General features: G+C 59.0%; 50 protein-coding genes (2 of these 50 running past the window's edge). 27 read left to right on the top strand and 23 right to left on the bottom strand.

Annotated elements, in window-relative coordinates; all coding sequences use genetic code 11:
* The 4 genes from VM554_16030 to VM554_16015 form a co-directional block, all read left to right on the top strand.
* On the top strand, positions 1-516 hold the 3' portion of the coding sequence (locus VM554_16030) for a TonB family protein (protein HVJ09888.1). 330 nt of this gene lie to the left of the window's left edge; 516 of the gene's 846 nt are visible here — the last part of the coding sequence; its start codon lies beyond the left edge, outside the window; the stop codon is at positions 514-516.
* Positions 517-548: 32 nt separating this feature from the next.
* Complete coding sequence (gene tolB / locus VM554_16025; protein ID HVJ09887.1) at positions 549-1,913, top strand: Tol-Pal system beta propeller repeat protein TolB; 1,365 nt, start codon at positions 549-551, stop codon at positions 1,911-1,913.
* 124 nt (positions 1,914-2,037) lie between these two features.
* Positions 2,038-2,778: a peptidoglycan-associated lipoprotein Pal gene (gene pal, locus VM554_16020; protein HVJ09886.1), complete on the top strand. Its 741-nt coding sequence runs from the start codon at positions 2,038-2,040 to the stop codon at positions 2,776-2,778.
* A gap of 71 nt (positions 2,779-2,849) precedes the next feature.
* Positions 2,850-3,761: a tetratricopeptide repeat protein gene (locus tag VM554_16015; GenBank protein ID HVJ09885.1), complete on the top strand. Its 912-nt coding sequence runs from the start codon at positions 2,850-2,852 to the stop codon at positions 3,759-3,761.
* Between the two features lie 379 nt (positions 3,762-4,140).
* On the opposite strand, the gene mdh is transcribed toward VM554_16015, so the two are convergent.
* Together mdh and VM554_16005 are read right to left on the bottom strand one after the other, a co-directional pair.
* Positions 4,141-5,067, bottom strand: a complete 927-nt coding sequence (gene mdh, locus VM554_16010; GenBank protein ID HVJ09884.1) for a malate dehydrogenase — start codon at positions 5,065-5,067, stop codon at positions 4,141-4,143.
* A gap of 52 nt (positions 5,068-5,119) precedes the next feature.
* Positions 5,120-6,520, bottom strand: coding sequence for an NADP-dependent isocitrate dehydrogenase (locus tag VM554_16005; protein ID HVJ09883.1), 1,401 nt, complete (start codon positions 6,518-6,520; stop codon positions 5,120-5,122).
* A 316-nt stretch (positions 6,521-6,836) separates the two neighbouring features.
* Between VM554_16005 and VM554_16000 the strand changes: the two genes are divergently transcribed.
* The 5 genes from VM554_16000 to VM554_15980 all read left to right on the top strand — a co-directional run bounded on the left by VM554_16000 (position 6,837) and on the right by VM554_15980 (position 10,236).
* Positions 6,837-7,394, top strand: a complete 558-nt coding sequence (locus tag VM554_16000; protein HVJ09882.1) for an arginine decarboxylase, pyruvoyl-dependent — start codon at positions 6,837-6,839, stop codon at positions 7,392-7,394.
* An 81-nt stretch (positions 7,395-7,475) separates the two neighbouring features.
* Entirely contained in the window at positions 7,476-8,399 is a 924-nt protein-coding gene (locus tag VM554_15995) for a carbon-nitrogen hydrolase (protein HVJ09881.1), read from the top strand.
* Positions 8,396-9,469: an agmatine deiminase family protein gene (locus tag VM554_15990; GenBank protein ID HVJ09880.1), complete on the top strand. Its 1,074-nt coding sequence runs from the start codon at positions 8,396-8,398 to the stop codon at positions 9,467-9,469. Before VM554_15995 ends, VM554_15990 begins: the two co-directional genes overlap by 4 nt.
* Positions 9,466-9,915, top strand: a complete 450-nt coding sequence (gene tadA, locus VM554_15985) for a tRNA adenosine(34) deaminase TadA (protein ID HVJ09879.1) — start codon at positions 9,466-9,468, stop codon at positions 9,913-9,915. Before VM554_15990 ends, tadA begins: the two co-directional genes overlap by 4 nt.
* 72 nt (positions 9,916-9,987) lie before the next feature.
* Positions 9,988-10,236, top strand: coding sequence for a glutaredoxin family protein (locus VM554_15980; protein ID HVJ09878.1), 249 nt, complete (start codon positions 9,988-9,990; stop codon positions 10,234-10,236).
* A 10-nt stretch (positions 10,237-10,246) separates the two neighbouring features.
* Here the strand turns inward: VM554_15980 and VM554_15975 are convergent, their stop codons facing one another.
* Positions 10,247-10,537, bottom strand: a complete 291-nt coding sequence (locus VM554_15975; GenBank protein HVJ09877.1) for a DUF2007 domain-containing protein — start codon at positions 10,535-10,537, stop codon at positions 10,247-10,249.
* 109 nt (positions 10,538-10,646) lie between these two features.
* Here VM554_15975 and purB point away from each other — a divergent pair, with 109 nt between their 5' ends.
* Together purB and VM554_15965 are read left to right on the top strand one after the other, a co-directional pair.
* Positions 10,647-11,939, top strand: a complete 1,293-nt coding sequence (purB, locus tag VM554_15970) for an adenylosuccinate lyase (protein ID HVJ09876.1) — start codon at positions 10,647-10,649, stop codon at positions 11,937-11,939.
* A 46-nt stretch (positions 11,940-11,985) separates the two neighbouring features.
* Positions 11,986-12,600: a UbiX family flavin prenyltransferase gene (locus tag VM554_15965; GenBank protein HVJ09875.1), complete on the top strand. Its 615-nt coding sequence runs from the start codon at positions 11,986-11,988 to the stop codon at positions 12,598-12,600.
* Positions 12,601-12,613: 13 nt separating this feature from the next.
* On the opposite strand, the gene VM554_15960 is transcribed toward VM554_15965, so the two are convergent.
* From VM554_15960 to VM554_15940, 5 genes are all read right to left on the bottom strand, one after another.
* Complete coding sequence (locus tag VM554_15960; protein ID HVJ09874.1) at positions 12,614-13,657, bottom strand: alpha/beta fold hydrolase; 1,044 nt, start codon at positions 13,655-13,657, stop codon at positions 12,614-12,616.
* 45 nt (positions 13,658-13,702) lie between these two features.
* A complete protein-coding gene (locus tag VM554_15955; GenBank protein HVJ09873.1) occupies positions 13,703-14,212 on the bottom strand; it encodes an NUDIX hydrolase in 510 nt (169 codons plus the stop codon).
* Between the two features lie 9 nt (positions 14,213-14,221).
* A complete protein-coding gene (locus tag VM554_15950) occupies positions 14,222-14,902 on the bottom strand; it encodes an HAD family phosphatase (protein HVJ09872.1) in 681 nt (226 codons plus the stop codon).
* 76 nt (positions 14,903-14,978) lie between these two features.
* Positions 14,979-15,617: a nitroreductase family protein gene (locus tag VM554_15945; GenBank protein HVJ09871.1), complete on the bottom strand. Its 639-nt coding sequence runs from the start codon at positions 15,615-15,617 to the stop codon at positions 14,979-14,981.
* A 120-nt stretch (positions 15,618-15,737) separates the two neighbouring features.
* Positions 15,738-16,739, bottom strand: a complete 1,002-nt coding sequence (locus VM554_15940) for a hypothetical protein (GenBank protein ID HVJ09870.1) — start codon at positions 16,737-16,739, stop codon at positions 15,738-15,740.
* A gap of 148 nt (positions 16,740-16,887) precedes the next feature.
* Between VM554_15940 and VM554_15935 the strand changes: the two genes are divergently transcribed.
* Entirely contained in the window at positions 16,888-17,892 is a 1,005-nt protein-coding gene (locus tag VM554_15935) for a hypothetical protein (GenBank protein HVJ09869.1), read from the top strand.
* Between the two features lie 159 nt (positions 17,893-18,051).
* On the opposite strand, the gene VM554_15930 is transcribed toward VM554_15935, so the two are convergent.
* Entirely contained in the window at positions 18,052-18,222 is a 171-nt protein-coding gene (locus tag VM554_15930; protein ID HVJ09868.1) for a hypothetical protein, read from the bottom strand.
* A gap of 291 nt (positions 18,223-18,513) precedes the next feature.
* On the opposite strand from VM554_15930, the gene uvrA reads away from it, so the two are divergent.
* The 4 genes from uvrA to VM554_15910 all read left to right on the top strand — a co-directional run bounded on the left by uvrA (position 18,514) and on the right by VM554_15910 (position 24,621).
* The gene (gene uvrA, locus VM554_15925) at positions 18,514-21,435 is read left to right on the top strand and encodes an excinuclease ABC subunit UvrA (GenBank protein ID HVJ09867.1); all 2,922 of its coding nucleotides are present in this window, start codon (positions 18,514-18,516) and stop codon (positions 21,433-21,435) included.
* Positions 21,432-22,370: a type II CAAX endopeptidase family protein gene (locus tag VM554_15920; protein HVJ09866.1), complete on the top strand. Its 939-nt coding sequence runs from the start codon at positions 21,432-21,434 to the stop codon at positions 22,368-22,370. Before uvrA ends, VM554_15920 begins: the two co-directional genes overlap by 4 nt.
* A gap of 54 nt (positions 22,371-22,424) precedes the next feature.
* Entirely contained in the window at positions 22,425-23,030 is a 606-nt protein-coding gene (gene pyrE, locus VM554_15915) for an orotate phosphoribosyltransferase (GenBank protein ID HVJ09865.1), read from the top strand.
* A 70-nt stretch (positions 23,031-23,100) separates the two neighbouring features.
* Complete coding sequence (locus VM554_15910; protein HVJ09864.1) at positions 23,101-24,621, top strand: GGDEF domain-containing protein; 1,521 nt, start codon at positions 23,101-23,103, stop codon at positions 24,619-24,621.
* Between the two features lie 17 nt (positions 24,622-24,638).
* On the opposite strand, the gene VM554_15905 is transcribed toward VM554_15910, so the two are convergent.
* The gene (locus tag VM554_15905) at positions 24,639-25,382 is read right to left on the bottom strand and encodes an OmpA family protein (GenBank protein ID HVJ09863.1); all 744 of its coding nucleotides are present in this window, start codon (positions 25,380-25,382) and stop codon (positions 24,639-24,641) included.
* Positions 25,383-25,623: 241 nt separating this feature from the next.
* Between VM554_15905 and uvrC the strand changes: the two genes are divergently transcribed.
* The gene (gene uvrC / locus VM554_15900; protein ID HVJ09862.1) at positions 25,624-27,528 is read left to right on the top strand and encodes an excinuclease ABC subunit UvrC; all 1,905 of its coding nucleotides are present in this window, start codon (positions 25,624-25,626) and stop codon (positions 27,526-27,528) included.
* Between the two features lie 27 nt (positions 27,529-27,555).
* The gene (locus VM554_15895; protein ID HVJ09861.1) at positions 27,556-29,043 is read left to right on the top strand and encodes an amino acid permease; all 1,488 of its coding nucleotides are present in this window, start codon (positions 27,556-27,558) and stop codon (positions 29,041-29,043) included.
* Between the two features lie 24 nt (positions 29,044-29,067).
* Here VM554_15895 and glgA read toward each other — a convergent pair whose 3' ends face one another.
* The gene (gene glgA / locus VM554_15890; GenBank protein ID HVJ09860.1) at positions 29,068-30,522 is read right to left on the bottom strand and encodes a glycogen synthase GlgA; all 1,455 of its coding nucleotides are present in this window, start codon (positions 30,520-30,522) and stop codon (positions 29,068-29,070) included.
* 150 nt (positions 30,523-30,672) lie between these two features.
* On the opposite strand from glgA, the gene rsmA reads away from it, so the two are divergent.
* Positions 30,673-31,467, top strand: coding sequence for a 16S rRNA (adenine(1518)-N(6)/adenine(1519)-N(6))-dimethyltransferase RsmA (rsmA, locus tag VM554_15885; protein HVJ09859.1), 795 nt, complete (start codon positions 30,673-30,675; stop codon positions 31,465-31,467).
* Between the two features lie 65 nt (positions 31,468-31,532).
* On the opposite strand, the gene VM554_15880 is transcribed toward rsmA, so the two are convergent.
* The 5 genes from VM554_15880 to VM554_15860 form a co-directional block, all read right to left on the bottom strand.
* Positions 31,533-33,206, bottom strand: a complete 1,674-nt coding sequence (locus VM554_15880; GenBank protein ID HVJ09858.1) for a DUF6600 domain-containing protein — start codon at positions 33,204-33,206, stop codon at positions 31,533-31,535.
* Positions 33,207-33,347: 141 nt separating this feature from the next.
* Complete coding sequence (locus VM554_15875) at positions 33,348-34,022, bottom strand: hypothetical protein (GenBank protein ID HVJ09857.1); 675 nt, start codon at positions 34,020-34,022, stop codon at positions 33,348-33,350.
* 3 nt (positions 34,023-34,025) lie between these two features.
* Positions 34,026-34,532 carry a crossover junction endodeoxyribonuclease RuvC gene (gene ruvC, locus VM554_15870; GenBank protein ID HVJ09856.1) on the bottom strand — a complete coding sequence of 169 codons (507 nt, stop codon included), beginning with the start codon at positions 34,530-34,532 and terminating at the stop codon, positions 34,026-34,028.
* Between the two features lie 81 nt (positions 34,533-34,613).
* Positions 34,614-35,384: a thiazole synthase gene (locus tag VM554_15865; protein HVJ09855.1), complete on the bottom strand. Its 771-nt coding sequence runs from the start codon at positions 35,382-35,384 to the stop codon at positions 34,614-34,616.
* A gap of 419 nt (positions 35,385-35,803) precedes the next feature.
* The gene (locus VM554_15860) at positions 35,804-36,601 is read right to left on the bottom strand and encodes an ATP-binding cassette domain-containing protein (GenBank protein ID HVJ09854.1); all 798 of its coding nucleotides are present in this window, start codon (positions 36,599-36,601) and stop codon (positions 35,804-35,806) included.
* 49 nt (positions 36,602-36,650) lie between these two features.
* Here VM554_15860 and argJ point away from each other — a divergent pair, with 49 nt between their 5' ends.
* From argJ to VM554_15840, 4 genes are all read left to right on the top strand, one after another.
* Positions 36,651-37,874, top strand: a complete 1,224-nt coding sequence (argJ, locus tag VM554_15855) for a bifunctional glutamate N-acetyltransferase/amino-acid acetyltransferase ArgJ (GenBank protein HVJ09853.1) — start codon at positions 36,651-36,653, stop codon at positions 37,872-37,874.
* A 228-nt stretch (positions 37,875-38,102) separates the two neighbouring features.
* Positions 38,103-38,966 carry a thiamine pyrophosphate-dependent enzyme gene (locus tag VM554_15850; protein HVJ09852.1) on the top strand — a complete coding sequence of 288 codons (864 nt, stop codon included), beginning with the start codon at positions 38,103-38,105 and terminating at the stop codon, positions 38,964-38,966.
* A 298-nt stretch (positions 38,967-39,264) separates the two neighbouring features.
* Positions 39,265-41,235 (top strand): capsule assembly Wzi family protein, encoded by a 1,971-nt coding sequence (locus VM554_15845; GenBank protein HVJ09851.1) that lies wholly within the window; start codon positions 39,265-39,267, stop codon positions 41,233-41,235.
* Between the two features lie 138 nt (positions 41,236-41,373).
* Positions 41,374-43,167: a capsule assembly Wzi family protein gene (locus VM554_15840; GenBank protein ID HVJ09850.1), complete on the top strand. Its 1,794-nt coding sequence runs from the start codon at positions 41,374-41,376 to the stop codon at positions 43,165-43,167.
* Positions 43,168-43,225: 58 nt separating this feature from the next.
* Here the strand turns inward: VM554_15840 and gpmI are convergent, their stop codons facing one another.
* The 3 genes from gpmI to eno all read right to left on the bottom strand — a co-directional run bounded on the left by gpmI (position 43,226) and on the right by eno (position 47,149).
* Positions 43,226-44,839 (bottom strand): 2,3-bisphosphoglycerate-independent phosphoglycerate mutase, encoded by a 1,614-nt coding sequence (gene gpmI / locus VM554_15835; GenBank protein ID HVJ09849.1) that lies wholly within the window; start codon positions 44,837-44,839, stop codon positions 43,226-43,228.
* Positions 44,840-44,989: 150 nt separating this feature from the next.
* Positions 44,990-45,577: a DUF2059 domain-containing protein gene (locus VM554_15830; GenBank protein HVJ09848.1), complete on the bottom strand. Its 588-nt coding sequence runs from the start codon at positions 45,575-45,577 to the stop codon at positions 44,990-44,992.
* Positions 45,578-45,856: 279 nt separating this feature from the next.
* Entirely contained in the window at positions 45,857-47,149 is a 1,293-nt protein-coding gene (gene eno, locus VM554_15825; GenBank protein HVJ09847.1) for a phosphopyruvate hydratase, read from the bottom strand.
* Between the two features lie 453 nt (positions 47,150-47,602).
* Between eno and VM554_15820 the strand changes: the two genes are divergently transcribed.
* Positions 47,603-48,550 (top strand): hypothetical protein, encoded by a 948-nt coding sequence (locus tag VM554_15820; protein ID HVJ09846.1) that lies wholly within the window; start codon positions 47,603-47,605, stop codon positions 48,548-48,550.
* Positions 48,551-48,662: 112 nt separating this feature from the next.
* A complete protein-coding gene (locus VM554_15815; GenBank protein HVJ09845.1) occupies positions 48,663-49,133 on the top strand; it encodes a VOC family protein in 471 nt (156 codons plus the stop codon).
* Positions 49,134-49,175: 42 nt separating this feature from the next.
* Here the strand turns inward: VM554_15815 and VM554_15810 are convergent, their stop codons facing one another.
* On the bottom strand, positions 49,176-51,632 hold the full coding sequence (locus VM554_15810) for a protein kinase (protein HVJ09844.1): 2,457 nt from the start codon (positions 51,630-51,632) through the stop codon (positions 49,176-49,178).
* A 251-nt stretch (positions 51,633-51,883) separates the two neighbouring features.
* Here VM554_15810 and VM554_15805 point away from each other — a divergent pair, with 251 nt between their 5' ends.
* A complete protein-coding gene (locus VM554_15805) occupies positions 51,884-53,974 on the top strand; it encodes a DUF5054 domain-containing protein (protein ID HVJ09843.1) in 2,091 nt (696 codons plus the stop codon).
* Between the two features lie 100 nt (positions 53,975-54,074).
* Here VM554_15805 and VM554_15800 read toward each other — a convergent pair whose 3' ends face one another.
* Positions 54,075-54,335, bottom strand: a complete 261-nt coding sequence (locus VM554_15800) for a hypothetical protein (GenBank protein ID HVJ09842.1) — start codon at positions 54,333-54,335, stop codon at positions 54,075-54,077.
* Positions 54,336-54,353: 18 nt separating this feature from the next.
* The gene (locus VM554_15795; protein ID HVJ09841.1) at positions 54,354-56,162 is read right to left on the bottom strand and encodes a sodium:solute symporter family protein; all 1,809 of its coding nucleotides are present in this window, start codon (positions 56,160-56,162) and stop codon (positions 54,354-54,356) included.
* Positions 56,163-56,454: 292 nt separating this feature from the next.
* Between VM554_15795 and mtnA the strand changes: the two genes are divergently transcribed.
* Positions 56,455-57,513 carry an S-methyl-5-thioribose-1-phosphate isomerase gene (gene mtnA, locus VM554_15790; protein HVJ09840.1) on the top strand — a complete coding sequence of 353 codons (1,059 nt, stop codon included), beginning with the start codon at positions 56,455-56,457 and terminating at the stop codon, positions 57,511-57,513.
* A 57-nt stretch (positions 57,514-57,570) separates the two neighbouring features.
* On the opposite strand, the gene VM554_15785 is transcribed toward mtnA, so the two are convergent.
* Positions 57,571-57,671, bottom strand: partial view of a CoA transferase subunit B gene (locus tag VM554_15785; protein ID HVJ09839.1) — the 3' end only. It continues 604 nt past the right edge of the window; the window shows 101 of its 705 coding nt (coding positions 605-705); its start codon lies beyond the right edge, outside the window; it ends in the stop codon at positions 57,571-57,573.

Below are 57,671 nucleotides of genomic sequence, written 5' to 3'. Positions count from 1 at the left end.
GCCACCAAGCAGGAGAAGGCGAAGCCCGCTCCTGAAAAGAGCAAGAGCACAGAGAAGGCAAAGACGCCGCCAAAGCCTGTGCCTCCTGGAAAACAGCCGCCGCCAAAGCAGGAGAACCGCGCACAGTATGGCGAGGGCACGCCGTCGCATATGGCCCGCTCCACGGCAGGCAGCAGCGGCGCCGGCGGCAATCCCGTCTCCGCCGCGGGAGATTTCGGTTCGCGATTTGGCTGGTATGTAGCCATCATTCAGCGCAAGGTCCGCGATTCCTGGTATACGCCTGAAGTAGATCCGCATACAGCCGAGGGGCGGGAGGCTATCGTCACGTTTACCTTGTCGCGGGATGGCAGCCCGAGCAATGTTCGCATCGCGACATCGAGTGGATCAGCAACACTGGATTCTTCGGCGCTGCGCGCTGTGCAGCGTGTTGATACCTTCGGTCCCCTGCCCCCGGGATACAACGGGAGCAGCCTGACCGTGGCGTACACTTTTACTTACATGCACCCGAATCACTAACACGGAGAGGTTTCGACATCGAGTCCCCGCTCATGAAAATGACGACCCGCGAAAAGATTCAACATCTAGCTTGCGCATTCCTTCTGCTGCTGAGTTTTTCTGTGCTCGCAAATCCAGTGCGCGCGAATGCGCAGGACTGGGTGAAGACCGGGACCAACCTGGGCGTCGAACGTATCCGCCTGGCAGTAGCAGACTTCAAGCCAGCCTCCACCGATCCCCAGACCCCGCCGCTGAAGAACACATTCGATACAACACTCTTTAACGATCTGAGCAACGCCGGCATCTTCGATATGGTTTCGAAGAGCCTGGCTCCAACGGTGACTCCTGGTTCTCCCCAGGAGATCAGCCTGAAGCAGTGGTCCGATGCTCCCGCGAATGCAGCCATGGTGACCTTTGGCGCGCTCTCCGTACATAGCGGCAGGATCGTGGTTTATGGATGGCTCTTCGATGTAAAGAATGAGCAGTCGCCACAGGTGCTCGGCAAGCAATACAACGAAGTTGCAACGCAGGATAATGCGCGCCTGATTGCGCACCGCTTTGCGGATGAGATCATCCTGCGCCTTGGTGGCGGCCTGAATGGAATTGCGGAGACAAAGATCTACTTCGTCTCGTCGCGCTCCGGCACCAAAGAGATCTGGGCGATGGACTATGACGGACAGGGACAGCATCCGGTCACGCATCTCGGGCAGGTCTCCATCTCGCCTCGCATTTCGCCGGACAATTCGCGCATCGCGTTCTCCTCGCTCAACAGAGCTGGCTGGACGATTCGTATATTTTCGCTCGAGTTGAACCGGTTGATCGCCTTCCCCTCCGCAGGAAATACCAGCCTGTCTCCTGCATGGTCTGGCGACGGCACCAAGCTGGCATTTTCCTCCAGCCGCTCCGGCGACCCTGAGATATGGGTTTCGGATGCCTCGGGCACGAATGCACGGCGGCTGACAAACTTTCAAGGGCCGGACGTATCGCCGGCATGGAACCCGAAGACCGGGTCGCAGCTCGCGTGGTGCAGCGGCCGCACTGGTCTGCCACAGATTTACATCATGGACTCCGATGGCGGCGACGTGCAGCGCATGACTGATGGAGGCTATGCCACCTCACCATCCTGGTCTCCCAACGGCCAATTCCTCACCTTCGCATGGGATCGCAAGTATGGACCGGGCGCACCCGGAGGACAGGATATCTACGTCATGGATATTGCCAGCAAGCGTTGGCTGCAGCTGACACATGACGCTGGCCGCAATGATTTCCCCAGTTGGTCTCCCGATGGCCGGCATATCGTCTTCGAACGCAGAGAAGGCGGTCAGTCTGAAATATGGACGATGCTTGCCGACGGAACAGAGCAACATCCTCTGACTCATAGTGGGAATAATTCAATGCCAAACTGGAGTTGGAAATAGAAGTCAGTTTGTTACTCCGTGTTATTGGAAGTAAACTAATTTACGCGTGACAGGTGAGCATTTCTTGCGTGACGCAATGCTTGGTGGTTTAAATCCTCTTTAATTCTCTCCTCAGGAGGAGACCGTGATCGAAAAAGAGCTGAAGTATTTGGTTTCGTTCGTAATTCTTGTTTCACTTGCATTTGCCGTAGGTTGCGGCAAGAAGAAGGCAGAAGCACCACCGCCACCGCCGCCACCAGCCGAAGTAACACCGGCGCCCACAGCTGAGATTACGGCAACACCGACTGCAGTCACTGCGGGAGATAAAGTCGTTCTCGCATGGCGCACCACCAATGCGACGGACGTCTCGATCGAAGGCCTTGGCACTGTCAGTGCAGAAGGCACACAGACCGTCAATCCGACGGCTTCTACCAACTATCACCTGATCGCCCGTGGCGCGGGTGGATCTGCGGATGCAACCGCGCGCGTTACGGTCAACACGCCGGCGCCTGTGGTAAGCAACGCCGATGTCGTCGATGAAAACACCTTCCATCAGAATGTTCAGGATGTCTTCTACGACTACGACAGCTACGATCTGCGCGGCGACGCGCAGGCGACCGTCTCCAAGGATGCCAGCTTCTTCGTGGCGCATCCGACGGTGAAGGTAGTGGTTGGCGGATACTGCGACGAGCGTGGATCGACCGAATACAACCTGGCACTCGGTGAGAATCGCGCCAATGCAGCCAAGCAGGCCCTGGCAAACGCCGGCGTCAGCCCAGACCGGTTGCGCGTCGTCAGCTATGGCAAGGAGAAGCAGTTCTGCTCCGAGCACGACGAGAGCTGCTGGCAGCAGAATCGCCGCGCCCAGTTTGCCCTGGATAAGTAGTCTCTTCTGCGGCAGCATCCATCTTGGATGCTGCCGCAACGTTCTCCACATCCACGCAAGGTGAACCCCACATGCGCTTTCAGAGTCTCAGTCTCGTCTCATTTGCCGCTCTTGCCCTTCTCCTGCCAGCGCCACGCGCGCATGCTGTATCCAAGGAAATGATCCAGCTGCAAACTCAGGTTCAGCAGCTTCAGGATGCAATCCAGCATCTACAGACCACCAACGATGAGCGCATGGGAGTTCTACAGCATCTGGTAGAGCAGACCGCGGACAGCGTCAATAAGATGTCCGCAACCGTCACCGCCCTTCAGAACAAGCTCCAGACACAGACGGATGGTGTCAGCCAAAAGATGGACGGTCTTTCCGGCCAGGTTCAGTCGGTGAACGATTCGATCGATGAGCTAAAGGCGCGCATTGCCCGTATCGACAAGCAACTCCAAGATATGCAGGCCCAGATGTCGAATCTGAACTCGACTCCAGGCTCCGCCGGAGCAGCAGGCATGCCAGGCGGGGCTCCTCCCGCAGGGGATAACGCGACGGGCGGAATGGTTCCTGCTACGTCTCCTGCCCCTCCTTTGCAGCAGCTCTACCAAAGTGGGCTGCGCGATTACAACTCGGCCAAGTATGAACTCGCAACCTCTGAGTTTGGCGACGTGATTAAGTACTATCCTCACGAAGACCTGGCGGGAAACGCGCAGTTCTACATCGCCGAAATTTCCTATCGCCAGGGCAAGTATCAGCCAGCGATCAAGGGATACGATGCGGTATTGGAGCAGTTCCCGGGAAGCCCCAAGGCACCGGCCGCGCAGCTGCGCAAGGCTGAATCTCTGCTTGCGTTGAATCAACGGGAGCCCGGCGCGCGGGAGTTGCGCAGCCTGATCCAGCGGTACCCGCAGACTCCGGAGGCCCAGCAGGCTCGAACCAAGCTGAATGCCATGGGAGTGCGCATTTCACCAAAACCCTCCGCAGCGCGCGAGCAATAAAGCGCTAGGGTAGGAATCGCCAGACAGGGCAGCTTCGGCTGCCCTATTCTTTTGGGAAACGAGACAACACGGAACGCAATTCCATCATCTCCATCCGCATGACGAATACGCCGAAACAGCCCGATGCGGATGCTTGCAAGGGAGCCGTAGAATACGACCGGCCAGCTACCCCAAATGAGAACTCCCTTACCGGCCAGAATGTTCACCGAGGTGAAGGCAAACCTCCGGATGGGGAGGATACAGATTTTCCCGAGCCCGGATCCAATCCCGAACACAGCGGCGAGCATCAGTAGAGCCCTCTTCCCTTCCGCGCAGACAGCATGGCCGTTCCGGGAGGAACGGCCACACCAACAAACTCACCACGCGAGGGTAAGGATGCTTAAACGCCGATCACGGCGCAAAGTTCCTTCACGGCGTGGGCGCTCTTCTGCAGTGCCGCTGCTTCTTCGTCTGTCAGTTTGATTTCGATGATCTGCTCCAGGCCGCGAACGCCAAGCTTGCACGGCACACCGACATACAGACCTTGAATGCCGTACTCGCCTTCAAGATACGCCGCACAGGGCAGAATCTTCTTCTTGTCCTTCAGAATCGCTTCGACCATCTCCACCGCGGAGGCAGAGGGCGCGTAGTATGCGCTTCCGGTCTTCAGGTGTTTGACGATTTCCGCTCCGCCGTCTCGAGTGCGCTGGACCAGGCGAGCCACGGTGTCTGCATCCATCAGCTCGGTGATGGGAATTCCGGCAACCGTCGAGTAGCGCGGCAGCGGAACCATCGTGTCTCCGTGGCCGCCAAGAACAAACGCTGTTACGTTTTCCACCGAAACCTTCAATTCTTCAGCGATAAACGTGCGGAAGCGTGCCGAATCCAGCACACCGGCCATGCCGATGACCCGCTCACGGTTGAACTTCGACAGCTTGAACGCTGTCTGGGCCATGGCGTCCAGAGGATTCGAGACGATGATCAGAATAGAATCGGGCGAATAGGCGATCACCTTCGAGACCACATCTGCCATGATCTTGTAGTTGGTCATCAACAGGTCATCGCGGCTCATGCCCGGCTTACGGGGGATCCCTGCCGTGATCACGACAACGTCAGAGTTGGCCGTATCCGCATAATCATTGGTTCCCACGATATTCGAATCGCGTTTCTCGACAGGCATCGCCTGCAGCAGATCGAGCGCCTTGCCCTGCGGCACGCCCTCCACCACGTCGATCAAGACAACATCCGCCAGTTCCTTCGCGGCAATCCAATGGGCGGCAGTCGCCCCAACATTTCCTGCACCCACAATAGTTACTTTCTTACGCATATTTCTCCTTTTCCAAAACTCTGTCTGTCTCTCTCCAACTCACCACGAGGTCCTACATGTTTTCAATCATGCGGCTGGCAAACTCGCTGGTCTTCGCTTTAGTGGCACCCTGCATTTGCCGTTCAAAATCATAGGTGACGTACTTCTGTTGAATGGTTTTCTCAAGCGAGCTCTCGATCAGTTTCGCGGCCTCATTCCACCCCAGAAACTCAAAGAGCATCACTCCCGAGAGGATCACCGAGCCAGGGTTGATAACGTCCTTGTCGGCATACTTTGGTGCGGTACCGTGAGTTGCTTCAAACACCGCATAACCATCTCCGATGTTCGCGCCGGGAGCAATGCCGAGTCCGCCAACCTGTGCGGCACATGCATCGGATATGTAATCGCCATTGAGATTTGGAGTCGCCAGCACGCTGTATTCCTCGGGCCGGATAATCACCTGCTGGAAGATGGAGTCGGCGATGCGATCATTGATCAAGAGCTTCGTCTTCCATTTGCCACCGCCATGGGTCGCGCCAATCGAATCCAGAACGTGTTTGACCTCGGCATAAAGCGTCTTGCGGTAATCGTCGTTGCCAAACTCCAGGCCCGGCTCGATGAGGGCGGCGTTCTGCTCCACCGTGATACTGGGATTCGATTCCACGTTGCCAAGAATCCAGCTCTCGCGCTCGGTCACCACGGCATCGCGGAATTCCTCGACCGCAACTTCATAGCCCCACTCACGGAAGGCACCCTCGGTAAACTTCTGGATGTTGCCCTTATGCACCAGCGTGACGGATTTGAGCCCATTTTGCAGCGCATAACGGATTGCGGCGCGGACCAGTCGCTTGGTGCCGAAGATCGACATCGGCTTGATGCCGACGCCCGAATCCTCGCGAACACGTTTCTTGGTCCCCTTCAGCAGATCGTTATTCAAGAACTCGATCAACCGCGCAGCTTCGGGCGTGCCCTCGCGAAACTCGATACCGGCGTAGACGTCTTCGGTGTTTTCGCGGAAGATCACCACGTTCAGTTTGTCAGGATGTTTCACCGGAGACGGCACACCGTTGTAGTACTTCACCGGCCGCACGCAGGAGTAAAGATCGAGAGTCTGCCGCAACGCCACGTTCAACGAGCGAATGCCACCACCCACCGGAGTCGTCAGCGGGCCCTTGATGGAGACACGCAGATCGCGCGCAGCCTCCACAGAGTCGTCCGGGAGCCAGTTTTTGAAGGCGCGGAAGGCCTTCTCCCCAGCGAAAATTTCAAACCACTTGACGGATCGCTTGCCACCGTAGGCCTTTGCGACGGCGGCATCGAACACTCGTTGCGACGCACGCCAGATATCGCGACCCGTTCCGTCGCCCTCAATAAATGGAATGATGGGATGATCCGGCACAAGATATTTGCCGTCGGAATACTGGATTGCCTCTCCGCCTTCCGGCAAAGACAATCCGTTATAGCTCTTCTTCATGGATTTGTAATTCTCCGAGGAAAGATGGGCGCAACGCGCACCTAAAGACAACTGCAGGCTAACACCAGCACAGAAGAGGTGGCAATCGAAGCAGCGAAGTGCGCGAGGATAAACGCGTCACTCGCACGGTCCGCAGCCTGACAATTCGCTGCGAGGGTGAAAAATTCTCTCGTCTGCCATCCCACCCATGCCCCGAGGATTTATCGTAGAAACAGAGTGTAGATGGCGGAAGATTGTTTTCCGCAGGCCAGCGATGTGTTACTTTTTGCGGGGCAGGCGAGTTCCGTATCGAATGCGCCCCACTGGAGGTTTCGAATTGGGCAAAAGCATGGTCCCGAAGCGACTGTTCTTTACCAAGGGAGTCGGCAGACACAAAGAGCGCCTGACCTCGTTCGAAATGGCTCTCCGCGATGCGGGCATTGCTGCCCAGAACCTGGTCCGCGTATCGTCGATCTTTCCACCGCAGGCCAGGCTGATTCCTCGCAAGGATGGGCTCACGTATCTCAATCCCGGCGAAGTTGTCTTCGCGGTTGTGGCGGAGAATTCCACTCGTGAGCCGCATCGCCTGGTGGCCTCGAGCATTGGGGTAGCGATTCCGTCGGATCGTAATACTTACGGCTATCTGAGCGAGCACCACAGCTTTGGCGAGACGGAGGAACAGGCCGGCGAATATGCCGAAGAGCTCGCCGCCGAGATGCTTGCGACCACGCTCGATGTTGAGTTCGATCCCGACAAGAGCTGGGATGAAAAGAAGGAGATCTATCGCATCTCAAATAAGATCGTGCGTACCGCCAACGTTACGCAAAGTGCAGTTGGCGATAAGCATGGTTTGTGGACGACGGTGCTGGCGGCCGCCGTTCTGATCTTCGAATAAGAGTGAGTTCACGATGCGGGCGCGGGCCTGTAGCGGCCTGCGCCTTTTGTTTGCAAGCTAACCGCCGGAGATGGAAACGCAATGATGAAGAAGATGAAATATCGCGTTGGACTGGTGCAAATGAGCTGCGGCCCGGACCCCGATGCGAATCTCGACAAGGCCGCAGACCGTGTTCGCGAAGCTGCCCGCGCTGGCGCCAACATTGTTTGCCTGCCGGAGCTCTTCCGCGCTCAATATTTTTGCCAGCGGGAAGACATCGCCCTCTTTGACGTAGCCGAACCCATCCCCGGCCCCAGCACGGAACGCCTCGGCGCGGTGGCTCGCGAGGAGAGAGTAGTAGTCATCGCTTCCCTCTTTGAGCGACGCGCGGCTGGCCTGTATCACAACACGGCAGTAGTCCTGCACACGGATGGATCGATCGCCGGGCTCTATCGCAAGATGCATATCCCGGACGATCCCCTCTATTACGAGAAGTTCTACTTCACGCCAGGCGACCTTGGCTTTCGCTCCTTTGAAACCGCGGTCGGCAAAGTAGGCACACTCGTCTGCTGGGACCAGTGGTATCCCGAAGGTGCGCGCATCACGGCGCTGCAGGGGGCGAATGTGCTCTTCTACCCCACGGCAATCGGCTGGCATCCGGCGGAAAAGGCGGAGTTCGGAGAAGCGCAGTACGACGCATGGCAGACGATTCAGCGCTCCCATGCTATTGCAAACGGAGTCTACGTCGCTGCCGTCAATCGCGTGGGCATGGAGCACGGAGATGTGCGCGGAAATCGCGTCCAGGGCGCGGGCCTGGAGTTCTGGGGCGGCTCATTTATTGCCGACCCGTTTGGCCGCGTCATAGCCAAGGCCTCGCATGACAAGGAAGAGATTTTGATCGGCGAGGTCGACCTGGCGCTGCTTGAGGATACACGCCGTAACTGGCCGTTTCTACGCGACCGCCGCATCGACGCCTATAGTCCTATTGTGAATCGCTTTCTCGACACCCCGGGACTCGAAAAGTGAACACGAAGATCGACACCGCAAAGACGCCGCGTGAACTCGGCTATCGCATGCCGGCGGAGTGGGAAAAACATTCCGCCACGTGGATTGCGTGGCCACATAATTCCGAAGACTGGCCGGGAAGGTTCCACCCCATCCCCTGGGTCTACGCGGACATTGTCTTTCATCTCTCGCGGGTTGAGATGGTGCACATCCTGGTAAACGATGCGGCAGCGGAGAAGCGGGCACGCGGCATTCTTGGGCGCGTGGGCGCGGAGCTCAACCGCATACGCTTTCACCATTGGCAGACAGACCGTGTATGGATGCGCGACTCCGGCCCGATCTTTGTCACGCAAAAAGAATCACTGGCGGTTACGAATTGGAAGTTCAATGCCTGGGCGAAGTATGACAACTGGCGGCACGATGACCAGATTCCGGCGCACGTCGCGGAGAGCGAACATCTTCCGCAGTGGAAGCCAATGGTCGCGCAACATCGCGTGGTGCTGGAGGGCGGCTCCATCGACGTGAACGGAGCCGGCCTGATGCTCACCACCGAGGAGTGCCTGTTGAGCGAGGTGCAGCAACGCAATCCGGGGTTGGGACGGGTGCAGCTGGAGCAGGTTTTCCGTGAGTACCTGGGGGTGGAAAAGGTCCTGTGGCTGAACCGCGGAATTGCGGGAGACGACACGCATGGTCACGTGGATGACGCCACACGCTTTGTCTCAAGAGATACGATCGTCACCGTGACGGAGCCAAATCCCCTGGATGAAAACCACCTTCCGTTGCAGGAGAATCTGGAGCGTCTCCAGGAGGCACGCGATCTGGATGGCAGGCCCCTGCGTATTGTTGAATTGCCGATGCCCGCGCCTGTCGTCTTCGAGGGGCAGCGCCTCCCCGCCAGCTACGGCAACTTCTACATTGCGAACGGGCTGGTTCTGGTGCCCACCTTTAACGACAAAAACGACCGAATCGCTCTCAACACCATCGCGGAACTCTTTCCTGACCGTGAAGTGGTGGGCATCTATTGTGGTGATTTCATCTGGGGATTGGGCGCGCTGCACTGCATGACGCAGCAACAGCCCGCAGTCGAATGACGGACAAAGATTACCTGGAGATCGCGCTGCGCGAGGCCCGGGCGGGAGCGGAAGCGGGCGAGGTGCCTGTCGGGGCGGTCGTGGTCTGCGACGGAGCGATCGTCGGTATCGGGCAGAATCGCGTGCTGCGCGACTCCGACCCAACGGCGCATGCTGAGGTCGTCGCCATGCGCGAAGCCGCCAAGGCACGCAGTAACTACCGCCTGACGGGCTGCGTTCTCTATGTCACGCTGGAGCCATGCGCCATGTGCGCCGGGGCCATGATACACGCCCGCATTGACCGCCTTGTCTTTGGCGCGGATGATCCCAAGGCCGGGGCTGCGGGCTCCGTGCTCTCCGTCCTCAACCATCCCCGGCTCAACCATCAGATGGAGGTCACGCGGGGGATCCTCGCAGAAGACTGCGGCGAACTGCTGCGCAGCTTTTTTCGGGAGCGGCGCAGCTAATTTGGGGGTGTCGCAACTTTGGGGATCACAACCCGGCATGCTTCCGGCTATTATTTCTGTATGAAATTGTTAGTGTATACAACAGAATGGTGCAGGGATTGCCGTGAGGCTAAGCGCTTTCTGGACGAGCATGAAATCCCCTACACCGAGATCGACATCGAAGCTACGCCCTCGGCAGCGGAAGAGGTCATCCGGAACGTTGGCAAGAGGGCGATTCCCCAGTTCGTGATCGACGGCAAATGGGTGCAGCCCTACAGGCCGGGACGCGGCTTCCTTTATGAAGAGATGAGCGCTTTGCTCGGCGTCTCCCAAAGGCAGTAAACGGCAGGAATCAGACCTGGTCGGCAGGCTTCCCGGAAGTGGACTCCGCAGCGTTTTCTTCTTCCGCGCGTTCCGCTGTCCCCGGCTCGGCCACCCCCTCCAGCACGGCGCGGGCATCGGCTTCGTCGTCGGGATTCACCTGTAGCTGGATGCTGCCGATGGCGTTGCCATAGAGCACCCCGGCGTTTTCGCCTACCAGGAAACAGTCGATTCCCGCAGACCGGAGACGCCCCTTGGCCATTTCGGCCTCTGCTGTGTCACGATATTCTCCAATTGTCACGAGGTCTTGTTGGTCGTCCATGCCCGTCCCTTCTTCTGCGCGAGTCTACACCACATCGCCTGCGGAGTTGGATGCGTAAACGATAAAATGGTGTGAACTCGAATCATGTTGTGAACCAGGAGGCATTCTTTTGATCGCTCGCTATACGCGCCCCGAGATGGGCCACATCTGGACAGAAGAAAACAAATACCGCATGTGGCTCGCGGTGGAGATCGCGGCGAGTGAAACCCTGGCCGAAGCAGGAATCGTCCCGATGGAGGCCGCCAGAGCGATTCGCACTAAGGGCGACTTCAGTGTGGCGCGCATCCATGAGATTGAAGCCGAGGTGAAGCATGACGTCATCGCCTTCACGACTGCGGTTGCCGAGAAAATTGGACCGGAGTCGCGCTGGCTGCACTACGGGCTCACCTCCAATGACGTGGTGGATACCGCCCAGGCGCTGCAGGTAAAGGCCGCCTCCGTCATCCTGCGCCGGGACCTCGTAGACCTCGCCGAAGTGTTGAAAAACCGCGCGCTTGAGTTCAAATACACTCCCACCATTGGCCGCACGCACGGCATCCACGCCGAACCCACCACCTTTGGGCTCAAGCTGTTGAACTGGTATGCAGAGCTCCAGCGCAACCTGGTTCGCTTTGACGCTGCGGCGGAAGACATGCGGGTTGGCAAGACCAGCGGCGCGGTAGGCACCTTTGGCCACCTCAAGCCGGAGCATGAAGAGCGCATCTGCGAGAAGCTCGGCCTGAAGCCCGCACCCATCGCTACGCAGGTAATCCAGCGAGACCGCCATGCCCATTACATCTCCACCCTTGCCTTGATTACCGCGACGCTCGACAAGATTGCAGTGGAGATCCGCCATCTGCAGCGGACCGAGGTGCGGGAGGCGCAGGAGTACTTCTCCGAGAAACAAAAGGGCTCCTCCGCCATGCCACACAAGAAGAATCCGATTACCAGCGAACAGATCAGCGGCCTGGCCCGCGTGGTAAGAGCGAATACCCAGGCGGCATTCGAAGATATTCCCCTATGGCACGAGCGCGATATTTCGCACTCTTCCGTGGAGCGAATCATCTTTCCGGACTCGACGATCCTCACCGACTACCTGCTGGCAAAGACCACCAGCCTGATTGCGAGCCTGCTGGTCTATCCTGCACGCATGCTACGAAACCTGGAGAGCACCGGCGGCCTCATCTTCTCCGGACAGCTTCTCCTCGATCTTGCCGAGGCCGGCATGTCGCGCGAGAACGCGTATCGCCTGGTGCAGAGCCATGCCATGCGCTCCTGGCGAGACGATCTCATCTTCAAGGACGAGGTCGCTGCGGACCCGGAGATCGCCTCCCTGCTGAGCTCCGAGAAGCTGACGAAGACGTTTGACCTGACTCGCCAGTTGGGAAATGTCGATGCCATCTTCAAGCGGGTGCTGGGGTAGCCTGCTTTCTCTGTAAGCTGCGAACACGTATATTTGTGCCAACACGATGAAGGAAAAAACCAGCCGCGAGTGGAACCTGACCGTAGCGCTCACCGGCGCGAGTGGAGCCGTCTTCGGGCGTGAACTTCTGCTCGCGCTGGAGGCGGATGAACGTGTGGCTCGCGTGAACTTTGTTCCGTCGGAGAACTCCCTGCGAGTGCTGGCCGAGGAACTGGGCTTCAGCGGCCGGAGCCATTTGCTGGAAAAGCTGCTGGGCAAGCCCTCGGTCAAGATTCATTCCTTTGCCGAGAGCGATATTGGCGCCGGAATCGCCAGTGGCAGCTATCCCTCTGACGGAATGATCATCCTTCCCTGCAGCATGGGAACGCTGGCATCGATTGCCAACGGCATCTCCTCGAACCTCATCCATCGCGCCGCCGACGTTAGCCTAAAGGAGTGCCGCCCCTTGCTCCTTTGCGTACGCGAAACGCCCTTTAACAAGATTCACCTGCGAAATATGCAGTTGGCTGCTGACGCTGGCGCAATCCTCTTTCCGGTCATGGCTTCCTTCTACAACAAACCCATGGATTCCACCGAGATGGCTCACCAATTCGTCTGCCGCGTCCTGGCCCATATCGGGCTGCCGCAAAAGGATGCCTATGCATGGAAGGCCGACGAATAGAGGGTTTCCCTTCTCATGGAGCACCCGGTGCTGCCGGGATGAACTGCGTCCGAGAGGCGATCGGCGCTTGCGAGTGCAGAAAGTCCAGCACCCTCGGACCGATGCGGCCCGCGCATTGCCCCGGCGCCAGATGGCCGCAGCCATCCACCACCGCCAGCACGGACTGGGGAATCTCCCGATGCATGACGATTCCGCTCGTCACCGGAATCAACCGATCCTCGGCGCCCCACACAATCAGGACTGGCATCTTCAACTCGCTGAGCCTGCCGTCCATCAAGTCGTTTCCGGTCGCCATGGAATCGATGCTTCGCTGGATGACCCATCTGTGCTCGTGAAAGACCCGCAGCAGGTCCCGGGCAAAGAAGTCTGGAAGGACCGGCGGTCGCGGCATCAGCCACGCATTCAGGTCGGCCAGCTTTTCAGGCGTGTCCGGCACGAAAATATCCGGAGAAAACCGCAGATCGAAGCGAACACCTGCGCTGTCGAACAGCATCAGCCGCTCCACGCGACGAGGAGCATCGCTGGCCACGCGCAGAGCCACCCATCCGCCCATCGACCAGCCTCCGAGATTCACCCGCGAGAGTCCCTTCGCATCCAGGAACGCCCGCACCAAGGCAGCCTCCTCGGAGATCGAATAGGTGGCGTCAACTGGCTTATCTGTCCTGCCATAGCCCAGCAGATCGATCGCGTATACGCGGTAGCCCCCACTAGCCAACACCGGAATGATGTTCGCCCAATCTTCTGCGCGGCTGCCGAGGCCGTGGATCAGGACAACAGGTTCTCCCTGTCCTGCGATGAGATAGTGCACGCGATGGCCGTCCACGGACACATACTCGCTGCGGACTCCTGCGCTCCACAAACGGAAGGAGAGAGCCTGGTCGATCATCCAGACCGGATGAATCCAGAACGCCGTACCGATGGCAAGCAGAATCAGCAGTACCGTGGCCAGTGTTCTGTTGGCATAGCACCATGCCCGGGAGCGCCTGTGCCGAATGCCTTCTGATTGGGCCTCATGTCGCGTACCGGCCTTCGTGGTCGACCCAGGGTTTTCGCGCATGAGAGGCAGGCCCTCTAGAACCTTGCGACAATTAACACAATATTATTAATATGGATTGCACGAAGTATTCTGTGGGTTGTCCGCCAGACGAAAGGCTTTCTCGATAACGGCTACGGTAATGGGAGCCAGGCGATAGATGCCATGTTCGTTCAATTCCCCGGGCTCGACCCAGCGGGCATCGGCGGCGTCGCTTGCAGCCTTCAGGCTCCCCCCTGCCACCCGGCAGAGATAATCAATCAGCACGTAGTGGAAGCGGATTCGAGCCGGGCTGGCTGCACCGGTCTCGTCCTGTAAATTCACGTCCGGCAAATTCTCGGTCACGATCCGGTCCAGAACCTCCACCACGGAAACCGCATCAACTACCAGGCCAGTCTCTTCCAGAACCTCTCGCACCACTCCCTGCTTCAGGGTCTCGCCCAACTCGAGCGCGCCGCCGGGCAAGGACCATTCGCCCTTGAGGGGCTCGTGCCCGCGCTGCACCAGCAAGACCCGGCCCCCGTCAATGATGACAGCGCCAACGCCAACAATCGGCGCTTCAGGATATTCTCTCCGCAACTGAGAACCTCACCTTCCCTTCGCGTCTGTCTCTTTCAGACGAGACTTCAGCTCCGCAAACGAGTGAACAATCAGGTCCGCGCCAGCAGCTACGAGAGCTTCTCCGGCAAAGGTTGTGGTCAGCCCCACAGCCACGCAACCTGCGGCTTTCGCGCCCTTCACGCCATTCAGCGTATCCTCGATCACCCAGCATTGCTCCGGACGAAGCGCGAGCTCGCGCGCTGTAACTTGAAAGACTTCCGGATCAGGCTTGGGGTGTTGGTAGTCGCCGGCATCCACCACAGCTTCGAAGGCCGAAGTGAGGCCCAGAGCATGCAGCGCGACCTCGCGATTTCTCGGAGTAGCCGACGTCGCAACGGCAATCCGGTAGCGCAATTTTGCCCAGAGGACAAATTCGACGGCGCCCGGAATCGGCAGAATGGTGTGCTCCATTGCCTCGAATGCCCGATGCTTTCTCCGGAGCAGCTCATCGGCGTTGATTGCCGGATTCGCCAGCTTCGCGGCGATTTCGCGCATCATCGTCTCATCCGGGCGGCCTTTGTAATCCTCGTACACCTGCTCCGGCAGGACGATGCCGAACTCCGCGAACACCTGCTCCTTGGCGCGTTTGTGCAGCGGCTCGGAATCGATGAGAACTCCGTCCATATCGAAGATGAGACCCGCCGGCCTCAGTTGAATCTCAGGACGCAAGCTAGCCTCTCAAGGGAGATCTACTCTGGTTTGTTCCCTCATTGGGAGAAACAGGGGAGGGGGCAGAAGCTCATTCCTAGATCTTGATCGGGTGTCCAAATTCCTCTTCAAAAACGGTTCGTGGCATGCTGAAGCGGCCACCATCAAACTTGTCCGGACCCTTCAGATGCCCAATCCCCAGCAATGCAACCACGTGGTAGCTAAGCGGCAGCTTGAGCACTTCGCGGACCTTTTCCTCCTCAAAGCCTTCCATTGGAGCCGTGTCGTAGCCCAGCGCCTCAGCCATCAAAAGCATATGGGTAAAGGCGATCATCACTTGACGGTTCAGCCACATCGCGATGTTGGAATGGTTGGAGAGATAGTTTGGAATGGTGTTCTTTGCCTGCTCGGCATAATGCTCCGGCATGCCGCCCGCACGCCCCAGCCGCAGCATCTCCTCCACATCCCCTTTACGCCAGCCGTCCGCATCGCCGCACGCAACAATCATCACCGAGGCCTCTTCCACCTTGGCCTGGTTATAGCTTGCACCGCGGAGCCGTTTCTTCTGCTCTGGCGTACGCACCACGATGAAGCGCCAAGGCTGCATGTTATAGCCACTGGGAGCATGCAATCCCGCATCGAGGATCTTTCTTAAGTCCTGGTCAGGAATTGGCCTTCCGTCAAAGCTCGGAGTCGCACGCCGTTCGGCGATCACCTGGGAAAGTGCTTTAAGCATGGGATGGATCTACCTCAAATTTTGTTCTGAACAATTGCCACTCTTCCACCAGCGTCATCTTCTCACGCCGCAGCTTGCTGGCGGGCTCCAGCCCTCACGGTAGGATCTTGCAAAACAACCTCACGGAATCTGCGCCATCGGCAGCTCGACGGCATACTCTGCATGATCCGGAGTATCTGCATACACCCATAGTCCGTGAAACGCCGGGCGCAACTCGGGATGCGCGGCAAGCATCGCCTTCATCACTTCGATGGCCCTTTGCCGCGAGACTACCGGATCTCCTCCAGCCTGCGCCTGGTAGTGAATGACCAGATCGAGTCCCCCCAGGGAAGCATCCGTGCGCAGGCTATTGATGTTCCAGCTCTGGCCGTTCAGCGTCAGCACCATGGGCTGCGCTCCGGGAAGGCCGGAAGGCAGCGCCGCTGCCTGCTCGCGTTGCAGCTTTTCAAGGTTCGGGCTGCCGAGGAAATCGACCGGGATCAAGAGAAACTGCGCAGTCTGGTAGTAGAAGTAAGCGACCCAGTTCTGATTCTTCTTCGCATAGTCGCGAGCCTGGCTCCAATACCAGACGCCGTCGTGGCCGGCAAACAACATGGGGCGAACGTAGAAGCCCGCCAGCTTCCAGCCGCCGTCATTCGCCAGAATGAACGCCATCTGCTGCGGCTGAACTACGCCTGTGGCATGCAGAATGACAAAGGCATACTGCCCCGGCGGAAGCTGCTGGAAATTCAGCGCGACGGCCAGCGGAGTTCCCCCCACGCCACAAAAGAACTGGGTATCCTGCGGCTGCTTCAGATCGGAGGCATCCAGCGAATAGATCTGATCGACGGTCAGGGCCGCCCCCTGGATCAGCGGCGATGACGACTGTATCCCGCTGGCGATCCCCTCAAATTGGCTGGCCACCTTGGGGAGAGTTCCAGTCTTAATCGTGGCCGTATCGCCCTTCTGGACGAGCTGGCCAAGATGAAGCGCCGCCTGCTGCAATTCCGATCGCTGGCTCACGGTCATCTGTGCTTGCGTGATGCAGGTGACGGCAAAAGCCGTCCCTCCGTACAACATCGTCACCACGGCCAGCACACCCTGAATGCTCAACGTCAACCCGTTAGCTCGCGGCCATCGCATCAATTCGATTCGTCCTATCTGTATGAAAATCCTGCAGGTCTTCCCTACTCCCGCAAAAAAACGCAAGCGGATGGAAACCACTGTAGTCTAGTACATAGATGCTTCTGCTGCAGCCGGCTGGCGCCGGAGCGGAATATGGTGGTCTTGGATGCGCTCCCTTATCGACTCTCGAAAGGCTCACATATTGGCGGGATTCGCCTTCGAAGGATGCGCCGATGAAGACTGCGCCCAGCGGCATAGGCGATTGCCTGCACTGCGGCAGGTCTGCGTAACCGCCGCTGCCGCGCTGCTTTGTACCCCGTTGCTTGGTATCTTCGCTCTCGCCCCCGGCAACGCCATCGCGCAGGACAATATGCCCCCGGAGATGAATGCGCCGATCGTGCGGAGTCCCCGGCCAAAACGAGTCCCTCCGGTCTCGCCCGCAGCCCCTTTGGTCGCCCCATCCTCCACGTCGGCCCAGGCTCCCGCGGCCACACCGGGAGCCACACCGGGCGCCGCACAGAGCATGGCTCAGCGGTCTCCGGCAGCCTCTGCTACCCCCAGGTCCCATCGCCGGGGAGCGCCGCCCAATGCGGTGCGCCCACAGCCGGAACCAGCCCCACCAGCGCCCACCGCGCCAGTGTCTCTGCTGCAACTGCCCGCCAATCACGCCCAGGTGCACGTCAGTCCGGGCCATATAGCAATTCAGTCGGATAACTCCAGCCTTTCGCAGGTGTTGCACGACATCGGCGCGGCCACAGGAATGAAGGTGGAAGGCCTGACCCACGATGAGCGAGTCTTCGGAAATTATGGTCCCGGTGCGCCGCGTGACGTTCTCTCTGCCCTGCTGGAAGGAGCTGGATACAACGTCCTGATGGTGGGGGAGATGGCGGATGGAGCTCCACGTCAACTGATTCTCAGCCAGAAGAACGGTACATCCGCGCCCACAACCGCCGCTGCTGCAACGCAACCCCCAGAAGAGGAAGAAGCTGAACCCGACCAGGGAGGGCAGGATACGGAAACGCTGCCCGCAGAAGCGCAACCCGTGCCACCTCCGGTACAGAATCCGAATGCGACTCCCGGCAGCGAGGTAAAAACCCCACAGCAGTTGCTTGAACAGCTACAAAGGATGCGTCAGGATCAGCAGCAGGAACAACCGCCGCCGCAGCAATAGGGCGACCCACACTGCTTGCCTGCGCGCGTGTTCAGGCCGCAGGGGTGGAATCGAGTGCCGTCCTCTTCAATCAATATGTGGGAAAGAGCTATCGAGGGAAACTGCGGGACACGGCAAACAGATACGAAACTGAACAGGAAGTGCCAGGCAGCGAAAAACCTAGGAAACGCGGGCGATCTCGGCCTTGGCTCGCGGTGCGGCATAGGATCGTGCGTGCATCCGCAGTACATGAAAGCCCACTTTGCAGGTGGCATAAGCTAGCAGCACACCCAGGGCAAGGGAGCCCATCGCCGCACAGATCAAAAGAAACGTATTGACTATATCCTGCATTCTCGCCTTCTAAGTGATGAAGCTTGCCTCTGTTTGCCACCGGATGGATATAGCACTTTCCGGTCGTCATCCAACTTCAGGTTTGGCCTCACTCAAACAGTGAAGGCGATTTGTGTGAAGCAATTGTCGCAGAGAAACGCAGCATTTGACCCGCGTTTGACCCGCGTTTCTGTTGCCTAATAAGATACATAAGGAGTCTTTCGTCATTTTAACTCTCGCAGTCGTCTTGCTGTCGAGGCCGAGCTATTAAAACCGTGCGATTTCTCCTCGAGTTCCCATAAAGCCTCAAGAATGGCCATTACACATATAACGGTGCGCGGCGCGCGCCAGCACAATCTTCGCGACATCAGCGTGCAGATTCCCCGCAACACGCTGACTGTCATCACCGGACTCTCCGGGTCCGGCAAGTCGTCGCTGGCATTTGACACCATCTACGCAGAGGGTCAGCGGAGATATGTGGAAACGCTCTCGCCCTATGCCCGCCAGTTTCTCGATCAGATCGAGCGCCCCGATGTCGATTCGATTGAAGGCCTGAGCCCGGCAATCTCCATTGAACAAAAGACTACGAGCCGCAGTCCCCGCTCTACCGTAGGAACGATCACCGAAATCTACGATTACCTGCGCCTGCTGTACGCATCCGTGGGCGTGCCCCATTGCCCGCGGTGCGGTCAACCCATCTCCCGGCAGTCTCCGGAGCAGATCGTCGAGCGCATTCTGGCAAAAGCGAAAACGGAGCGGGTGACAATCTACGCGCCGGTGGTGCGCGGGCGGAAGGGTGAGTTCAAGGACCTGCTCGACGAACTGGATCAGCAGGGATTTCGCGCCCGCATCGATGGCGAGATGCGAGACCTGGCGGACCCGATCCAATTGGAGAAACGAAAGAATCACACCATCGAAGCCGTCGTCGACCGCGTGGTGCTCAAGCCCGGAGTGGAGAAGCGATTGGAAACCTCGATCGCGAAGGCTCTCCAGATGGCCAATGGGCTGGTGCTCGTGGCTTTGTCTGGCGGAGAGGAACAGATCTTCTCCTCATCGATGGCGTGCCCCGATTGCGGCCTCGACGTGCCGAAGCTGGAACCAAGGAGCTTCTCCTTCAACTCGGCCTACGGTGCCTGCACGGAGTGCCACGGCCTGGGCAGCATTTACGACTTCGACCCGAATAAGATCGTTGCCGACTGGAAGAAGCCCCTGCTCGATGGCGGCCTCGGTCCCGGCTCCAGCTCGCAATATCTTCATAAGCTCATCCAGCTCGCGGCGGATCGCTACAAGATCGATCTGAGCCAGCCTTTCGAAGAACTGACCGAGAAGCAGCAGAACACTCTGCTTTATGGCCCCAGCAAGACCGAAGCGCCACGTACCGGCTTCCACGGAATCGTCGCCTACCTGCGCAACAGCCTGGAGGAGTCGAAGTCCGATGCCTACCGCGAATGGCTGATGGGCTATATGTCTGCCTCGACCTGCCCTTCGTGTAAAGGCCGCAGACTGCGGCCGGAGTCGCTTGCCGTCAAGATTGGAGACCTTTCGATCGCGGACTTCACCGCGCTTCCGCTTCGTCGTGCATTGGCCGCAGCCGAAAGCTTTCAATTCTCCGAGCGGGAGGCGCTGATTGCCGAACGCCTGCGCCACGAGATTATCGAGCGGCTGGAATTTCTGAACGCCGTGGGACTCAACTATCTCTCGCTTGACCGCAATGCTGCCACGCTCTCCGGGGGCGAGGGCCAGCGGATTCGGCTCGCTACGCAGATCGGATCGCGTTTGCGAGGGGTTCTCTACGTGCTCGACGAACCATCGATCGGCCTCCACCAGCGAGACAATCAACGGCTCATCGCTGCGCTGGAATCGCTGCGGAACCTGGGGAATACAGTTCTCGTGGTGGAGCATGATGAGGACACCATCCGGCACGCGGACTATGTGCTCGACCTGGGACCAGGCGCGGGAAAGCTGGGCGGGCAGGTCGTCGCCGAGGGCACTCCAGCCGAAATCGTCAACGCTCCTGCATCGCTCACCGGGCGCTACCTGAGCGGGGAGTTCAACGTTCTGCATCGCAGCGAGCCCCGGCCGCTGACGAATAAGTGGCTCACCGTCCTTGGCGCACGCAGCCATAATCTGCAGAACCTCAATGTCCGCTTCCCCGTGGGTGTAATGACGGTGGTGACCGGGGTAAGCGGCTCGGGCAAGAGCACGCTCGTCAATGACATTCTTTACCGCTCGCTCGCCCATGAGCTTTACGGCTCCCGCGAAGAGGCAGGGGAACACACCTCCATAACCGGCTTCGACCAGATCGATAAGGCCATCCGCATCGATCAGTCGCCGATAGGCCGCACGCCTCGCTCCAATCCGGCGACATACACCGGGGTCTTCACAGCAATTCGCGATCTCTTTGCCATGCTTCCACAGTCGCGGGAACGCGGCTACAAGCCAGGGCGCTTCTCCTTCAACGTCTCCGGAGGACGGTGCGAAGCATGCCAGGGTGAAGGCCAGCGCCGCATCGAGATGAATTTTCTCCCCGACGTCTACGTACTCTGCGAAGTTTGTAACGGTCGCCGTTACAATCAGGAGACCCTGGCCGTCAAGTTCAATGGCTACTCCATCGCCGATGTGCTGGAGCTGTCGATTGAGGATGCCTTGCCTGTCCTGGCCGACATTCCGCAAGTGAACCAGAAGCTGAGGACGCTGGTAGACGTGGGCCTCGGCTACATTCACCTGGGCCAGGCGGCCACCACGCTGAGCGGCGGCGAGGCACAGCGCATGAAGCTCGCCCGCGAACTCTCCAAACGCCAGACGGGGCGCACGCTCTACCTGCTGGACGAACCGACCACCGGCCTGCATTTTGACGACGTTCGCAAGCTGCTCGAGGTTCTGCATCGGCTCGCCGATCTTGGCAATACGGTGATCATCATCGAACATAATCTCGATGTCATCCGCAACGCCGACTGGCTGATCGACCTGGGACCCGAAGGTGGCGAGGATGGCGGCCTGGTCGTCGCCGAAGGCAGACCGCAGGATGTTGCATGGGTGTCTGACTCGTATACCGGCGAGTTTCTGCGGCGCTATTACCCGCAGAAAGCGCAGGCACCTGCTGCTGCCGAGCCTGCTCTGGCGGCGCTCACGCCCAACGGCGCTTCCGCAAACGGTAAAGCCCCGGCCAGAAAGCCGGCTAAGGCAGCAAACAGGAACGGCAGAAAACACGCCACAAAGGAAGAAGAAGTATGACCACCGATCCCGAGCGGTTCGATGTAGCCTCGCACGCTGAAGCCACACAGCCGCCAGATCCAGCTCCGCAGGCCAGCTTTCCGCCGTCCCCGCCGGAGCAGGTCTTTGCCCACGAACCCCGCGCCGTTCCCCACCTGGGACACACGCTCATCTTTGGCGGAATCGTCGTCCTTGCGATGCTTGGGGTGATGTTCATTGTCGGCCTGGGCAGCGCCCTGCACATCTTCGGCAGCCTTCCAGTAGAAAAGATCCAGAAGAATCCGCTGATCGTGATCCCGACGATGGCTGTCGCCTACTTCCTGATCTGGGCAGTGAGCTGGTTTCTATTTCCACTCATGTGGTATCGGCCGTTTCTGGATGGGGTGTCGTGGAATCTCGGAGTCGCCCGTCGCCGGTGGCCCTGGCTCCTGATGACTGGCCTCGGCGTGGGGCTGGCGGTACAGTTCCTTTCGAACTTCCTGCCCATTCCCAAGACGCTCCCCATCGATGACTTCTTCAAAACGCGATCTTCCATCTGGATGATCAGCATCTTCGGGATCTTTATCGCTCCCGCGCTGGAAGAGTTAGCCTTCCGAGGCTTCCTCCTGCCTTCGCTGGCCACGGCATGGGACTGGCTGGGCCAGCAATTCGCCCATCAGCCCGAACGTCCGCTCGATCCCGTCTCAGGGCAGCCCTCGTGGAGCCTGCTCGCGATGGTCGTGGCATCGATCGGCACAAGTATTCCCTTTGCTCTGCTGCATGCCGAGCAACTCGCTCACGCCTTTGCGCCGCTATCGGTTCTTTTTGGAGTCAGCATCGTTCTTTGCGTAGTGCGCCTGGCAACCAGTTCGCTCGCCGCCAGTGTGGCCGTCCATGCAGCTTACAATTTCTCCATTTTCGCCCTGGTTTTTCTGGCAACGGATGGTTTTCGCCACCTGGACAAACTGCGCAGCTAAGCACTTCGCAGGAGCCGGGGGAAATAGCGCCTGATTCCGTTACAATCGCTATCGATGACGACCCATGACTCCCGCTCCGCCCTTCTTCAGTTGCTCTCCCGCATTTCCTTCAAGCTGGGAGAGTTCAAGCTCTCTTCCGGAGGAACCAGCGACTACTACATCGACTGCCGCACCACCACTCTCCATGCAGAGGGCGGCCGCCTTACTGGCCTCGCCATCCTGGAGTTGCTCCACAAACAGAAATTAAAGCCGGCAGCCGTGGGAGGAATGACGATGGGGGCAGACCCGATCGTCTCCAATGTCGCCACCGCCAGCGCCTGCTATGCTCTCGAACATCCCAACGCGCCGTGGATCCACGGCTTCCTGGTGCGCAAAGCCGAAAAAGCGCACGGCACCGCCAGGAGGGTCGAAGGCTTCTGCGAAAAGGGCGCCGATGTATTGATCGTCGATGACGTGTGTACGACGGGAGCCTCGACCATTGCCGCGATTGAAGCTGCGCGCGAGGCCGGCATGAACATCCTTGCCGTCGTGTGCCTGGTGGAGCGCGAGGAGGCCGGCGGCCGACGCGCCGTCGAGGAAGCCGCGAAGGGAGCCCCTTTCTTCAGCCTCTTTACCGCAGCCGAAGTTCGCGCCGAGCATATACGCCAGATGCCGATGTAAAGAAATATGTCGTTTCCCTAAAGAAACTGCAGAGCTTTGCCGAAGATATAGAAGACGGCAGTTTCCAAATGTGGAACGACCCTGGGACATCGCGGGACAACGCATCGCGAGCTTACTGCTCGTAGCATATGCAATCTGCCTTTTATTTGGCGGCGCGACTCCCAGAGCCTTCTTTACCCTGCACCTCATCGAGTGGATGACTGCCATCCTGGTCCTGCTGGTGGTGGAGAGGACCGCGCAGCGTTGCAGCGGATACGTCAAAGCTGTGTGGCGTCTGCTGGAATTCGCCTACATCCTTTATGCTTCCGCGCAAATCCTCTGGGTGTTCACGCAGTGGTTTCCCGGGGTGGCGTTCTTCCACTCCTTCATGTCCTTTCTCTTCAATATGTGGTTCGTGCCGCTCAGTATTGCGATTTTGCTTGAGCCTGATCGCAATGGCCGGTGGTTCCACACAACGCTGATTGCCGACATGCTTCAGGCAGTCATCTTTGCCCTGGTTGCCTGTCGCTCATTCCAGATCATGCATCGCGGATGGGTCACTCTGGCCGCGGAAGACCGCTGGATATCCCTTCCATACTTTGTCTACTACGCCGCCGTCATCGGCGCATTCTTCCTGCGCTCCAGAACCAGCCGGGCACGAAATCGGCGTGCCCTGTTCCGCCAACTGGGCATCCTGCTATCTCTCTCCTGCCTGTTGGACATAACAGACTGGTTTGGCCTGGGTGCGCGACTGCCTGCGATCTTCCATCTGCGATATCCGCTGGTGCTATGCGCTCCGCTGATCTTCGTCATGCGCTGGAACGAGCATGGGGAACCCGACGAGAAGTGGGAACTGGGCCAGGGACGCTACTCCCGGATCACTCTTCTTCTGCCATCGCTCTACCCCGCGCTGATCCTCTACATGGCCGCTACTATCCTTCGGAACAGCGTCAACTACGTCGGCGCTATGGTTGCGCTCTCGTTTCTTACATTCAGCGCACGGCAACTGATCACGCAGGATCGCCTGCAGAGGATAAGGAAGAGCCTGGAGCGGCAGGCCACGCATGACGCCTTGACCGGCCTGTGGAATCGCGCGGCGATCCTCAACATTTTGGAGTTGGAACTGCAACGAGCCGAACGGACGCATCAGTCTGTCGGCGTCGTCATGCTGGATGTTGATCACTTCAAGATGGTCAACGATCTCTATGGTCATACGGCAGGCGACCACATGCTTCGCAAGCTCGCGCAGGTGATGGCCTCGATGTTACGGCCCTATGATTCGCTGGGTAGATGGGGCGGCGAGGAGTTCTTAATCGTTGTGCCCCTCTATGGAGCGTCTGCAGCCACCCTCCTGGCAGAGCGGATTCGAGAGACCGTAGCAGCGGCTCACATCGATCTCGGCTCCTGCGAGGTCAGCGCAACCATCAGCGCCGGAGTTGCTACGGCGACATGGAGGAGTGAGATGGAGAGTGCCCTTCACGCTGCGGATGAAGCCTGCTATCAAGCCAAGAAATTGGGTCGTAACCGGGTTGAAGTTGCATCTCCACAGACAAATGCCGGGACCGGCGTGGAAGAATTCAGCATCTCCCACGCCTATCCCGGCAATTCCTAAGCCCTATCGGACTCTGGTTACTTCGGCTGTGCCACGCTGCCCGTCTGCTGAGGCGCATTCCCTTCTGCCATGTTGGATAGCAGTTGCACGGTGACCCTGCGGTTCTTGGCGCGTCCTGCGGCAGTACTGTTCGACGCAACCGCCTGATCCTTTCCAATGCCGATCAGGTAGAAGCGGTGAGGAGCGACGTTATACGTGGACGCGAGATACTGCACCACCGCATCCGCACGACGCTGGCTCAGACCGTAGTTGTATTGGGCATCGCCCGTCGAATCCGTTCCACCTGTGACTTCCAGGATGTAACTCTTGGCATCGGTGAGTTGCGTCGCGAACTTGTCGAGATCGGCCTTATCCGCCTTGGTCAACACAGCCTTATCGAACCCGAAGGTGACAGAGACATCCGCGATGGACTTGTAGTTGTCCAGGTTCTTTACCACACTGGCAAGCGAGTCTGCACGGTTCACAGCTTCCTGCGCGGAGGATTGCGCCTGGGTCGCGGACTGTCCTGCCTCAGTCGCCTTTTGAGTAGCTGCGTCTGCCGAAGATTGTGCCTGGGTAATTCCCTGCTGCGCCCGCTGGTCGACGTCCTTGATGTTGCGATTATTGGTCGCTGTGGCATCGTCCAGCTCATTTGTGTGCTGGATAATGGGGGCTGTTTGTTTACGGACGTAGTTCTTCGTGGAGCAGCCCGTAATACAAAGGATGGAAACGGCTCCCAAGGCTGAAATTGCCCTCAACGATTTAAAAGTATCTGCCTTCATGGACTTGCGCTCCGTTGTGTCGGTATTTGAATTCGAACATCATGACCGTCAAGTAAGTGATGAGATGCACGATTTATGCCAAATGATTTCCGCCAATAAGTGCCATATTTCCAATGCTGTACGGTTAGAGTTTTACCTCATGAACGATTTCCACAGAGCATTTTTTACGTGTTCGCGCGCATTCCTCGCAAAAGTCGCTATCGAGGGGAAAAAGCTAAACTGAGAGAAGGCCCCTTCAGCGATGGATCTCTACGAGAAAATTCGGACTCTGCCAACGCGCCCTGGCGTGTACCTCTACAAGAATGCGGACGACGAGGTCATCTACGTCGGTAAGGCCAAAAACCTGCGGGCGCGTGTCCGATCCTATTTGTTGGAGTCGTCCCAGGCGAACGCCAAGACCGGCACCTTGATGCGCGAGGCTGTCGATCTGGATTACATTCTCGTCGACAACGAGCACGAGGCTCTTGCCCTCGAAAACAACCTGATCAAGCAGCGTAAGCCACGCTTCAACATCCTGCTGCGCGACGACAAGACCTATCCCTACGTAAAGCTGACGCTGGGCGACCGTTATCCCAAAGTATTTGTAACGCGGCGATTGCGCAAAGATGGCAGCGCGTATTATGGCCCCTATTTCCCCGGCAACCTGGCCTATCGCATCGTGGAGTTGATCCATCGCAGCTTCATGCTTCCAAGTTGCAAGATCGATCTATCCCGCTACCACGCACGTCCTTGCCTGCAATATCACATCAAGCGATGCCTGGGGCCTTGTGTCGAGGGGTTGACCACGCCGGAAGCGTATCGCGAAGCGGTGCGGGACGCGCAACTCTTCCTCGAAGGACGGCAGAGCGAACTGGCAAAATCCCTGCAGGAACGCATGCAGGATGCGGCAGAGGCAGAACAGTTTGAACTTGCCGCTAAGTACCGGGATCTTCTGATCACCGTTGACCAGGTGGCCGAGAAGCAGCGAATGGCCGCAGCGGAGGGGGATGACGCCGACGTCTTCGGCTACCACTACGAGAACGGAATGCTGGCTGTAAATCTCTTCCACGTCCGGGGCGGAAAGATCGTGGATCGCCGTGAATTTTTCTGGGAGCAATTGCCCGAGCTTGTCGAGCCCGACGAGACCGTCGAAGAAACAGAAGCGGTTGCGGCCGAGCCCGCCAGCCGTCCGGAGTTCGATGCTGGCCTCTTCTTCTCTGCCCTGTTGAAGCAGATCTACATCGATCAGCATTACGTTCCTCAGCACATCTATCTGCCCGCGGACTTCACCGACCGGGCGAGCCTTGCCGGGCTGTTGAGTGAGCGAACCGGCCGGAAGGTTGAGCTTGCGGTACCGCAACGCGGAGACAAGCGTTCGCTCGTAGACCTGGCCGGGCAGAATGCCAAGCAGAGCTATGATCAGCGCTTCCGTGTCCTGCAGCCAACACAGAAGATGATTCAGGAGTCTCTGCAGGATGCGCTGATGCTTCCCGAGCTGCCGCGCAGAATCGAGTGCTTCGACATCTCGCATATTCAGGGAGCGGAGACGGTGGCCTCGATGGTGGTGTGGGAAGACGGCGCAATGAATAAGTCAGCCTACCGCAAATTCCAGATCAAAACCGTGGAAGGTGTCGATGACTTTGCCTCCATGCGTGAGGTAATCGAGCGCCGCTACAAGCGGCTGCAAGAGGAACAGAAGCCCATGCCAAGCCTGATCCTGGTGGATGGCGGGCTGGGGCAGTTACACGCGGCAGCGGCGGCGCTAGAGGAGCTTGGCCTGGTAACCCAGCCCCTGGCCTCGATCGCCAAGCGCGAAGAGATCATCTATCTCTACGGCCAGGAAGACGAGCCTATCGTTCTCGACCGCCGCTCCCCGGTGCTGCATCTGGTGCAGCAGATTCGCGACGAATCGCACCGCTTCGCCATCACCTACCATCGCAAGCGCAGGGAGATGCGGGACCGCGATTCCGACCTGTTGCACGTTCCCGGCGTCGGCGACCGTACCCGTGTCCGCCTGCTGCAACACTTTGGCAGCCTGAGCAGCGTGAGAAACGCAGATATGGATGCGCTGACTGCGGTGGTTCCCCGGGGAACCGCAGAGAATATTCATAAGTATTTCCATCCTGTGGAGACGGCGCCCGGAAATCCGGAGGATGCTCGCGAATAGCCGAGGGTTTGCAGGCTTCGCAGCCCAATGTCACCTCTTTCCGCTGCCGCTCAGGCGCAGTCTGACGTTCGCGGCGTGCTAATCTCTGGAAACCCGGGCGTGGAATTCTCCATGCCGGAGAGACAGGCATTGATTCAAAATACGTTCGACCAGAAGACGAAAGCAAGGGCTCTGCCGCGCGTACTGGGCCTGCCGCAAGCGACCGCCATTGTTGTGGGCACCATCATTGGCAGCGGAATCTTTCTGGTTCCGCAGGAGATGATGCGCGCCGTGGGCTCCTCCAGCCTTGTCTATCTGGCCTGGATCACCGGCGGCGTACTCTCGCTCTTCGGCGCCATGACCTACGCCGAGTTGAGCGCAATGATGCCGCAGGCCGGAGGCGAATACGTCTATCTGCGAGGCGCCTATGGCGACCTGCCCGCGTTTCTTTACATGTGGACGTGGTTCGCAGTGGCAAAACCGGCATCCATCGCCAGCGTAACCATGGGCCTTGCGCGAACGCTCGGAACCTTTGCTTCTCTCGCGTGGCTGGACGCTCCGGCGCTGCACGCCCCGCTATGCATCACATGGGCGCAGATCTTTGCCATCGCCGTAACCTGGCTCATCACTGGACTGAACTACATCGGCATTAAGAAGGCGGGAGACTTCCAGCTTTTCTTTACCTGGCTGAAGGTTCTGCTGATCGTGGTCATCGTTGGCTTCTGCTTCACCAGCAGCCAGGGAAGCTTCAGCAACTTCCGAACGGTGTTTGCCGCTTCACACGGCGGCTTTAGCGGATTCATGATCGCGATGATTGCCGCGCTATGGGCCTACGATGGCTGGAACGATCTGACGATGGTTGCGGAAGAGGTGAAGCGTCCGGAGCGGAATCTCCCTATCGCCCTGATCGCCGGTCTTTGCGTAGTTGGCATCCTCTACATGGCGACCAATGCCGCGATCCAGTACATTCTTCCCGCCAGCCAGGTTGCGGCATCTCCCCGGCCCGCGGTCGCCGCTATGCTCGCCGTTGCGGGATGGCGGGGTGGGGCGCTGGTATCGGCAGGAATGGCGCTGAGCATATTTGTAACTTTGAATGGAACAATCATGTCGGGTGCGCGCATTCCCTTTGCCGCCGCGCGCGATGGCCTGTTTCCGCGCAGAATGGCGGCCATCCATCCCCGCTTTCACAGCCCTTCGACATCGCTCGTCGTGCAGGCAATGCTCGCTTCCCTGCTGCTGATTGTGGTCGGACGCTTTCAGCAACTCTTCGAGTTGGCCATCTTTGCGGAGTGGCTGTTCTACATGGCCACGGCAACAACGGTCTTCGTCTATCGCCGGAGGCAACCCGAGCGCCATCGGCCCTATCGTGTCTGGGGATATCCGCTTCTGCCCGCGCTCTTTGTCGCCGGAGCCGGAGTGCTGCTCTATTCGTCCTTCAGCAGCAACATACGGGGCTCTCTCATCGGAACGGCGATTATTCTGCTCGGCCTCCCGCTGTATCTCATCTTCCGGCGTACGCCGGTTCAGGACGCGTAGCTCCACAGGCTGCGGTCTGGCAATTCAGGATCGCCGCCGTGCTACCTCCTCGTAGCATGCGACATACTCCTGCGATGGCTTCTCCCAGCTATAGTTCTGCACCATACCGTTGCGCATCAACTTCTGCCAGCCCTTCTTGTTCTTAAAGGCCGCCAGTGCGCGCCGCAATGCTGCCAGAAATCCGGCAGGGTCATAGTCTTCAAACTTAAAACCCGTCCCGGTCCCGTGCTCCGCGTCCCATTCCTGAATCGTGTCGTCCAGTCCACCCGTAGCACGCACCACGGGCACGGCTCCGTATCGAAGCGAGTAGATCTGGTTCAGCCCGCAAGGCTCATAACGCGACGGCATCAGGAACATGTCCGAACCCGCCTCCACCTTGTGAGCCAATGCCTCGTCGTACATCACCTTCACCGAAAACTTTTCCGGATACCGCTGCTGCAGATCTTTGAATAAATTTTCGTAGTAGGGCTCGCCGGTTCCCAGGGCCACCACGAACAGATCTTCGCTAAAGATCTCCGCAGCCGCCTGCTCAATCAGGTCAAAGCCCTTCTGCGTGGCAAAGCGGGAGACGATGCCGATCACCGGCGTCTGGTCACCCACCTGCTTTGCTCCGAAGGCATGCAGTACATCGCGACGGCACTCCTGCTTGCCCTTCAGGTTCCGCGCCGTGTAGTGTCCGGCTATGTTGCCATCCGTGGCCGGATCCCACTGTGCATAGTCCACTCCGTTGAGAATGCCGTGCAGATCCGCAGACCGCTTGCGCAGGATCGGATCCAGTTGATTGCCAAACTCCGGCGTCTGAATCTCTTCCGCATAGCGACGGCTGACGGTGGTGATGATGTCGGAGTAGACAATTCCACCCTTGAGAAAATTGAAGTTGTTGTACTGCTCCACGCGGTCCATCGTGAAAACGTCCCAGGGCAGCAGCAACTCTTCCGTAGTCGCCGGCGGAAACGCCCCTTGATACGCGGCGTTGTGGATCGTCAACAAGCAGCCGGACCGAGACAATGCAGGATCAAAGTAGTAAGTCGTCCGGAGGTACACCGGCAACATTGAGGACTGCCAGTCGTGCACGTGGAAGACATCCGGAACGCCAAGCTGCTTGGTGCTCTCCAGCACCGCACGCGCGAATAGCCCAAAGCGCTCTGCGTTGTCGGGATAGTCGCCGGCGGAAGTGCCATAGAGGAATTCGCGGTCGAAGAGTTCGGGGCAATCGATAAAGTAGTGCTGCACTCCGTCGTGCTCGCCACCATCGACTACCGTCACAAAGCGGTTGTAATACACAAAAGGAATCGTCAGCGACGGTATGGCCACGCGGCGCTCGGTAAGGTGCTTTTGCACCTGCCGGTAGAGTGGAATATAGACTGTAACCTTATGCCCAAGTTTCGCTACCGCGGATGGCAGTGCTCCAACAACGTCCGCTAATCCACCGGTCTTGGCATATGGGACGCACTCCGACGCAGCAAAAACTATGTGCATGAATCACCGCTCCAGTAAAAGACATGTCTAGAACTTCTTCCCGCAGGGGCACGGGAAGACTCAGAACTGAAATATCTCTACAAAAGCGTAGTCTAAATGAATGCTGGTGCAAGATGCATCAATCAGCGCCGAGGTACATCCACAGAATTCATGGCTTTAAAACCGAAACTAGGACAAAACTTTCTCATCGATCCCGGCGCGGCAACAGGCATCGCAGATGCACTGGGAGACATTTCACAACAGACTGTTGTCGAAATCGGCCCTGGACGAGGCGCGATTACGCATCACCTCGCTGCACGAGCCGCTAAGCTGGTCGCGGTGGAGCTTGATCCTACCCTCGCAGCGAAACTGCGGGAAGACTTCGCGGATCGGCCATCGGTGGAAATCGTGCAGCACGATATCCTCACGCTCGAACTTGCCTCTCTTCTCCGCGCGCCAGATGAAAAACTGATGATCGTCGGCAACCTGCCGTACTACATCACCTCGGATATCCTGCTACGCCTCTTTGACCAGGCAGAGGTTCTGTCACGAGCGGTACTCATGGTGCAGCGCGAGGTCGCGGATCGCGTCGCCGCTTTCCCCGGCACTCGGGACTACGGCCTGCTCTCGACCACGACGCAGTTGTATGCACGCGTCGAGAAGCTCTTCACTCTGCCTCCGGATGCCTTCGCGCCTCCACCGGATGTGTACTCCACGGTCTTCCGCATGAGCATCCGGCCTCGCTTTGCGGAGCTGGGGGTCAAGGCCGATGAGTTCCTGCCGCTGCTGCGCCAGTGCTTCGCGCAGAAGCGCAAGACCCTGGCAAATAATCTGAAGGCTGTTGGCTATGATGCGGAGACCATCCGGAAGGCTCTCGCGGAGAGCGGGATCGATCCCCATGCGCGGGCAGAGGCGCTATCGCTTGAGACTCTGGCCCGCCTGCATCTCACGCTCTACAAGCAATGATTCAGCCGTACGGCAAAAGGAAAGGGCCATCGAATCCGATGGCCCCTTCTGTCCTTGTTGACTGCTTATCTGGGGCCCAAACCGACTCGTCCTGCTGACGGCGGAGCAGCCATAGGAGGCGGTGGGGAGAAATGCACCGGCGGAGGCGGTGGTGGCGAGTAGCGCGGCGCCGAGTATGACGGCGGAGGACTCGGTCTCGGAGCCGGCGTAATGGCTCTCGGCGGAGGCGCAGGAGCGACAACCGACGGTCTGGATGGCATGGGCGTCACAGTCCGCGGCGATGGCACCGGCGTCATTCCGGGAGAACTCTGGGCACCACTCCTCGGCGTAGTTGCTGTCGAAGCTCCACTCTGGGCAGGGTTATAAGGCGCGCGTGTACTCGACCCGACGGGGCGAGGCTGCACAGGTGCGGTCGGACCTGGCGTCGCTCCGGTGGGACTTGAAGGACGAAGCCCGGTTTCTACCTTTGGAGACTGCAACCGAGGCTGTGGCTGCAAGGGATGGATTACGACACCATTGATGACCCTCGCATGCTGCTGCGACTTGTCCGGTTGCTCCGGCGCGATCAAAGTCGCCTGCGGTCCCCGATTCACGCGGATGAACCGATTCGCCGGTCCCGAGCCGTTGGAGGCGACCGCGCGAGACGGGTGCGGACGCGGCGGCGGATGATAGCCCTGCGGTCCGTTGACGATCACGACACTTCCCGGGTACCACCCAAGGCCGCAGTTGTTCGGCATCCAGCCCCAGCCAAACATGTCGAAGTAGTTCCAGTTGCCGCAGCGATAGGGCAACCACCCCCACGAGTATCCCGAGATCCACATGTATCCTGAGCCCGGATAGTAGCCCCAGTACCCTGATCCATAAGGATCCCAGCCAGGACCCGCTCCATAGGGAGACCAGACATTTCCGTACCCAGGGACCGAGTACCAGCCCCCATATTGGTCGAGATCGTCCCAGCCAGGACTATAGGAGTTCCCCATCGCGGCGTTTGCTTCCGTCCGCTTCATCGCCTGCTGGTCGAGTGCCTGGTCCCGGTCGCTGTTCCATTGATCCCAGGATTGAGGAGGGACTCCCTGCACCAGGAAGTAGCGGGCTGGATCCACCGGGTCGAAACGAATCGTCTCCTCGGCATGAACATCGACGGAGAGCGAAGTGCCGCCAGTTATGTGGACATTTCCATCCAGCACACCCAGCTCCGCCGGCTTGGCATCCGCGTCCATCCGGATCGTGGCCGAGCTTTCCACCGGAGTAATGGTGTAAGAGGAGTAGAGAAGCGAATTCTCGCCGCCCCGCGAGCGCAGCTCAAAGTAGCCCAAGCCCGACAGCAGTTCTACCTGCGTGACCGACGCCCCCTCCAGCCCGCGCTCAATCTGATTCAGGCTCATAGAACTGTTCGGCGTGATCCGGGCGATGCTTCCATTGTCAAACTGAACCTCGGCACGACCATCCTGCCCGGTCTGCAGACGGGAGCCTTCCACCAGCGGCATATTCGGGACTGCCTGCTCGAATTCCGTCTGATCGCCCCGCAAAACCTGCACGCTCCCATCCACATGGCTCAAGCGTGCCATATGGGGCTGGCGCTCGGATTTGCGCGGACCCGCGGATGCGTACCCGCTAAGCGAGAGGAGCACCAGCAGCACGACAGCCGGCAAAAACGTCAGGAATGATTCGGATGCATGAGAACCACGGCCGAGGTAAGAATGCGAGCAAAGAAGCTTCAGGAACTTTGGGTGCCTCACGAGGAGCACCTCCATTTCAGGGCCTTTACCGATCCCTGGCTATATTAGACCCGAAGTGCCGGCATTCGTTCCGCAGTCTTCTGACCGCAGGGGAAAATCCATATGTGCTGGGCGAAAGGTGGGATGGGCGACCCCGTGATATTAGTGCTGGCCGCCATTTAACAGAACCGTAGCCCGCTGACGGGCGCGATTCAGGACGCCCGGATCGGAGGCGATCTCCTGCAGAGTGGTGCGGATATTCTGTAATTCAAGAGCGCGGCCCAGCGATACGCTTTCAGCCAGCGACGCAAGGTCAGCGTCCAGGCTCAGGCGGTCGTATTGGTGGTCCACTTCCAGGTGGTGGCCGATCTCAAGAGCTGAAGCGATAGATTGCAAAGTATCGCTAAGTTGCTGAATTTGCTTAATCTTTGAATAGTTAAAAGTGCAGGATCCTTTGCCGTCCGTACCCTCGTACCCGAGGACCTTCTTTCCCTGGAACGCAATCCTCCCCACACCCGTGGCCTCACAGCCCACGTTGAAGAGTTTGTGCTCACGTGCTACAGAAAACATCATATGCAGCGTTGCCGGGGATATGGTGATCTCCTGCTTGAAGGGTTTGCCATGGCCCGCTGCGGCGCCGGTCACGATGCCATCCGGCGACTCATACGTGCCGGTGCCATCTTCGCGAACACTCAAGAGGTAGCGAGGTGGCACCAGATTGGCGTTCTCATAGGCGTAGGTGATGACTGCCCCGCGGGAAGCGACCTGAGTAGTCTCCTGGGACGGGGCCGCCACGGAGAGGGCGAACGCAAAAAGAACCCCATAAATTGCACGCATGCTTCAGCGAGCTCCTTGCAAACCAAGTGTCTGAGCCGTGTGGATGTGAGTGATCGCAATGGCCAGCGCGTCGGCGGCGTCGGCTGGTTCCGGAGTGCAATCCAGGGATAGCAGACGCGCCACCATGAACTGAACCTGTTCCTTCTTGGCCAGCCCATAACCGACAACGGAGGACTTGATTTTCAGCGGTGCATACTCGGCGACCGGCAGGTTCTGCATCGCCGCGGCCAGCAGCGCCACTCCGCGGATCTGGCCCAGCTTCAAGGCGGATTTGGCGTTGACGGAGTAGAAGACCTCTTCAATCGCCACAACATCCGGCTGGTAGACCTGCAGCAGCGATGTCAATTCGGCATACACCAGCGCCAATCGTTGCGGCATGGTCTGGCTTTTGGGCAGGCGAATGCCGCCGAGAGTGCGAGCAACCAAGCGCGGCTCTCGCAAGGCGTCGTTCCACTCTACAACGCCGTAACCGGTACATTCGGTTCCGCAATCAATCCCGAAGACACGCATTTAACGATGAGTGTACCGCAGCATCCGCGGGTGGAGGAGTGTTCCTCGCGGTCCACCCACGTGTAAGGTCGATGCTCGCCCTTATCGGGACACGCCTTCAAGCGGCGAACTTGCCGTGGCATACAGCTTGCGCGCCATGCGTCCGGCCAGGTATGCCTCACGACCAGCGAGCACGGCGTGCATCATCGCCTCCGCCATCAGCACCGGCTTGGCGGCGTGCGCAATTCCGGAGTTCATCAGCACCGCATCGGCTCCCAGCTCCATCGCAAGCGCCGCATCGGAAGCAGTACCCACCCCGGCATCTACGATCAGCGGAACCTCGGTTATCAACTCGCGGAGAATGCGCAAGGTTGCCGTATTCTGAATCCCCATTCCACTGCCGATCGGCGCCCCGAGAGGCATGACAGCAGCCGCTCCGGCATCGATCAGCCGTTTCGCAAACACAATATCATCAGTAGTATACGGAAGAACTGTAAAGCCTTCCTTTACCAGTACCCGAGTAGCTTCCAGCGTTGCTTGAACATCGGGATAGAGCGTCGCCTGATCTCCAATGACCTCGATCTTGACCCAGTCCGAGAGCCCAACTTCCCGGCCCAGCCGCGCAGCGCGGATCGCCTCATCGGCGGTATAACACCCGGCTGTATTCGGTAGCAGGAAATAGCGCTTGGGATCGATGTAGTCCAGCAAGGATTCCTTGGAGCGATCCAGGTTGACGCGGCGGACGGCCACAGTGACCATCTCGGCTCCCGAAGCTTCAATGGCGGCCTGAGTCTCCGGGCCATCCTTGTACTTTCCGGTTCCGACAATCAGACGGGATTGAAAAGCTCTTCCTGCAATAACGAGGGGTTCCATACCGCTATTGTAAGACCGGATGTACGCGGCATGACAAACGAGAAAATCGACGGAGACGATTTTCTCTCCAATACTTCCACTCCCTTGAGCGTCCAATGGCAAACTTGGAGTCATAAAAGTGATGGGCTCGCTGCCATCTCTGGCGGCGAGCCCATCACCGGTGAACTGTTGGGTTTGACCTGAGGCATCCGCGCCTTCAAATCCCGGGAGTACGGGATTGAAAGTGGGCCTCGGCGAGTGGATTGCGGTTTCGCCAGGTCTAGAGCGCAGAGCCCTAAGCCTCAGTCACCTCACGTTGATTCCTGCAACAACTTGGTTCAATCTTCATAGGCTGGATCATCCTCCTTTCCCGTGTACCTGCAGATTAGGCCGGGAGGGCGCGCCCGTCAACCGCCCTATCCACGGGGTAAAAACTCCCTTTACCAGGAATAAAAAAAGCCATCCCGCTCGGCTACATCCACAGGTACGCCGAAGAGCATCTGCAAGGAAGCCGGAGTCAACATCGACCTCTTGGAGCCATCGCCGGCGATACGGCCCTCCTTCATCAGCAGCACCCGTTCCATCTCGGGGATAATGTCCGGCAGGTGGTGCGTCACCATCAGGATTCCGGTTCCCTCCCGGGCAAGGCGCCGCAGCATCTCGCGCAGCTCCCGCTGGGCTGCCAGATCCAGCTCATTCGATGGCTCGTCGAGCAGCAGAGTCCGAGGCCGATGGACCAGGGCTCTCGCAATCAGGATGCGCCGCTTCTCGCCGCTCGACATCTTCCCCACCAGTTTGGCAGCAAGATACTCCGATGTCAGCCTCTCCAGGGCCTCATGCGCCCTCATCTTCATCTCATCCATCACTTTAAGGTTCGGCCATAAAGTGGACGCAGAAAAGAAGCCTGCAATCACAGCATCGAGGCCGGTGGTCCTCTGGGTCTGCACGCCGGGCAGGCCGGACTGGACCACCCCAAGATGCTTGCGCAGCTCGGTCAGATCCCATCGCTCCCGCCCGTAGATGTTGACCTGCATGCCGGGCCGGACAATCGGATAGCACTCACAGGCGATCGTCTTGATCAGGGTGGATTTGCCACAGCCGTTCGGCCCCAGAATCGCGACGTGCTCCCCCGCTGCAATGTTCAGATTGATGTCGTGCAGGACGATGGATTCGCCACGGGCGACGTTGACGTTTCGGAAACGCAGAAAATCGGTTGCAGCTTCTGGTACATGAGCCAACAGGTTTCTCCTCGAACACCAGCAACTTGATAGAGTAAAAGGGCTCACCATGAACTCGACAACTTTTCTCTCCGACGACGCCGTACCGGGCGGTTTTCTCTTTTCTGCCGTGAGGGCCGGCCTGAAGGCCAGTGGCCGCTCGGATTTTGCCTGCATCGTAGCCCCCGAGCGTGCCAGCGCCGCAGCCATGTTTACCGCGAACCGGGTCATCGCCGCGCCCCTGATCGTGGATAAGATCCACCTGAGCCGAACAGCGGGCCACATACGGGTAGTGGCGATCAATGCGGGCAACGCGAATTGCGCCACCGGCGAGGCGGGTCTGGATGCAGCCAAGCGTGTCTGCGGAGCCGCTGCCGAAACCTTCGGCTGCCAGGACTATGAGGTCTTCCCTTCCTCAACCGGGATTATTGGCGTGCCGCTGCCCGCGGAGAAGCTGGTGGCGGCCCTGCCGAAGCTCCAGGCGGATATGGGAAGCAGCGCCGAGCATCTGCACCAGCTCGCCCTGGCCATTATGACCACGGATACCCGTGAGAAAGTCGCCGCAGCTACCCTCGATGTCGGCGGCAAGAAAGTCCGCATCGTGGCCGTAGGAAAAGGCTCAGGCATGATCGGGCCTCAGCTCATCCCGCACGCCACCATGCTGGTGTATATCCTGACGGATGCCCAGGTGGAACCCGCCGCCCTCGACACCTTTCTGCAGGCAGCGGTCAAGGTCAGCTTCAACTGCATCTCGGTGGATGGGGACACCTCCACCAATGACACGGTTCTGCTCCTGGCCTCGGGTGCAAGCGGAGCCGCCATCGATGCTGCCTCCGCGCCCGCGTTCCAGCAGGCGTTGACGCAGGTCTGCACCTCGTTGGCCAAGCAGGTTGTCTCCGATGGCGAAGGCATCACGCATATGGTGGAGTTGGAGATCGATGGCGCCCCCAGCGACGCCGACGCGCTCACCGTGGCCAAGGCCATTGCCCACTCCCCGCTCGTCAAGACAGCCTGGGCGGGATGTGACCCCAACTGGGGTCGCCTGCTCTCCGCCGCTGGAGCCTCTGGCGTGGCCATCGATCCGGCGAAGATCGACGTCTGGTTTGGCGATCTGGAGATCTGCCGCGATGGCGGACGCTCGCCACGCTTCGATGAAGCCGCCGCACACAAATACCTGATGCAGCGCGAATACCGGATCCGCCTCTCGCTGGGTATCGGCGCGGGACGCTGCCGATTCTGGACGACGGACCTCACGACCGAGTACGTCCACATCAACGCGGACTACTCTACCTAAAAGGTCTTTCCATCACTGCACCATTTTTGGTGCAGAGTGTTCCGGAGCCGCATGGCTCGTGGATTTCCCAGCGTTTGTACCGAGCTTTGCACAAGCTTTTTCACACTTTTGTGCAAATCCCACGTGCACACATTTGCAGGCAATAGCCCACCGACCGCGGAACGCCACAACCGCTTGCGATGGAGCGACGCCCCTCCATTTACAATCCACCCGAGGGTCTCTGCACAGATGGCTACAAGCGGTACAACCAGGGTTCAGAAAAAGCCTGCTGCAACGGCGGCGAAGAATGGCTTCTCGCTCATCAGCGATAACAAGCTGAGGCAGATCTACACAGCGATGCTCCAATGCCGGGTAATGGAGGAGCAGGCAGCCCAGCTGCTGCCGAGGAGTGCGCGCAACGGTAACTCAACCGTGGGACACGAGGCTACAGTCGTTGGCGTAGCAGTCGATCTGCTCCCAACGGACACGATTGCTCCGGCGAATCTCGATCGCAGCACGAGCCTGATCCAGGGCATTCCACCCGCGGCGATTCTTGCGCCATTCGTCGGCCCGGCAGCATCCGGTAATGGCTCGCAGAACGGCCGGACGCGGCCTGCGACCATCGCAGCGCAGATGAAGGCTGCCACCCATGCCGCTCTTGAGAGCAAGAGACTGCATCGCAGCGATATCGTCGTCGTCTTTTCTGGAAAGGGACCCGCAGCGATCAAAGCCTGGGACAGGACGCTGGATTTCGCCGGCCGCCACCACCTGCCCATGGTCTTCGTCGCGCAGCAGGATCTCGCAGCCGATCCCGCGCCGGGCAAGCGGCAGTCCGGCGCACCCGACGTCAGCCGCCAGGCGGAGAAATCTGGCTTTCCCGGCATTCCGGTGGATGGCAATGACGTGGTCGCCGTATACAGAGTGGCCTTTGAGGCGATTACGCGGGCTCGCCAGGGCGGTGGACCGACGCTGATCGATTGCAGGCCCTCCTGGCCACTGGTCGATCCTCTACGCCTGATGGAGGACTACCTGACACGCAAGGGACTTTTCAGCGAAAGGCGAAAGCAGACGGCTCTCGAAAACTTTCAGAGAGAATTGTTGAAGAGGCCGTGATCCGGTAAACCGTGCTCCAGCAGTCTGGGCAATCGAGCCGGACCGCGTGGGGAGCCATGTGGAACAGCAGAGTTGGAAGCATCTGCTGCGTCCAACAGCAATGGCGCTTTTCCCGGATGATGGGATCGCGAGCTGACCGGCTCCCATGCCCATCGTTTGACCCCGGAGTACGCTTTCAGTAGGTTGGAGTAAGCGTGGAGTAACCTCTGAACGATTCTGCCTGTGACCATTTAACTATATTCATTGCTGAAAACGTGCTGCCATTGGAGCAGGCGTAAACAGAAGAACCAGTCTTGAGGTGCAAGTGAGATTTCTTTGTTTGGCCAGTTTTGTGGTGACGTGTGTTTCTGTGGTTCCGGCGGCAATGGCGCTTCCGCTTGAGAGCGAATTATCTCCGGTTGCCGCGATGCCTTTTCAGCAAAGCACTCCTGCTGCGCAGCCCCAGAGTGAGACGCAAAACACCCCCAGGTCGGACGATCCCGGCGAGGTTGAGGTGAACCCGAAGCTACCTGAGGGCGCTCCCCCGGCTCCGGCAACGGAGCAGCAGGAGACGACCCCACAGACGGCCCCACAGACGGCCCCCAGCAGCCCGGCGGTCACCCCTGAAGCTCCAAGCACCCCCCAACCGTCAGGCAGCCCCAAATCTGCTGGAGCGAAAGAGAATCCCCCGCTGCCCAAGGTGTACAAGCCGAGCGACCCTGTTCGCCATATCAGTTCTGCAGGATCGACCTATATCCCCATGGATAGCTGGATGTATCCAGCTCTGGACCGTCTTGCGGGGCTGGGATACATCGATACGGCATTCTTCGGAGAACGGCCGTGGACGCGTTTAAACGTGGCCCACATGCTGGAGATCACAGAAACGAAGCTGGATGACAACCCGCAAGACACGGTTGCGCGGGAGCTCTTCAGTTCCCTGCAGAGCGAATTGCTAACCGACCTCCGCGCTCCCCAGGTGAATGCTCACGTTGAATCGGTTTACGGCAACCTGCTGCAGATTGGCGGCCAGCCGTTGACCGATAGCTTCCACTTTGGGCAGACGATCATCAACAACTATGGAAGGCCCTATGCGGACGGCTTCAACCTGCAACTGGGCGGCAGCGCGCGGGCGGAAGCCGGCAGGTTCACCCTGTATGTTCGCGGCGAGTATCAGCACGCTCCCGGCCTGGCCGCCGAGCCGCTGAGTGTGCAGTCAGTGACCTCCATCGCGGACTCCAACATTGGTGTGCCCAACTCCTTTGCCACGGGGACGCGTGACAACTTCCGCATTCTCAACGCCTATCTCGGATATCACGTATGGGGAACCGAAATCTCCGTTGGCAAGAGTGATATGTGGTGGGGCCCGGCTCAAGGCGGTGCGATGCTGTACAGCAACAACGCCGAGCCCATCTATATGCTGCGCATCAATCGTGTCGAACCGCTCTACATTCCATTCTTGTCGCGCATCATTGGAACGATTCGTACCGACAACTTCTTCGGCGATTTCAAGGGACACCGCAGTCCTAACAATCCCTGGGTATTTGGCAATAAGGTGAGCATTCACCCTACCAAGGATCTTGAGTTCGGCTTCTCGCGGACAGACGAGTTTGCCGGCAAGGGGTATCACCCGCTCACCTTTGGAAACTTCTGGAACAGCTTTACCAGCGTAGGCGATCAGCCGAACGCGGGAGAGAGAGCCTACGACGTTGGCGACCGTCGCGGTGGATTTGATTTTCGCTGGCGGCTGCCATTCCTGCGCAAGAGCGTGACCATCTATACCGACTCCATTTGCGATGATGACCCATCGCCGCTGGCCAACTTCCGCCGATCTTCGTGGAGACCGGGCATTTACATCTCGCACCTTCCAGGCGCTCCCAGGTTCGATCTCCGCTTTGAAGCTCCCTATTCGAACCAGGCGCATAGTGCCGGCATCACCTACACCAACCATGCCTACAAAGATGGGTATACCAATAAGGGCTTTCTGGTTGCCGACTGGATCGGACGCGACAGCACCGGATATCAGGGCTGGCTCACCTACTGGCTCTCCCCACGGGAACAGGTGCAGGCGCAGTATCGCGACTCCAAGATCGACACCCGTCTGTGGGCGGGCGGAGGATCGCAGACAGACTTCAGCGTGAAGCTGGTTAAGCGTCTGTCGCGGAATATCGAATTGAATACCAGCGTGCAGTATGAGCGCTGGTGGATTCCGCTGCTGCATACGGGCAAACAGAGCGACGTATCCGGGAACCTGCAGATTACGTGGTATCCCAAGATAGGCCTTTCCCGCTAAACGCCGATATAGACGACAAGAAGGGGATTGAATCTGAATCTAAGAATCTTCGAATCCCCTTCCCTTCTGGCGGGTTCTCCACGTGCAACGGTTTGATTTATTTCCCGAGCTTTCGGGTTCTTGAACACTGAGGTAGGCGTGAAGCTGCTTTCTTTTGCAATGCCACTGATGGCGGGAGCTCTTTTTCTGCCCGCCGCATGTATGTTTTCCCAGGAGTCCGCCGGTACCGCTTCGAGCGTCCCGCTGGCGGCGCAAGGGCCTTTGGGATCCCACATCCCCGTGGCGCCATCCCACTCGCAGACACTCCAGCCCATCGAGCCCATTCCTGACCTTTACCAGATGGGGTCGCCTTATATCCCTGTCGATAGCTGGATCTATCCTGCTGTCCTTCGCCTCTTCTCTCTTGGCTATGCAGATTCGGCCTTTATCGGCCTGCGCCCGTGGACGCGGGAGAGCACGAGGAATATCCTGCGCGAAACCGCGGACAAACTCGACGATGGTGAAAACAACGAGGAGGCGCGTGAGATCTATGCGGCCGTTCGCCGCGAGCTGATGAGAGATCCGGAGGCCACGGACAACACCGTGGGATGGGCGCAGCTTGAATCCGTGTATACACGGATCCAGGGCGTTTCGGGCACGCCGCTCAACGACAGCTTCCACGCCGGCCAGACCTTCATCAACGATTACGGCAGGCCCAATCGGGAAGGGCTGAACAACGTCACTGGATTCAGTGCGGCGACGGAAGCCGCGGGGCGGTTCTCCCTCTACGTGCGTGGGGAATATCAACATGCTCCCTCTGCGGCTGGCTACTCGTCCCAGGTATCCGAGGCGCTCTCGGCCATTGACCAGGTTCCCTTCGGTCCGGCACAGGCCACCCTGCCCACTGGCCCGATCGCGGATGCCAACGTCTTCCGCATCGTGGAGGCGAACCTTTCGGCGAGCATCCTGCACAATGAGGTCTCCTTTGGCAAAAGCGATGCGTGGATGGGCCCTGCGCAGGGCGGCAGCATGGCTTACAGCAACAATGCGGAGAACATCTACGCATTTCGCATCAACCGCACCGAGCCTGTCTATGTTCCGGGACTCTCGCGCATCACGGGGCCGTTTCGCTATGACTTCCTCATCGGCAGCCTGAAGGGCCATACCTACCCCAACGATCCCTGGATGCACGCCGAGAAGATCAGCTTCAAGCCCACGCGAAACCTCGAATTCGGCTTTGAGCGCACCGTCATCTGGGGCGGCAAGGGACATGTTCCCATCACTCTCCACAGTTTCTTTAAGAGCTTCTTCAGCTTCCAGAACGTAAGCGTAGCGGAGAAGAATTCACGCAACGATCCTGGGGCGCGCTTTGGTAGTTTCGACTTCAGCTACAGGCTTCCGTATCTTCGCGATTGGGTGACGCTGTACACCGACTCCGAAGTCCACGACGACGTCAGCCCCATCAGCGCGCCACGGCGCTCCGGTGTCCGGCCCGGAATTTATCTCGCCAAGTTCCCCCGTCTGCACCAGTTGGATTTGCGTGTGGAAGGAGTCTCAACCGACCCTGTCAGCCAGTCCACCACCGGCGGCAAATTTCTGTATTGGGAGAATGTGCAGCGCCACGGGTATACCAACAAGGGCATGATGTTCGGGGATTGGATCGGGCGCGAATCCAAAGGGGGTCAGGCGTGGCTCACCTACCATCTGAGCCCGAATGAGTCCATCCAACTCTCCTACCGGCGGGTCAAGGCGCCCAAGGATTTCGTGCCACTTGGAACCACGCAGAATAATGTTTCGCTCGCCATGGTCAAACGCATCAAGCCGGATGTAGAGGTGCATGCCTCGGTGCAATACGAGCAGTGGAAGGCACCTTTTCTCTCCACCGGCACCCAGAACAACTTCGCGACAACAGCCCAGGTTATCTGGTATCCACGCCACACCGTTCGTTTCTGATCCGCGAATAGAAGAGGCCCTCATCCCAGCCAGGATGAGGGCCTTTGACGTTGGTGCCTTACGCCTTGGTCAGTATCTGCCTCAGATCGCCACCCGTCATCTGCTTGGGCAGATGCAGATCGAGCATGGCCAGCAGCGTCGGAGAGATGTCGCGCAGAGAGCCATCCGTTCGCAGACCGATGGTCTTTGCCGCTTCGCTGATCAGGATCAACGGCACCGGATTGGTGGTGTGAGCTGTGTGCGGACCTCCGGTTACGGGATCGATCATCTGCTCGGAGTTGCCGTGATCAGCAGTGATGATCATGGAGCCGCCCTTCTGCTTCAGCTCCCGATAGATCCGGCCGAGCTGGCTATCAATCGTCTCGATGGCGCGGATCGTCGGTTCGATCTTGCCCGAGTGTCCCACCATGTCTGCATTTGCAAAGTTCACCACAACCAGATCAAATGCCGTGTCGTTGATGGCCTTGATCACGGTATCGGCGATTGCCTCTGCCTTCATCTCCGGTGCGAGGTCATAAGTGGCCACCTTTAGCGACGGAATCAGGGCACGCTCTTCTCCCGGGAATGGAGTCTCAATGCCGCCGTTGAAGAAGTAGGTGACGTGAGCGAACTTCTCCGTCTCCGCGACGCGCAGATTCCGCAGGTTCGCCTGCGCCAGCACATTCGCCAGGATGTTCTCCATGGACTCCGGCGGGATGACGACGGGGAGCTCATACAACTTGTCGTATTGCGTCATGCACAGGTAGTAGAGATCCTTCGGCGTAATCGACCGCGGAATCGTCGCGTCCAGTTCTTCCGCGCCGGGCAGATCGCGGCCCCCGTTTTTATTCAGCCCGCTATTACGAGCCAGCACCCGGGTAATCTGACGTGCCCGGTCTGCGCGGAAATTGAAGTTGATGCAGACATCCTCATCGCGAATGACTCCGACGGGGTGCCCGTGGGTGTCCACGACGACATAGGGAACCACAAACTCGTCGGTAATTCCATTGTTGTACAGCTCTTTCAAGTGCGCTGCAGGATCGGTGTATTCCCCGCCCTCGGCCTTGCCCTTTACCATCGCGTCGAAGGCCTTCAACTCCCGCTCCCAGCGCTTGTCGCGGTCCATGGCGTAGTAGCGCCCCGAGACGCTTGCGATCTTGCCCACACCATACTCGCGCATCTTCTGCTCGAGGGCTGCAATGTATCCTGCTCCGCTGGTCGGCGAGGTATCGCGGCCATCGAGGAAGGCGTGCACAAAAACCTTCTCCACACCAAGCTTCTTGGCGACTCTCAGAAGCGCATACAAGTGCTCCTGCTGCGAATGAACGCCCCCGTCGGAGAGCAGTCCGAACAGGTGAAGCTGATGCCCTTCGCGGGCGCGCTTCATCGCCGCCACGATCGCCGGATGGCTAAAGATCTCTTCCGACGCAATCAGCGCATCGATCCGCGTAATGTCCATCTGCACAATGCGGCCGGCCCCGATGTTCAGGTGGCCTACTTCGCTATTCCCCATCTGCCCATCGGGCAGGCCCACAAAGTGGTCGGACGCCTGGATCAGCGTATTCGGGAAATCGGTGAGCAGCTTGTCATAGGTTGGCTTGCGCGCCTGCGCGATGGCATTCCCTTTGGTTGCTGGACTGTAGCCCCATCCGTCAAGGATGGTAAGAATGAGCGGTCTTTTCCGAATCGACACGTGTAATTTTCCTCAATCGACTGCAAAGTTTTGGGCGGCAGGTGCCTGTTTTTTGAGCTTGCAAGGTCTCTCTTTAGCTTACTACCGCGCAGGGGAGGTATCCTGTGGCACCCATCACGACCAGTGCCATGCATCATGACCAGTGCAGTGCTAATGCGGTTGGGCGGACGGCTTCGCGTTCGTCGCCGGCGGGGCCGGGTGAGTCATCTCCTCCAGGTCCTTCTTCCGCTGCGTGTCATAGGCTGCCTTTGCATCCAACAGTTCCTGCTGATGACTGGCAAAGACCTCCTGAGCGACGCGTGCGCCCTGCTGCTGGCCGATCCTGGCGGCCTCCGTCATCACGACGGGCGTGGCCTCAAGAAAATGCTGCCCTTCCGGTGTCCGATAGAATGCGATGGCCTTGGTGGCGTCCTCCTGGGAAAGATGCCTGGCGTATGTGGGATAGAGCAGGGCTGGAAAATCAATCTTCACCAGGTTCTCTTCCAGCTCTTTCCAAATGGATTCCGGAATCCACGGCGGAGCGCTGGCACGCTGCATCACCAACGCCTCATGAGCCAGACTGCGAAGCATGGTCTGCGTTCCCACAAGGTTGAAGATCTCCCGCGTCTGTTCCAGCGTGATGGGATGAGCCGGCGAAGTGGCCTCCGCAGACTGGCTGGCCGCAGCCGACGGTTGCTGCGCATGCATTGCAGTGGCGAAAAGGATGACGCAAGATGCCACGATACAAAATCTCTTCATGGGAACTCCCTCCGGCCTTGAACAACTCTTTCGAACGACTCTTTTGCGAGACTCTTTCGACCACTCTTTCGATCTACTCTAGGGTAGTGTATGTCGGCGGGCGGCCTTTCCTGCGCACCTGGCCAGCGGGACGTGGAATCGACCGCGAGGCCCGCTAATAAAGATGGACCGCTGAAAAGGCCGGTCTCCTGGCTGGACGCACTCTTCTCCTGTTCCAAAAACAGCAAAGCGGCGTGGAGAGAGGGCTCTCCGCGCCGCTTTGCCTGTTTTGTGCAGATACTACTCGTCGCAGTTGACGGAATCGCGACCGAGGAACTCCGCCGACTGGCCAAGCTCTTCTTCGATGCGCAGCAACTGGTTGTACTTTGCAACGCGATCCGTGCGTGACGCCGAGCCGGTCTTGATCTGCCCTGCTCCGGTGGCCACTGCCAGATCGGCAATGAAGGTGTCTTCCGTCTCTCCCGAACGGTGGGAGATGATGGAAGCATAGCCGTAGCGGCGGCCCAGCTCGATCGCATCCAGCGTCTCACTAACCGTACCGATCTGGTTGACCTTGATGAGGATCGCGTTCGCCACGCCCTCTTCGATGCCGCGCTGCAGGCGTTCCGTGTTGGTGACGAACAGATCGTCTCCCACCAACTGGACCTTGTCCCCCACCAGGTCGGTGAGAATCTTCCAGCCTTCCCAGTCGTCTTCCGCCAGGCCGTCTTCGATCGAGACGATCGGGTACTGCCGGGTCCAATTCTCCCAGTAGCGCGCCATCTCTTCGCTCGAAAGCTCGGTCTTATCCGACTTCTTGAAGACGTACTTACCGGTCTCCTTGACGTAGAACTCGCTGGATGCCGGATCGAGAGCAATCGCGATCTGCTCGCCTGGCTTGTATCCGGCGAGAGTGATCGCTTCCAGCAGCACCTCAATCGCTTCCACGTTGGACTTTAAAGAGGGAGCAAAGCCGCCCTCGTCGCCGACTGCCGTGTTGTAGCCGCGCTTCTTCAAAACGCCCTTCAGCGTGTGGAAGGTCTCCGCACCCCAGCGCAGCGCTTCCGCAAAGGTTTCGGCGCCCACCGGCATGACCATAAATTCCTGAAAATCGACGTTGTTGTCGGCATGCGCGCCACCATTCAGCACATTCATCATCGGGGTGGGCAGGATGCACGCGTTGACGCCGCCAAGGTAGCGATAGAGCGGCATTTGCAGAGCGGTTGCCGTGGCGCGGGCAGCCGCCATCGAGACCGCGAGAATGGCATTCGCGCCGAGACGGCCCTTGTTGGGCGTGCCATCGATGGAGATCATCGTCGCGTCCAGCAGACGCTGATTCGCCGCATCCATCCCCATCAATTCCGGTGCCAGAATGCTTTCGACGTTCTCTACAGCCTGCAGAACGCCTTTGCCGAGGTAGTGGGACTTGTCGCCATCTCGGAGCTCCACTGCCTCATGCTCACCGGTGGAAGCGCCGCTGGGAACCGCCGCGCGCCCCATTGCGCCATCAGCCAGAACCACTTCCGCCTCAACCGTCGGATTTCCACGCGAATCAAGAATTTCCCGTGCTCGAATTGCTGCAATCTCTGTCATATCACTCCTCAAAATCTTGTGCCGTAAACGGTCTTTTAGTTTGGGACGGCGATCCACGGAAATGAAGTCACCGGCAACGCCGCCAATGGTTTCGATAAAGCTCTCTGGCTTATTCAGTGGAGCGCCCCTTCCATATACTTTGCTGTCCTTCGGCATTCTAACAAAGCGGCGATGGCTGAATTGTGAAGCGCGTCACAGGGGCATCGGCGGCGGGCCAACACCCCACCGGGCAAAAGGCTTCGCGATTGGGCACCATCCTCAGCATTAACCCTTCTGGTGCGCCCCTCCTCAATGTCTCCGGTCTGCCTCGGCTTCCCTGCCCGAGGCTGCCCTAAGATTGAATGGAGGACCCTGCCTCCCCAGGAGCGCGGGATATCAGGGGTGTTTCGACGGAATCGACCGGAGATAGCGCCTTAGCCAGTTCCTCGACGTCCAACATTTTGGAGTACATGCATGAAGAGATATTCGAATCCGATTCTTTTCACCACGATCGCTGTGGCGCTGCTGGCGCAGGCGGCTGGCGCACAGAACCATGCCAAGCCTAGCCCCTACGAGGGCACCTCCCAGCCACCTGCCAATGACACGATTGTGGCTTCTCCGGATACGCCGGTGTTGCAGACCCGGCGTGCACCTGCACCGGTAGCTGCAGCTGCTGTACCTACGCCTGCGCCTGCCGCCTCGGTGCAGCCTGCAAAGCCGGCGGTCAATCCCGATGCCGATATCGTGAATGACGTTCCGCGAGATAGAGTGGCTTCCGCAACGCCTGCCGCCACACTTGAGCCGAGCATCTATGAGCGCTCCACCAATCCGGATGCAGACATTGTTCACGTGGCGCCTGAACGTCCCGGCGAACTGGAAAGCGGGACATTGCTCCGCGTTCGACTGCAGCAGGCTCTCTCCACCTCAACGACGCATGTCGGCGATCCCTTCACCGCGATCGTCATGGCTCCCGTATCCCAGGCCGGCAAGGTCATCATTCCCATGGGATCGGAAGTCCGTGGCCGCGTCGTCTCCGTGCATGCCGGAAAAACTCTGCGCAACAAGCCAACGATCCGCCTGCGTCCCGACGTGGTTATGATGCCCGATGGCTCCCGTTACATGCTGCACGCAGAGGTGCTGCAAACGGAGAGCAGAGGATTGAAAGCGGGCAGCGAAGGCACCATTACTACCAAGTCGCAACTGAAGAAAGATGCCGTCGAGTATGGCCTGGGAACAGGTGCCGGAGCTGTGGTTGGCGCAGAGTTTGCCGGGGGCACAGGAGCACTGGTAGGCGGCGCGATCGGTGCAGGCATCATCACGGTTCACATGCTGATGCAGAATCACCAGGCACAGCTTCCCAAGGATTCGGTGCTCATTTTTGGACTTACCGAGCCGATGACGTTTACAGCAGTGCAGAACTGAAAATATTCGATCCCGGCTGGGGATGGGAGCGCGAAGAGCGCTCCCTTATTTTTTTGTGGCAACACGCTCTCCCCTTCCCCTGCATCCAATTCAGGGCGAGCGAGGAGAAGCCATGAGCCCAGACTCTGCCGGCAAAGTCAGCGCGATTCCCTCGGGATACCACACCTTCACTCCTTACCTGTACATCGACGGCGCCGACCAGGCCATTCAGTTCTACGGGAAAGCCTTCCATGCGAAGGAGGTCTTCCGCATGCACGATGACAAAGGCCGCGTCGCTCATGCCGAAATCCAGATCGGCGACTCCCGCCTGATGCTGTCCGACGAACATCAGGAGATCGGCGCCTATGGACCCCGGCACTATGGGGGCACCACCGTCGGCCTGCTGCTCTACGTGGAAGATGTAGACGCGCTGCATGCGCAGGCGGTGGCGGCGGGAGCCAAGGAAGTACGCAAGCCAACCGATCAGCCCTACGGAGACCGCATGAGCTGTGTCGTCGATCCTTTCGGCCACAACTGGTATCTGGCGACGCACATCGAAGACGTTTCCGCTGAAGAGATCAAGCGCCGAATGCAGAGGAAATAGGCTGACGTCTGTCCGCTGCGTCATCCGTCAGCCCGATTCTGCTTACCCCTCTGCTCCATCGGGCACGTTGCTCAACAGGCGCTTCCAGTTCTTCTGGTTGCGGCGGAAGGACTTCTTCAGATCCTCCAGGATGCGCTCGAAATCGGAGTGCCCATGCAGGCTGTTCCATGCCGGATTCCTTGAGAACCAGGGGTAGTTCTCATTGCCCAGATAGATCGCGCGCCGCAGCCAGTGCAACGCTTCGCTCTCATCTCCCTCCACGGCAAAGTAAGTTGCCAGCCGGTACGCCATCTCGCTGTCCGCCTCTGCGGCGGAGAGAGATGCCTCGTCGATGAACATCGCGGCGCGCTCGCGATCGCCGATCTGCACATAGCAGATCGCCAGCGTGGGCACAGCGATCCGCATGCTGTCGTCTTCATCGATTACCTCTTCCAGGATCTTGATCGCCTCGCGGGTATTGCCCATTCGCATCTGCTGGTAACCCAGCGAGGTACGCAGCAGCGGATGACGCGGCTCCAGGGCAAGTCCCTTCTGCAACTCCTCGTCGGCGAGCTCCAACTGGTTCTGGTAGTGGTAGACGCGGGCCCGATGGTTATAGATCACCGGGGCATTCGAGGGATTCAGCTTCAGCGAGCGGTTGTACTGCTGAAGCGCCTCTTCATACATGCCATCCAGGCGCAGCGTGATCCCTGCAACCAGGTGGACATTCCAGTCATTTGCCGCTGACTGCAACAGGTGCTCAATGCCATGACGGGCGCTCTCCTTCTCGCCGCGGGAGAGCAGCATGTAGACACGATAGAGATTCGACTCCACCGATCCCGGATCCAGTTCGAGAGCCTTGTCGAAAGCGCGGCGTGCCGTCATTACGTGCATCTGTCCGCCGATGCCATGACGAACATACTGCAGATTCGTGATGCCCAGGCCGCTCCACGCCGGGGCAAAATTCGCGTCCTGTGCCACGACGTTCTCGAATAGCTCCCGAGCTTTGTCCAGATCGCTGCGCGAGCCGCTGCGGGACATGAACGAGGAGAGCATGGCGCGCGCCTGCAGGTACTCCTCGGAAAGATTCTCCGCCAGCGGTGCAATGCGTACCTGACGATCCCTATCGGACTGCGGCTCCAGGGACCCGAGGCCCTGCAGCGTCGCGAAGACCTCGTTGGAAATCTCCGTCTGCACGGCGACCAGGTCGAACGAGGGCACGCTGATCGTTCCTCCAGCATGTACGCTCTGCTTGGGCACATCCAGCAATTGCCAGTTCAGATCAAAGCCTTTCTCCGACCGCAGGAAGTTGCCTGTGAGCACATACTGCACCAGCAGCTTCTGTCCAATCGCAAGCGGATCCAGCTTTTGCAGCGGGAGCGGCATCAACGCGCTGGATGGCCGGACCACGAGCGACGGAATACGCGCCAGCCGCGCAGCAATCGAATCTGCCAGCGCAAAACCATAGAGCGGCGCTACCTCTCCCGGGCCGAAGTTCGCAAACGGCAGCACCAGGATCGTGTTCTGCTTCGAACTGGTGTCTGCCGACTCACGGAATCGCTCCGCCAGCATGGAGAGGAATCCCGTTGCACGCTTCTCTGTCTCTGCCGGTGAGACTGGCAGGTTGGCGCCTGCATCTCCAGGGATAACCCCGGTCTCGATCTGCAGTGCCTTCATGATCGTCTTGAGCGCCTCGCGCAGGTCGGCTGCGGAGGAGTAGCGCTCCGCGGGATTCTTCTCCAGGCAGCGAAAGATAACGCTGCTCAATTCCTGCGGCACATTCTCGTCCAGCGGCGGCGGATCCGCAAACTGGATGGCGCGTATGCTCTGAAGCTCCTCCCGATCGGCACGCGCAAAGGGATGCCGTCCGCTGATCAGCTCATAGAGCATCACGCCGAGCGCGAAGATGTCGCTCTGCACGCTGCTTTGCCCGGTAACAAATTGCTCCGGAGCCATATAGGCAATGGTTCCGCCGCGTGCCGTGTAGGTCGCTGCGACGGGCCCTGTCTTGCGGCGCGACTTTGCCGGGTCGAACTCGCCTTCGTCAGGATTGATACGGCGGGCAAGACCAAAGTCGAGGATCTTCACCAGTCCGCCGTCGGTCAGCATGACGTTGGCAGGCTTCAGATCCCGATGGAAGATGCCAAGCGCGTGTGCCGCGCTGAGACCGTCGGCAATCTGGATGCCCACGGAAAGCACCAGTTGCAGGCTTCCCGGTCCCTGTGCGATGAGCTTGTCAAGCGATTGCCCCGGCACATACTGCATGACGATATAGGCTTCTTCGCTGGACTCTCCGACCTCGTAGATTGCGCAGACATTCGGATGCTCAATCGCCGAAGCCAGCCTCGCCTCACGCAGAACCGTGGTTCGCATCTGCTCCAGGGTCAGGGCGCCGCGCTTCAGAATCTTCAGCACGACTGGCCGCATTAGCAGCAGATCGGTTGCCAGGTAGACGATGCCGCTACCGCCTGCGCCAAGACGACGAATCAGTTCATAATGCTCGATTACCCGACGCTTCATACATGTAAGTCTAACGGGTCCGCTTGTGCGAATCGTTGCAGGACGAAGAAACCCGCCGGGCTGCGCATTGTTTCATGGCTTCGCCACCCTAAAAAAATCGATCCAGGCAACCTCTCTGGCCTCCCATGAGGCACCCGGTTCCTTTTTGCATCGCGGCTTGCGTCGAGATACATTTCCAGCACAGCGAAAAATCCAGTTTCCGATGCTGGCAAATGCAGATGCGATGTCGGGAACAGTTGAGGGAAGAAAGAATGAAGCGCAGAGATTTTCTTAAAGGTGGGCTCGCAACGGGCGCGATTACCACCTACGGCGCACACGGCATGGATGCGTTGGGTGCTTTGACACCCTCCGATCCCGCCGCAACCAAGCGCGTGCTGGTCATCTTCAAATGCCACCTCGATCTGGGATTCATCGACACCCAGGCCAACGTCATCCGCAAATATTTCGATGTCTACTACCCGCAAGCGCTCAAGGTGACCGAGGAGATGCGCGCCTCCGGAGAAGACCGTTATGTATGGACGACGGGATCGTGGCTGCTCTATGAATACCTTGAACAGGCCCAGCCCGAACAGCGCCGGCTGATGGAGAAGGCTGTTGCCTCCGGCGACATCGCATGGCACGCGCTCCCCTTCACCTGGCAGACCGAGATCATGGATCGCTCCCTCATCGCGGGCTCCCTGGGGCTATCGCAAACGCTGGATCGACGCTTCGGACATACCACTACCGGAGCGAAGATGACGGATGTCCCCGGCCACTCACGCGGCATCATCGCGCCACTGGCCGAGCACGGCGTCAAGCTGTTGGATATTGGCGTGAATCACGCCAGCACTGGTCCCGAGGTTCCGCCGCTCTTTCTGTGGAAAGACAAAAGCGGCGCTTCCCTCGTCATGCTGTATCACCGGCACGGTTATGGAGGAGTGGTGCAGGTGCCGGGCACGGATCTGGCCATTGACGTTGAGGTCCGGGGAGATAACTCCGGCCCGCACACCATCGAGGAGATTCGGCAGATCTACGCGCGGCTCCGCGAGCAGTTTCCCAACGCGAAGATCACTGCCGCAAGCCTGACAGACGTGGCCAACGCCGTCCAGCCTTATCGGGATACGCTGCCGGTAGTCACCCAGGAGATCGGCGATACATGGATTTATGGCGTACCCAGCGATCCGGTAAAGATGGCCCAGTACCTTGAACTCACCCGCCTGCGAAAGGAACAGATTGCCGCCGGAAGATTCCGCACCGGCGATGCAACCGACATCCGCATCCTGCGCAGTCTGCTGCTCGCGACGGAGCACACCTGGGGCACCGACACCAAGACCTGGATGGACTTCGACCACTACACTCCTCACGACCTGGCAGAGATGCTCGACACGCCCAAGTACAAAGTGGTGACGCATAGCTGGGAAGAGAAGCGGGACGACCTGGCGCAGGCCGTGGCCAGCATGCCCGACGAGATGCGCACGGAAGCACAACGAAGGCTGGATGGTTTGCGCCCTGTCGAACCCGGCACTGCAAGCATGAAGCCGCATGAGCCGGGCGAGCCGATCGAATCGCGCCACTTCAAGGTGGGACTTGACCCCAGGACAGGTGCGATTCATCTGCTGCAGCACAAGCCCAGCGGGCGCGAATGGGCCTCCGCGGCCAATCCGCTTGCACTCTTCAGCTACCAGACGCTGTCCAAAGCCGACTACGATGTCTTTCACGCGAATTACCTGAAGATCGCCGAGTTATGGGCTTTTCAGGATTTCGGGAAACCGAATATCGATCACTTCGGCGCGAAGAGCCAGACCTGGACCCCGACGCTGACCTCCAGTTGGCTGGAACGAACGCCTGCCGGACTGCGCCTGCTCTCGCTGTTGAACATTCATGACGCCGAGGCGGAGCGCGAAGGCCGCGTGGCATGGCCCCATCGCATGTATCTCGAGATTCTGCTGCCTGATCGCGAGCCTCTTGTCGAAATCAACTTCTCCTGGTTCGACAAGGTTTCGAACCGCATGCCGGAGGCCTTGTGGCTGAGCTTTCTTCCAGCGGCGCAGCAGGAGAAAGGCTGGTCGATGGAAAAGGTGGAGCAGCAAGTCTCCCCTTTTGATGTCGTCAGCAGCGGAAATCGCCACATGCATGCGCTCTCTGGCGCCATCGCTTACAAAGACGAGCGTGGCGGGCTATCCATCGAGTCGGCCGATGCTCCGGTGATCGCGCTGGGCGAGCGATCTCCGATCGGCTTCTCCAATCAGCAGCCAGTCCTTTCAAAGGGAGTCCACTACAGCCTCTACAACAACGCCTGGGGAACGAACTACATCCAGTGGTTTGGCGAGAATATGCGCTTCCGCTTTCGGATACGCGCCTGACAGCGGCGCAGCAGACAAACGAAACGGCCCGCCATCTTCATGCGGGCCGTTTCCTTACATCGGGTTCAGGTTCGATGGTTCAGATTCAATAGACTCCGCTCTAGTGTCCCATCGGACGACGATTGAGGGATTCGTCCATCGGCGCCGGCGGAGCCAGCTTGGCCAACCTGGTGGCGCGCTTGCCCAGCAGGAACATCGTAAGGCCGAAGATCAGCATCACCAGTCCCCAGATGAAGTTGATATTCATACCCATGGACTTTTGATAGATCGTGCTGCCCCAGGTGAAGATACCGAATACGGTCATCATGGCGCCGGTGATGAGGAACATGAGCCCCATGGGAAGACGTAGATCGAGATTCATTGCTTATTCCTTTCGGCGCTACTTGAAGATCACGTTGAGGGCCACCAGCATGACGATGAGGCCAACGGCAATCGTCGAAGGCCGTTCCCACCAGGCCATGTGGTGTTCCGCCGGCTTCGGCGTAAGCGAGTAGACCAACCCCACCAGCTCCGGCTCCGGCTTTGGCTTACCCATGAAGCTCACCAGAACGGTAACGATAAAGTTGACCGAAAACGCCCAGATTGCGCCGTAGAAGTTCATCGCCATGTCGCTGGGGTAGTTGTGCAGCACAGTGATCCAGCCGCCATGCAGGCCCGGATGAGCATTGATCGGCATGGTGAGCCCATGGTGAAGAACAGCAGCGAAGGTGCCGCTCACCAGCCCGGTAAAGGCTCCGTTGCCGGTAGTGCGCTTCCAGAACATACCCAGCAGGAAGGTAGCGAACAGCGGTGCGTTCACAAAGGAGAAGACCAGCTGCAGCGTGTCCATGATGTTGTTGAAGGACGTCGCCGCATACGCCGCCCCCATGGAAAGTAAGATGCCCCCTACTGTGGCCCACCTCCCCATGTTCAGGTAGTGGCGATCCGTTCCGCCCTTATGGATGTACCCCTGGTACAGGTCGTAGGTCCAGACCGTATTGAAGGCCGTCACATTGCCTGCCATGCCGGACATGAAGCTGGCCAGCAGCGCCGTCAGGCCAAGACCCAGAATGCCTGTCGGAAAGAAGTGCAGCAGCATGTTTGGAATCGCAAGATCATAGTCCAGCAATGCCTTGCCGGAGGTATCCCGCATCACCTTGCCGCTGATCGGGTCCACCTTGGCGGGAATCAGGCCCTTGCCCTCCTCCGCCGCCTTCACCATCGTCCCGTCCGCCGAGCGTACCATGGCGGCTGTCGTACCCACATGAGTGGTTGGGACAGAGATCGCGATCAGGCCGGGCAGAATCACCAGGAAGGGGAAGAACATCTTCGGAATTGCCGCAATCAGCGGCACCCGTCGCGCGGATTCCTCCGTCTCGGCAGCCATGGCCGTCTGAATCACCAGAAAGTCCGTGCACCAGTAGCCGAAGGAGAGCACGAAGCCAAGGCCCATTGCCAGGCCGAAGACCTCTACGCCCAGCGGATTTGTATTGGCGTGCGTCATTCCTTGCCAGGAGTGGGTGTAGGCGCTGGGCAGGGTGGCCTTCAGGCCGCTCCATCCGCCCACGTTCCGCATGCCCACCCAGACCAGCGGCAAAAATCCTGCCACGATCAGGAAGAACTGCAGCACCTCGTTATAGATGGCGCTGGTAAGGCCGCCGAGGAAGATGTAGCCGAGCACGATAATCGCGGAGATCACGATGGCGAAATGGAAGATCCAGCTCACCGGCCAGCCCAGCCGCAGGAAGACCCCGTCAAAAACGTGCAGAGTCTGGATCAGCCGCGCCATGGCGTACATCGAAATTCCCGAGGAGAGAACCGTCATGCCGGCAAAGGTGCAGGCGTTGAAGATGCGCGTCTTATCGTCGTAGCGCAGCCGCAGGAACTCGGGCACCGACCGCGCCTTGGATCCGTAATAAAACGGCATCATGAAGACGCCGACGAAGATCATTGCCGGGATGGCGCCGATCCAGTAAAAGTGGCTGGTCGAGATGCCATATTTGGCACCCGACGCGCCCATTCCGATGACTTCCTGGGCGCCAAGATTGGCGGAGATAAAGGCGAGTCCGCAGATCCAGGCAGGCAGCGAACGGCCAGCCTGAAAGAAGTCCTTGCTCGTCTTCATGAAGCGCTTCAAGGCAAAGCCGATGCCCAGCACGAAGACGAAGTACAGGAGCATGATGAGCCAATCGATGAGGGTCAGATTCACGGTTTCCTGATTACATCCCTTCTGTCGGGGCGCGAGACCCCGAAAGCCCAATGTACGCAGAAGTCGAATTTCAGTCCAGAGGAAAGCGATTACATCGCAAGAAAACCCAAGAAATACTGGCTTTTATACCGGGGAGAACAGAAGCAGATTCCTCCCCTCCGTCTCGCTCCTGTCGGAATGACAAAACAACCACTTCCGTTGGGCGCTGGCCTCCCTCTACTTTCCCCTTTCCGGCGCTGGCCCTACCCAGCCGTTTCCCGGAACCCCATCCCCTGCTCTAAACTGGTAAACGATGATTCCTACACTTGAATGGACCCGCGAGGGCGTTCGCTTCCTCGACCAGACACGCCTGCCTCTGGAAGAAACCTATGTCCTGGCCACCAGTTACCAGCAGGTGGCCGATGTAATCACCACCATGGTCGTCCGCGGAGCCCCGGCTATCGGCGTCTCCGCCGCCATGGGCGTCGCGCTCGGCGTGGCACAGAGTCCGGCGACGACGCTGCCCGCTCTGACGGAAGACTTCAACCGCATCGCCCAGGTGCTGGCTGCCACGCGGCCCACGGCCGTGAATCTGTTCTGGGCCATTGAGAGGATGCGGGCGCTCTTTAGCCGCCTGGTTGCCCAGCCCGGCATCTCCATCGCCGGGATTCAGCAGGCGCTCATCCACGAGGCGCAGCAGATGTATGACGAGGATATCGCCGCCTGCAAGGCAATGGGCGCAAACGGTGCGAAACTCCTGCCGGAGTCCGGCTCCGTGCTGACGCATTGCAACGCGGGCGCCCTGGCTACCTGCGGGTATGGAACCGCGCTGGGAGTGATTCGCGCAGCAATCGAGCAGGGTCACAGGCTGCATGTTTATGCCGATGAGACGCGGCCCTTTCTGCAGGGAGCGCGGCTGACGGCGTGGGAGTTGATTCACGATGGCATTCCTACCACCGTGCTCTGCGACAACATGGCCGCCAGCCTGATGCGCGGAGGAAAGATTCAGGCCGTCATCGTGGGGGCGGACCGCATCGCCGCCAACGGCGATGTGGCCAACAAGATCGGGACCTATGGCGTGGCCGTCCTGGCAAAGGAGCACGGCATTCCGTTCTATGTAGCCGCGCCCTGGTCCACCATCGACGTCGCCACACCAACCGGAGACAGCATTCCAATCGAAGAACGGCCTGCGGTAGAGGTGACACACCATGGCGGCAAGCAACTCACTCCCAACGGCGTGGGCATTGCCAATCCAGCCTTCGATGTGACTCCGGCCAAATATGTAACCGCAATTATTACAGAACGGGAAGTACTTCGCGCTCCCTATGGCGAATCGATACAACGCGCGGTGGGCGAGCTGGCGAAACAATAGCGGCGAAGCTGTCGGGGCAAAGCTGTCGCGGCAAAGCTATCGGGGCGGAATAACCGCTTAGACCTGCATCGTCTTCAGATCCTTACTGAGGATCAGCGTGGGCTCCGTCGCATGCTGCACGTCTTCCACCGTCAGGCCGGGAGCGATCTCCTCCAGCA

The sequence above is a fragment of the Acidisarcina sp. genome (assembly GCA_035539175.1).
GTDB lineage: Bacteria > Acidobacteriota > Terriglobia > Terriglobales > Acidobacteriaceae > JANXZS01.
Note: the sequence above shows the minus strand (reverse complement) of the source record. Positions and strands in the feature narration are given on the sequence as shown.

Excerpts from the sequence above, each read along its gene's own strand:
- tolB (HVJ09887.1), top strand. The coding sequence starts at position 549 with ATGAAAATGACGACCCGCGAAAAGATTCAACATCTAGCTTGCGCATTC.
- VM554_16015 (HVJ09885.1), top strand. The coding sequence starts at position 2,850 with ATGCGCTTTCAGAGTCTCAGTCTCGTCTCATTTGCCGCTCTTGCCCTT.
- mdh (HVJ09884.1), bottom strand. The coding sequence starts at position 5,067 with ATGCGTAAGAAAGTAACTATTGTGGGTGCAGGAAATGTTGGGGCGACT.
- VM554_16005 (HVJ09883.1), bottom strand. The coding sequence starts at position 6,520 with ATGAAGAAGAGCTATAACGGATTGTCTTTGCCGGAAGGCGGAGAGGCA.
- VM554_15995 (HVJ09881.1), top strand. The coding sequence starts at position 7,476 with ATGATGAAGAAGATGAAATATCGCGTTGGACTGGTGCAAATGAGCTGC.
- tadA (HVJ09879.1), top strand. The coding sequence starts at position 9,466 with ATGACGGACAAAGATTACCTGGAGATCGCGCTGCGCGAGGCCCGGGCG.
- VM554_15975 (HVJ09877.1), bottom strand. The coding sequence starts at position 10,537 with ATGGACGACCAACAAGACCTCGTGACAATTGGAGAATATCGTGACACA.
- VM554_15965 (HVJ09875.1), top strand. The coding sequence starts at position 11,986 with ATGAAGGAAAAAACCAGCCGCGAGTGGAACCTGACCGTAGCGCTCACC.
- VM554_15960 (HVJ09874.1), bottom strand. The coding sequence starts at position 13,657 with ATGCGCGAAAACCCTGGGTCGACCACGAAGGCCGGTACGCGACATGAG.
- VM554_15945 (HVJ09871.1), bottom strand. The coding sequence starts at position 15,617 with ATGCTTAAAGCACTTTCCCAGGTGATCGCCGAACGGCGTGCGACTCCG.
- VM554_15940 (HVJ09870.1), bottom strand. The coding sequence starts at position 16,739 with ATGCGATGGCCGCGAGCTAACGGGTTGACGTTGAGCATTCAGGGTGTG.
- VM554_15935 (HVJ09869.1), top strand. The coding sequence starts at position 16,888 with ATGCGCTCCCTTATCGACTCTCGAAAGGCTCACATATTGGCGGGATTC.
- VM554_15930 (HVJ09868.1), bottom strand. The coding sequence starts at position 18,222 with ATGCAGGATATAGTCAATACGTTTCTTTTGATCTGTGCGGCGATGGGC.
- uvrA (HVJ09867.1), top strand. The coding sequence starts at position 18,514 with ATGGCCATTACACATATAACGGTGCGCGGCGCGCGCCAGCACAATCTT.
- VM554_15920 (HVJ09866.1), top strand. The coding sequence starts at position 21,432 with ATGACCACCGATCCCGAGCGGTTCGATGTAGCCTCGCACGCTGAAGCC.
- pyrE (HVJ09865.1), top strand. The coding sequence starts at position 22,425 with ATGACGACCCATGACTCCCGCTCCGCCCTTCTTCAGTTGCTCTCCCGC.
- VM554_15905 (HVJ09863.1), bottom strand. The coding sequence starts at position 25,382 with ATGAAGGCAGATACTTTTAAATCGTTGAGGGCAATTTCAGCCTTGGGA.
- uvrC (HVJ09862.1), top strand. The coding sequence starts at position 25,624 with ATGGATCTCTACGAGAAAATTCGGACTCTGCCAACGCGCCCTGGCGTG.
- VM554_15895 (HVJ09861.1), top strand. The coding sequence starts at position 27,556 with ATGTCACCTCTTTCCGCTGCCGCTCAGGCGCAGTCTGACGTTCGCGGC.
- glgA (HVJ09860.1), bottom strand. The coding sequence starts at position 30,522 with ATGCACATAGTTTTTGCTGCGTCGGAGTGCGTCCCATATGCCAAGACC.
- rsmA (HVJ09859.1), top strand. The coding sequence starts at position 30,673 with ATGGCTTTAAAACCGAAACTAGGACAAAACTTTCTCATCGATCCCGGC.
- VM554_15875 (HVJ09857.1), bottom strand. The coding sequence starts at position 34,022 with ATGCGTGCAATTTATGGGGTTCTTTTTGCGTTCGCCCTCTCCGTGGCG.
- ruvC (HVJ09856.1), bottom strand. The coding sequence starts at position 34,532 with ATGCGTGTCTTCGGGATTGATTGCGGAACCGAATGTACCGGTTACGGC.
- VM554_15865 (HVJ09855.1), bottom strand. The coding sequence starts at position 35,384 with ATGGAACCCCTCGTTATTGCAGGAAGAGCTTTTCAATCCCGTCTGATT.
- argJ (HVJ09853.1), top strand. The coding sequence starts at position 36,651 with ATGAACTCGACAACTTTTCTCTCCGACGACGCCGTACCGGGCGGTTTT.
- VM554_15850 (HVJ09852.1), top strand. The coding sequence starts at position 38,103 with ATGGCTACAAGCGGTACAACCAGGGTTCAGAAAAAGCCTGCTGCAACG.
- VM554_15830 (HVJ09848.1), bottom strand. The coding sequence starts at position 45,577 with ATGAAGAGATTTTGTATCGTGGCATCTTGCGTCATCCTTTTCGCCACT.
- eno (HVJ09847.1), bottom strand. The coding sequence starts at position 47,149 with ATGACAGAGATTGCAGCAATTCGAGCACGGGAAATTCTTGATTCGCGT.
- VM554_15820 (HVJ09846.1), top strand. The coding sequence starts at position 47,603 with ATGAAGAGATATTCGAATCCGATTCTTTTCACCACGATCGCTGTGGCG.
- VM554_15815 (HVJ09845.1), top strand. The coding sequence starts at position 48,663 with ATGAGCCCAGACTCTGCCGGCAAAGTCAGCGCGATTCCCTCGGGATAC.
- VM554_15810 (HVJ09844.1), bottom strand. The coding sequence starts at position 51,632 with ATGAAGCGTCGGGTAATCGAGCATTATGAACTGATTCGTCGTCTTGGC.
- VM554_15805 (HVJ09843.1), top strand. The coding sequence starts at position 51,884 with ATGAAGCGCAGAGATTTTCTTAAAGGTGGGCTCGCAACGGGCGCGATT.
- VM554_15800 (HVJ09842.1), bottom strand. The coding sequence starts at position 54,335 with ATGAATCTCGATCTACGTCTTCCCATGGGGCTCATGTTCCTCATCACC.
- mtnA (HVJ09840.1), top strand. The coding sequence starts at position 56,455 with ATGATTCCTACACTTGAATGGACCCGCGAGGGCGTTCGCTTCCTCGAC.